Below are 49,922 nucleotides of genomic sequence, written 5' to 3' on the forward strand. Positions count from 1 at the left end.
AGCGTGAGGGAAACGCCCGGTTACATTCCGAACCCGGAAGCTAAGCCTTACAGCGCCGATGGTACTGCAGGGGGGACCCTGTGGGAGAGTAGGACGCCGCCGAACAATCATTCACAGAGAACCCCCATCCGGGAAACCGGATGGGGGTTCTTTGCGTTTCCGGCCCACAGGAGCACCTCACCAGGGTCCCTCACGAAAGTTCAAAAAAGTTCGGCCGGCCATGTCGAGAACCCGTGGCTGGCTCCGTCCCCGGGGTGAACGCGGCCACAATGGGTCGCACCAGCACCGAGGAGAACATCATGGCCAAGTACCTGCTGCTCAAGCACTACCGAGGCGCCCCGGCTCCGGTCAACAACGTGCCCATGGACCGATGGACGCCCGAGGAGATCTCGGCGCACGTGCGGTACATGCAGGACTTCGCGGACCGGCTGGAGAAGACCGGCGAGTTCGTCGACGGCCAGGCGCTCGCTCCCGAGGGGACCTTCGTCCGGTACGACGGCGAGGGGCGCCCGCCGGTGACCGACGGCCCGTTCGCCGAGACCAAGGACCTGATCGCCGGCTGGATGGTGATCGACGTCGACAGCTACGAGCGCGCCGTCGAGCTGGCCGGGGAGCTGTCGGCCGCTCCCGGGGCGGGCGGGCGGCCGATCCACGAGTGGCTGGAGCTGCGTCCGTTCCTGGCCGCGCCGCCCACCGTCACCGAGTGACCTCGCCGGTGGACGGAGTCCTGCTCCGGAGCCTCGCGCCGAGCGTGCTCGGTATCCTCGTCCGCCGCGGAGCCGACTTCGCGGCGGCCGAGGATGCCGTGCAGGACGCGCTGGTCGAGGCGGTCCGCGTCTGGTCGGCAGGTCCGCCGCGGGACCCCAAGGGGTGGCTGGTCACCGTGGCCTGGCGCCGGTTCCTCGACGCGGCCCGGGCGGACGCGGCCCGCCGCCGGCGCGAGGACCGGGTCGACGGGGAACCGGAGCCGGGGCCCGCGTCCGCGGTGGACGACACGCTCCAGCTCTACTTCCTGTGCGCGCACCCGTCGTTGACGCCGTCGTCGGCGGTCGCGCTCACGTTGCGCGCCGTGGGCGGGCTGACCACCCGCCAGATCGCCCAGGCCTACCTGGTGCCCGAGGCGACCATGGCGCAGCGCATCAGCCGGGCCAAGCGGACCGTCTCGGGGGTGCGATTCGACCGGCCCGGCGATGTCGCCACCGTGCTGCGCGTCCTCTACCTGGTCTTCAACGAGGGCTACTCCGGGGACGTCGACCTCGCCGCCGAGGCCATCCGGCTGACCCGGCAGCTCGCGGAGGTGATCGACCACCCCGAGGTGGCGGGGCTGCTCGCCCTGATGCTGCTCCACCATGCCCGGCGCGGGACCCGGACCGCGTCCGACGGGAGCCTGGTGCCGCTCGCCGAGCAGGACCGCGGCCGGTGGGACACCGGGTTGATCGCCGAGGGCGTCGGGATCCTGCAAGCGGCCCTCGGCCGCGACCGGCTGGGCGAGTTCCAGGCCCAGGCCGCCATCGCGGCACTCCACGCCGACGCGCCCACCGCCGGGGAGACCGACTGGGTGCAGATCGTCGAGTGGTACGACGAGCTCGCCCGCCTGACCGAGAGCCCGGTCGTCCGGCTCAACCGCGCGGTGGCCGTCGGTGAGGCCGACGGGCCGCGCGCCGGGCTGGCGGCGCTCGGGGAGCTGGACGGTTCGCTGCCCCGCCACACGGCAGTGGCGGCGTACCTCCACGAGCGCGACGGTGACTTGGAGACGGCGGCCCGGCTGTATGTCGAGGCGGCCCACCAGGCCCCCAACCTCGCCGAGCGCGACCACCTCATGCGCCAGGCCGCCCGGCTGAACGCCCGTCGGCCTCGCTGACGGACCAGGCAGGAGGCGCGGCGTCACCACGGACTGCCCGTTGAAGGGACGAGACCGTACGACGTGACCAAGGAACGGGACCAAGGAACGGGACCAAGAGGCGGGACCGCCCGTACGGGCGAGGCTCAGAGGCGGCCGGCGGCCTTGAGCGCGAGGTAGGTGTCGGCGAGGGCGGGGGCGAGCTGGGCGGGGGAGGCGTCGAGGACGGTGACGCCGTGGCGGGTGAGGAGGTCGGCGGTGGCGCGGCGGTCGGCGCGGGTCTGTTCGGCGGCGGCGGCGCCGTAGACGGCTTCCAGGGTGCCGCGGCCGGCGGCGAGGGCGTCCAGGTGGGGGTCGGCGACGCAGGCCAGGACCACCTCGTGGCGCTTGGTGAGCAGCGGCAGCAGCGGGCGCAGGCCGTCTTCGACCGGGGCCGTGTCGAGGCCGGTGAGCAGGACGATCAGCGAGCGGTGCGGTGCCATCTTGAGGGCGGTGGAGACCAGTGAGCGCATGTCGGTCTCGTGCAGGGCCGGTTGGAGGGAGGCCATCGCGTTGGTGAAGGCCGGCAGGATCTCGCTGGGCGAGCTGCCGGCGACCGCGGCGCGCTTGCGGGCGTCGTGGGCGAGCAGGTCGACCCGGTCGCCGGCGCGGGTGGCGAGGGCGGTGAGCAGCAGGGCGGCGTCGAGGGCGGCGTCGAGGCGGGGCGCGTCGCCGACCCGGCCGGCGGAGGTGCGGCCGGTGTCGAGGACGACGAGGATGTGCCGGTCGCGTTCGGGGCGCCAGGTGCGGACGGCGACGGTGTTGCGGCGGGCGCTGGCCCGCCAGTCGATGGAGCGGACGTCGTCGCCGGGCAGGTACTCGCGCAGGGAGTCGAACTCGGTGCCCTGGCCGCGGGTCAGGACCGAGGTGCGGCCGTCGAGTTCGCGCAGCCGCGCGAGCCGGGAGGGCAGGTGCTTGCGGCTGTTGAACGGGGGCAGGGCTCGGACTGTCCAGGGCAGGTGGTGCGAGCCCTGGCGGCCGGCCAGGCCGAGCGGCCCGAGCGAACGGACCGTCACCCGTCGGGCGTGGTGGTCGCCGCGGCGGGTCGGGGTGAGCACGGTGACGGCCCGGCGCCGCTCGCCGGCGGGGACGTGCAGGGTGTGTCGGGAGGCGGCCTCGGCGGTGCCCGGCCGCCAGGCGGACGGGGCCCAGGCGTCGCGGATCCGGGCCCGGAGGGGCCGCCCGGAGGGGTTGGTGACGGTCAGTTCGACGGAGGCGGGTTCGCCGAGCCGGACGGTGGTGTCGCCGCCCCGGCCGAGTTCCAGACCGCGGACGGGGGCGGCGAGCACCAGGTCGATCGCGGCGGCGAGCAGCACGGCGCCGGTGACGAGGCCGATCCCGGCCCAGGACGGCAGCAACAGGCCCACGACGAGCGTGCCGAGCGCGGCGAGCAGGGCGGTTCGCCCGGTGAGGGCCATGCGGTGCGCTCCTTCGGGAACGGGCGGTTCAGCGGGGGGCGGGCGTCTGGGCGAGGACGGCCTGGATGACGGAGTCGGCGGTGACGCCCTCCATCTCGGCCTCGGCGCGCAGCGCGACGCGGTGCCGCAGGGTGGGCAGGGCCAGGGCCTTGACGTCGTCGGGGGTGACGTAGTCGCGGCCGGCGAGCCAGGCCCAGGCGCGGGAGGCGGCCAGCAGGGCGGTGGCACCGCGCGGCGAGACGCCGATGGACAGCGACGGGGACTGCCGGGTGGCCCGGCAGAGGTCGACGATGTACGCGAGGATCTCGGGGGAGACGGTCAGCTTGGCGATCTGCTCGCGGGCGGCGGCGAGGTGCGCGGGCCCGGCGACCGGGCGGACGCCGGCGGCGGCGAGGTCGCGGGGGTCGAAGCCGGCGGCGTGCCGGGACAGGACCTGGAACTCCTGGTCCCGGTCGGGCAGCGGCAGGACCAGCTTGAGCAGGAAGCGGTCCAGCTGGGCCTCGGGCAGCGGGTAGGTGCCCTCGTACTCGACCGGGTTCTGGGTCGCGGCGACCAGGAACGGGACGGGCAGCGCGCGCGGCACGCCGTCGACGGTGACCTGGTGCTCCTCCATGGCCTCCAGCAGGGCGGCCTGGGTCTTCGGCGGGGTGCGGTTGATCTCGTCGGCGAGCAGCAGGTTGGTGAAGACCGGGCCGGGCTGGAAGGAGAACTCGGCGGTCCGGGCGTCGTAGACGAGGGAGCCGGTGACGTCGCCGGGCATCAGGTCGGGGGTGAACTGGATGCGCTTGGTGTCCAGGTTGAGCGCGGTGGACAGGGTGCGGACCAGCAGGGTCTTGGCGACGCCGGGGACGCCCTCCAGCAGGACGTGGCCGCCGCAGAGCAGGGCGACGACGAGGCCGGTGACGGCGGCGTCCTGGCCGACCACGGCCTTGCCGATCTCGGCGCGCAGGGCGGTGAGTGCGGCGCGCGGGTCGGCGGCGGTGTCGGGGGTGCCCGGGGTGGCAGCCGCCGCGCCGGGGGTGCTGGACGGGGTGGCGGTGGCCTGTTCGGTCACGGGTTCCGTACCTGCCTTTCGAGGGCGTCGAGGTCGTCGGCGAGCCGCAGCAGTGCGGTGTCGTCGGTCGGGGGCGGGCCGAAGAGGAGGGCCCGGACGTCGCCGGCGGGCTGCTCGGGGAGGCGGTCGGCCACGGCCGCGCAGAGGGTGTCGGGGTCGGGCGCGCCGGCGTGGAGCGGGACGCCCAGGGCCGGGGCGAGGCGGTGCGCGGCGGCCCGGCGCAGGGCCTCGGCGGCGCGGCCGCGGGCCTTGGCGCGGCGGTAGAGCCGGGCGCGGCCCTCGGTGGTCTCGGCGGCGCGGACCACCACGGGCAGGTTCTCGCTGATCACGGGGCCGAGTCGGCGGCCGCGCCAGAGGGCGGTCAGGACGGCGGCGACGGCGAGCTGGTAGCCGGCCCAGCGCCAGCCGTCCGGGATGTAGTCGCCGAAGGTCTTGTCCCGGGTGCCCTGGGCGAGCGGGGCGCTGTAGTCGGGCAGGTGCCAGGTGAGGCGGGGCTGGGAGCCGAGCAGGCCGAGGGCGAGGGCGGCGTTGCCGTCCTTGGCGAGCTGCTCGTTGTGGAGGAAGGCGCCGGTGCCGAGCACGATGACGTCGCCGCCGGCGGTCGGGGCGCTGACCAGCGGGTAGCCGTGGCCGCGCGGGTAGCAGCCGGCGCCGCGGCTGCCGCTGGTGTAGAGCATTCCGCCGATCTCGGCGCTGCCGGCCCGCACGGCCTCGGTGAGCGGGCACTGTGCGGTGGTGCTGCGGACGGAGGCGTAGGAGGGCCCGCCGTCCTCGTCGGAGGGGCGGATGCCGGGGGCCAGGGCGCTGAGCGCGGCCGGACCGGGGGCGACGAGGACGAGCCGGCTGTGCCGGGCTGCGGCGACGGCGCGCAGTTCGGCGGGGCCGAGCAGGTCTGGCTCGGGCAGGACGAGAGTGTCGGCGCCGCCCGGGTGGCCGGTGAGGTCGGTGGTGAGGTCGGTCTTGAGGCCCTGGTGTTCGAGCAGCGCGAGGACGGCGTGGCTGCCGTCCTGGTCGTAGGAGCGCGGGTCGAGCGGCGGGTAGCGGCGGTCCTGGCCGAGGGCGGCCACGGCGGTGGCGCCGATCAGCAGGACGGCGAGGACGAGCAGGTACCAGCGGGCCCGGCGCCAGAGGCCGCGGCCGGTGGGGGCGAGGCTGGTCGTGGCCGGCCCGCCGGGGGCAGGGGTGGCGGGCGGCTGCGGCGCGGGCGGCGCGGGGGCGGTGCTGGTCATGCCGCTCCTCCCAGGGCCGGGCGGGCGCGTTCCAGGGTCCGGTCGAGCTCGCGCAGCAGCTGGTACGCGGCCTGGTCGGCGGTGCGCTCGCCGTAGGCGATGTCGTCGAAGGTGAGGGCGGCGGCGGCCAGGGCGGCGGCGTGGTCGGGCAGGGCCCGGCCGGCCTCGGTGGCGGCCTCGTCGGCGGTGCGGCCGGGGCGGACGTCGAGCAGGGTGCGTTCCTCCAGGGCCCGGACCAGGGCTCGCATCTGTGCGCGGACGGCCTCGTTCCAGTGCCCGGCGGCGGCGTGCCGTTCGGCGTCGGCCCGGTACTGGCCGGCGCCGCGCGGTCCTTCGACGCCGTAGACGTCGAGGACGGTGCGGGCCGCGCGCCGTGGCGCGCCGAGGCGCCACCAGAGGGCGGCACCGATCAGCAGGGCGACGATCAGGAAGAGCACCAGGCCGGTGGTGCCGCTGGTGCCGTTGCCGGAGATGCTGTCGAGCGCGTCGGTGATGTGGTCGTTGAGCCAGGTCATGACCCGTTCCAGGACGCTCGGGTCGTGCTTGTGGTACTCGGCGTTGAGCAGCTCGTCGCGGGCGGCGTCGCGGGCCGGGTCACGCGGGACGGTGACCGGGGCGCCGCCCGCGACGAGGAGCCTGTCCCCCCAGGTAGGCATCCGGGTCAGCGCCTCGCGGGGGGTCGGCCGGCCTGGTCGCCCCAGCCGGTGGCGCCGGACTCGGCGAGGCCGGCGGCGCGGGCGAGTTCGATGTCCAGGGCCTCGCGGCGGATCCGCTGGTCGACGTAGATGAGGACGCCGAGGGCGGCCCGGAAGGGGATGGTGAGGGTGGCGGCGATGATGCCGGCGATCGCGGTGGTGATCAGCATCGCGGTGGGCTCGTGGGCCGAGCTGAGGTCGACCTGGCGGTCGAGGTCGCTGAAGCCGAGGACGAGTCCGGCGAAGCGGAACGGGATCGCGATGACCATGGCGACGATGAAGGTCAGCACCTCGCCGAGCAGCGAGATGCCGAAGATGCGCCACCAGGAGCCGAGGGTCAGCCGCCGGGAGCGGGACAGCGCGGTCCGCACACCCTGCTTCTCCAGCATCAGGGCGGGGGCGGCCAGGCTGAACCGGATCCACAGCCAGAACCCGACCGGGATGGTCAGGATGCCGACGAGGAACAGCAGGGCCTCCGTCTCGGGGGCGCCCGCCGAGCCGGAGGCGTAGAAGTACCAGGGGCTGAAGCCGAGCAGGACCACACCGCCGGACATCAGGCCGGTGAGCAGGGTCAGCCCGAGCAACTGCGGCAGCCGGCGGCGGGCGTCGCGCCAGGCGTCCCCGGCGTTCGCGGACTGCCCGAGGACGGCGCGGCTGACGACCATGGTGAGCAGCGCGGTGGCGACCACGCCGAGCAGCACCGTCAGCGGCATCGAGGCCAGCATGGTCGTCACCTGGGTGGCGGGGCCGGTCTTGCCCTTGACCAGCAGCTGGGCGGCGACGTTGCCGGCCTGCTCGACGACGGCGATGCCGAGGGAGAGGGCGAGGGTCGTCCGCCAGTGCTTGCGGATGGTGGCGACGGAGCCGTCGAGGAGTTCGCCGAGTCCGAGCGGGCGCAGCGGGATGACGCCGGGCTTGGGGCTCTGCGGAGCGCCCCAGCCGTAGGGGTGGTGGCCGCCCGGTGCGGGCCGGCTCCAGTCGGGCCGGGCCTGCTGACCGCTCCAGCCAGGGGCCGGGGCGGGGGCGCCCTGCGGTGGTGCCGACGGCCCGGGCACGGCGGCGGGCGCGTCGGCCGGGGGCCGGGCGTCGTCGCGGGGCGGCTCGGGCGAGCCGGGCGAGGCCCAGCCCGGAGTGTCGGTCATCACTGCTCCTCGGAGGGGCGTCACGGGCGCGGTTCCGGGCGGATCTTTCGCCCGCGCGCAGCGCCCATCGTGCCATGGGGTCTGGGAAGGCCCCATGGGTATCCGGCCGCTGATCGGAAACGGGGGCCTTCCGGTGGTCGGGCGGTGGGCCGCGGGCCGTTCGAAGACGTTCCAGCCGGGCACATTCGCCCGGTATGGCCGGAATTAACCGGTGGGGGGAGTTGGCCGTTGTGGAGCATTGGCACTGCTGTGCGGCAGGTCACAATCCGGTAATGAGAGGATGGACGCATGAAGGGACGCGTCCTCGTCGTTGATGACGACTCCGCACTGGCCGAGATGCTCGGTATCGTGCTGCGTGGTGAGGGTTTTGAGCCGTTTTTCGTCGCGGATGGGGACAGGGCGCTAGCTGCGTTCCGGGAGACCAAGCCCGACCTGGTCCTGCTCGACCTGATGCTGCCCGGTCGGGACGGTATCGACGTCTGCCGGCAGATCCGGGCGGAGTCCGGTATTCCGATCGTCATGCTGACCGCGAAGACCGACACGGTCGACGTCGTGGTGGGCCTGGAGTCGGGTGCCGACGACTACGTCACCAAGCCGTTCAAGCCCAAGGAGCTGGTGGCCCGGGTGCGTGCCCGGCTGCGCCGTGCCGAGGAGCCGACGCCCGAGCAGCTGACCATCGGCGACCTGGTGATCGACGTGGCCGGCCACTCGGTGAAGCGGGACGGCCGGGGCATCCCGCTGACCCCGCTGGAGTTCGACCTGCTGGTCGCGCTGGCCCGCAAGCCCTGGCAGGTGTTCACCCGTGAGGTGCTGCTGGAGCAGGTCTGGGGTTACCGGCACGCGGCGGACACCCGCCTGGTCAACGTCCACGTGCAGCGCCTGCGGTCCAAGATCGAGAAGGACCCGGAGCGCCCCGAGATCGTGGTGACCGTCCGTGGCGTCGGCTACAAGGCCGGACCCAGCTGACGTGACGCACCTGGCTGACGAAGCCCCGTCGGGTTCCGCGACCGACGGGGCCGACGCGGTTCGCGGGTCCGTGCTGAGTTCGACCACCCGCCGTCGGCGCCGGGCGGCCGCGTTCGCGCTGCTGACCCGTCAGCTGCGTCGGCCCGCGCGCCGGGTGACGGCGCTGTACCGCCGGTCGATCCAGCTGCGCGTGGTGGCGGTCTCGCTGCTCGCGTCCATCGCGGTCGTCCTGGTGCTCGGCGTGGTCGTGATGGCGCAGGTGCGCACCGGCCTGCTCGGCACCAAGATGGCGGCCGCCCGCGAGCAGGCCAGGATCGGGTTCCAGGCGGAACTGAAGAAGATCGACGAGGCGAAGGACCAGCGGCTGCGGGTCGGCGCCACGCCCGACCCCACCATCGAGGAGACCGGCACCTGGCTGCTGCGGCAGGTCAACGACCTGGCCGCGAGCGGGCAGACCGTCTACTCGGTGATCGCGATGGCCGCCGGCACCGACGCCATCGTCCCGGAGAACGGCTTCGCGCCGCGCTTCTCGGGCGACATCCTGCCCAGCAGCGTCCCCGACACCCTGCGGGACAGGGTCCACTCCGAGCCCGGCCAGATGTTCGACCAGCCGGCCCGGATCCACCGGGCCGACGAGCGGACCGAGCCCGGGCTGGCCCTCGGCATGCAGTTCACCGGCCCGGCCGGCAACAGCTACCAGATGTTCTACGTGTTCTCCTTCGGCCAGGAGACCGACACCCTCGACCTGATCACCGGCACCCTGGCGACCGCCGGCGTGTTCGTGGTGATCCTGATGGGCGGCATCGCCTGGGTCGTGGTGCGCCAGGTGGTCACCCCGGTCCGGATGGCCGCCGGCATCTCCGAGCGGCTCGCCGACGGGCACCTGGAAGAGCGGATGAAGGTCACCGGCACGGATGACATCGCCCGCCTCGGCGAGTCGTTCAACCGGATGGCCAATGCCCTCCAGGCCCAGATCCGCCAGTTGGAGGAGCTGTCCCGGGTGCAGCGGCGCTTCGTCTCGGACGTCTCGCACGAGCTGCGCACCCCGCTGACCACGGTCCGGATGGCCGCGGACCTCATCTACGACAGCCGCGAGGACCTGGACCCGATGGCGGCCCGCTCGGCGGAGCTGTTGCAGGGCCAGCTGGACCGCTTCGAGTCGCTGCTCGCCGACCTGCTGGAGATCAGCCGCTTCGACGCCGGCGCCGCGATCCTGGACGGCGAGCCGGTCGACCTGCGCGACATCGTCGCCCGGGTGGTGGAGGCCGCCGACCCGCTGGCCCAGGCCAAGGGCAGTGCGGTGGTGATCCGCGGCGACGGCGAGCCGGTCGTCGCCGAGGTGGACTCCCGCCGGATCGAGCGCATCCTGCGCAACCTGGTGGTCAACGCCCTGGAACACGGCGAGGGACGCGACGTGGTGGTGCGGCTGGGCTCGGCCGACGGCGCGGTCGCGGTCGGCGTGCGCGACTACGGCATCGGCCTCAAGCCGGGCGAGGCGTCCCGGGTGTTCCACCGCTTCTGGCGGGCCGACCCGTCCCGGGTGCGGACCACCGGCGGCACCGGCCTCGGCCTGTCCATCGCGGTCGAGGACGCGCACCTGCACGGCGGCTGGCTGCAGGCCTGGGGCGAGCCCGGCGGCGGCTCGCACTTCCGGCTCACCCTGCCGCGCACCCGGGGCGGCGAGATCAGCCGGGCGCCGTTCCGGCTGGAGCCGGAGGACTCCCGCAACAACCGGGGCCTGGGCACCTACGGCGTGCCGTACCGGCGGGCGATCAGCCCGCCCGGCGCGACCGCGATGACCGCGGCCGAGGAGCAGGCGGAGACGCCGGAGGGGCCCGTCAACGGCTTCGGCAGCGGGCTCGGCGGGGTGCTGAACATCGGCCCCGACCTGGGCAAGCGCCGGCTGCCCGAAGGGCCGCGCGCGGACCCCTCGGACGTCCGGACGGCGGGGAGCGGGTACGGTGCCACCGGCGCCCAGGTGATGGTGGACCCGACGCCCGGACGGCCGTCGGTGGCACAGCGGACGGCGGAGCCGGACGTGACGGATGGGACGGGCGGGACGGACCTGGAGGGGTCGCAGCGTGCGAAGGACGAGCAGCAGGACTGAGCCGCGGTTCACGGCGGTGGCCGGCGTGGTGCTCGGCGCCCTGGTGGCGAGCGGCTGCGCGGCCATGCCGGACTCCGGCGGCATCTCCCGGGTGGAGCTGTCGCAGGGGGCGGCCGACAAGAACCTGCAGGCCAAGGTCTACCCGGTGGCGCCGGCCAAGGGCGCCAAGCCGCGCGCCCTGCTGACCGGGTTCCTGGACGCGGTGACCGCAGACGAGGGGTACGAGACCGCGCGCCAGTACCTCACCGAGAACGCCTCCGCGCACTGGAACCCGGACGCCGGCATCCAGGTGCTCTCCGCCGCCACCCCGAACCTCCCGGCCGGCCAGGAGATCGCCGACACCGACACCAGCGTCTCCGCGACGGTGACCGGGTCGCTGATCGCCAGGATCGACGAGAAGCACTCGTACCTGGCCGAGGGGCAGCGGGACGTCTCGGCCGACTTCACCCTCGTCCGGGAGAAGGACGGCGAGTGGCGGATCGACAAGCTGCCGACCGGCGTGATCATGAACGAGACCAACTTCAACAACAGCTACCGCCAGGTCGACCGGTACTTCTACACCACGCCGGACCCGTCCTCGACCGTCACCGGGAGCGCCGGCCAGCAGGTCCTGATCCCCGACCCGATCTACCTGCGGCGCCGGACAGACCCGCTGACCGCCGCTGCCAAGGCCCTGGTCGCCGGGCCCTCGACCTGGCTCGCGCCGGTCGCCCGGACGTCCTTCCCGAGCGGCGTCAGCGTCGACCGGGTGAGCGTCGACGACGGCCGGATCGCCCACGTGCAGCTCGGCGGGGCGGACGTCAGCGAACCGGTGTCCTGCCGGCGGATGGCGACCCAGCTCTTCTACACCCTCGCCGACCAGGGCAAGGGACAGGTCGAACGGCTTGAACTCAAGGGCCAGCGGGGCAACTGCTTCGCCAGCCGCAACGACCTGCCGGCCACCGGCCCCGGCGCCCTGGCCGGGCCGCTGCCCGCGCAGCAGTACTACCAGCGCGCCGACAACGGCCTCCTGATGGTCACCGACGAGCAGCGCAACGGCGAGCCGGTGCGCGGCGTCCTCGGCAAGCCGCAGCCGGCCGGCAAGGCGCCGCTCGGCACCATGGCCGTCAACCGGGACGGCTCCCGGGCCGCCGCGATCAGCGGGGACGGCCACCAGCTCTACTCGGTGCCGCTGGCGGACAGCGCGGTGGCGCTGCCCGACCCGGTGCTCACCTCGCCGGTGAAGACCGCCGACAAGGAGGACGGCCTCGCCTCGCCCAGCTGGGACGGCCGAGGCGACCTCTGGGTGGTGGACCGCAACCCGCAGGGCCCGCGGGTGGTGATGGTCCGCGGCAACCGGACGTACCCCGTCGCGGTCGAGGGGCTGGACGGGCAGACCGTGCAGGCCCTGAAGATCTCCTCGGACGGCGCCCGGGCCGCCCTGGTGGTCAAGACCGCGGGCGTGCCCAGCCGCTCGCTGTACTTCGGCCTGGTGGTGCACGGCGGTACCCCGGAGGCGCCGACCGCGCGGATCACCGGCCTGCGCCGGGCGGCCCCCTCGCTCACCGACGTCGCCTCGGTCTCCTGGGCGGAGGCCGACCAGCTGCTGGTGCTCGGCAAGGAGGCCGACCGGATCAAGCAGCTGTACTACATCGGCACCGACGGCACGCAGAGCGCCGACACCACGCTGCAGGCCGAGAACATGCTCACCGTCTCGGCCTCCGAGTCCCGGGGCAACGTCCTGGCCCAGGCGCCGTCGGTGCTCGCGGCGGCCGGAGGCGCGATCTACCGGCTGATCGGCAGTCAGTGGCGCGAGGTCCAGTTGGCCGACAAGGCCGGGTCCTTCTTCTACGCGGGCTAGGAACCCGCCGATCACGCTCTGACGTTCCGATCCCTGACGCCATGTCGGGCCGCCCGGTGCCTCAGCCGGGCCGGTGCGCGGTGGCGGCGACCGCGGCGCCCGCCCGGGCGGGCAGTCCGGCGTCCGCCAGTGCCCGGGCCGCCTCGGCGAGGCTGGCACCGGTGGTCACCAGGTCGTCCACCAGGACCGGCTGACGGCCCAGCAGGTCGCGCCGGGCGCGCGGCAGCACGGTGAGCGCGCCGTGCAGGTTGCGGTGGCGCTCGGCCGCGCTCAGCCCGGCCTGGTCGGCGACCGGGCGGGCGTGCCGCAGCAGCGGCTCGGCCCGGGCGTCCAGGCCGCACCGGCGCAGCGAGCGGGCGGCGGCCCCGGCCAGCCGCAGCGTCGGGTCGTGGCCACGGGCGCGGACGGCGGAGCGGGCCGAGGGCATCGGGACCAGCAGCAGCGGCGCGGCAGCGGCACGCGGCCCCAGGGCGGAGCGGACGGCCCGGCCGAGCGCCTCGCCGAGCGGGCCCGCCAGCCGCAGCGCGCCGCGCTCCTTGTGGGCGAGCAGCAACTGCCGGACGGGGTCGGCGTACGGCGCGGCGGCGTGCGCCCAGGGCAGCGGCGTGGGGCCGGGCCGGGTGGCGGCCAGCGCGTGCCGGCAGGCCGGGCAGAGCTGGGTGCGCTCGGCGCCGCAGCCGGCGCAGCGGGCCGGGACCAGGACATCCAGCAGTCCGGCCAGTGCGTGGCCGAACGGCCCTTGGGCGGACGGCGGACGGGTGGGGGCGGGGGGTGGTGGCACGGCTGCTCCTGGCGACGGCAGGCACGGAGAGTGAGCAAAGGATGCGCCGTACGGGGGGTGTTGTCCAGGTATTTACCCGTGCTTCACTCGCAGGAGGGTAGACAGGGTCCAACAGCTTGACCGCCCGCCCGCAGTATCGGGTCATACCCGACTCCGCGCCTGGGGAGGCGAAAACCCCGTGTGAGGTGTTCGATAAAGCTCCAAGGGGTTTCAACCGTCCCTGGTGGGGAGGAAGTGAGGTGAGGGCCAGTCGTTTCCCGCCGCTGGCGGCGGGGGCGGGGGCCGGCAGTGGATGGGCTGGTCCAGCTGGGTCTCAGTCCGGTCCGGTAGCACCCGGATCGGCGTCAGCACGAGGGATCGGAGTTCTGCGTGGACATCGTCGTCAAGGGCCGCAAGACCGAGGTGCCCAAGAGGTTCCGCGAGCACGTGGCCGAGAAGCTGGAGAAGGTCCAGAAGTTCGACGGCAAGGTGATCAGCCTCGACGTCGAGGTGTCCAAGGAGCACAACCCGCGGCAGGCCGACCGGTCCGAGCGGGTGGAGATCACTCTCCGTACCCGTGGGCCGGTGATCCGGGCCGAAGCCGCCGCCGCCGACCCGTACGCGGCGCTCGACCTGGCCTCGGCGAAGCTCGACGCCCAGCTGCGCAAGTCCGCGGACCGGCGCCGAGTGCACAAGGGCGGCAACGGCCGCACCCCCATCAGCGTCGCCGAGGCGACCGCGGCGCTGGCCGCGCTGCCGGACACGGCGGTGCGGGAGGGCGAGACCAACGGGGCCGTCCGCAAGACCATGATGGGATCCCTGGAAGTGGAGGGCGAAGGCCCGCTGGTGGTCCGGGAGAAGACCCACCCGGCTGCCCCCATGGCGCTGGACCAGGCGCTGTACGAGATGGAACTGGTCGGCCACGACTTCTACCTCTTCGTGGAGAAGGACAGCGGCCTGCCGAGCGTCGTCTACCGCCGTCACGGCTACCACTACGGCGTCATCCACCTGCAGACCGACGGGTCGGCCGGCGCGGGCGGCGGCGCGGGCGGGGCGATCGGCGAAAGCGACGACGAGGACTGACCGTCCGAAGACAATCCTGGAGGGGTGACCCCGGCGGCCGAGTCCGCCGGGGTCACCGGCGTTTCGGGGCAGGGCGGGTGGAGCGGGAGTCGAGGGCGGGCCCGGGAGGTCACCCGATGCGGAACGGCGGCGTCGGAGGGTGACAGCAACGGCCGCGCGGCGTGGAATGATTGGCGCACGACGACCCGCGAAGGGGGAGGAGCGGATGGGGGATCACTTCGGGCTGGGGCCCGCTACGGGGCCGGTCACCGGACTGTCACCGGGACCGGAGGAGGAACCCGCGTACGCGCCGCACCGGGGTGAGCCGATCCGCGTACTGGTGGTGGACGACCACGCGTTGTTCCGCCGGGGGCTGGAGATCGTGCTCGCGGAGGAGCCGGACATCAAGGTCGTCGGCGAGGCCGGCGACGGCGCCGAGGCCGTGTTGAAGGCTGCCGACCTGCTGCCGGACATCATCCTGATGGACGTCCGGATGCCGCGCCGCAGCGGGATCGAGGCCTGCACGGCGATCAAGGACGTGGCACCCAGCACCAAGATCATCATGTTGACGATAAGCGACGAGGAGGCCGACCTCTACGAGGCGATCAAGGCGGGCGCCACCGGCTACCTGCTGAAGGAGATCTCCACCGACGAGGTCGCCACCGCGATCCGCGCGGTCGCCGACGGGCAGTCCCAGATCAGCCCGTCGATGGCGTCCAAGCTGCTCACCGAGTTCAAGTCGATGATCCAGCGCCGCTCCGACGACCGGGACCTGGTGCCCGCACCCCGGCTCACCGACCGGGAGTTGGAGGTGCTCAAGCTGGTGGCGACCGGGATGAACAACCGGGAGATCGCCAAGGAGCTGTTCATCAGCGAGAACACCGTGAAGAACCACGTGCGCAACATCCTGGAGAAGCTCCAACTGCACTCCAGGATGGAGGCGGTGGTGTACGCGATGCGCGAGAAGATCCTCGAAATAGGGTGACCGTGGCTGCGCCCCGGCCCTAGCTCGCGAGGAGTTTCTCGAGGGCCGGGCGCAGCCGTTCGTCCGGCAGGGCCTCGACCCGGACGCCGTCGCAGCCCACCCAGGCGGCCGCCTCGCGCAGGGCCGCCGCCAGCGCCTCGACGTGCCGGGCGCCGTGCCCTCGGTCGCCGGCCAGCGAGACCTGACGGGCCACCAGGGTGCGCCCCTCCCGGGCCGGGTCGACCCGGCCCACCAGCCGGCCGCCGGCCAGCAGCGGCATCGCGAAGTAGCCGTGCACCCGCTTGTGCTTGGGCGTGTAGGCCTCCAGTCGGTGCGTCATGCCGAAGATCCGCTCGGTGCGTGCGCGGTCCCAGATCAGCGAGTCGAACGGCGAGAGCAGCGTGGTGCGGTGGCGCCCGCGCGGGGTGGTGGCCAGCGCGGCCGGGTCGGCCCAGGCCGCCGCCGCGCCGCCGCCCGGGCCCCAGCCGGCCACCTCGACCGGGACGAGCCCGCAGTCCGCGAGGACCGGGTCCAGCTCCTCGGCGCGCAGCCGGTGGTAGTCCAGCAGGTCGGCCCGGGTGGCCACGCCGAGCGCGGCCCCGGCCTGGGCGACCAGGGTGCGCACGCACTCCCGGTCGGTGCGGTCCTGCCCGAACAGCGCCTCGGGGATGGCCTGTTCGGCCAGCGCGTAGACGCGCTTCCAGCTCCGGCGCTCGGTGCAGACCACGTCGCCGAAGGCCAGCGCCCGCTCCACCGCGATCTTGGTGTCCGACCAGTCCCACCACTCGGCGGTCTTCTTGGCGCCGCCCAGCTCCGTGGAGGTCAACGGGCCCTCGGCGCGCAGCTTGTCGAGCACGTGCCGGTACGTCTCGGGCGTTACCTGGTGGCCCCAGAGGTGGCCGCGCTCGCGGTAGCGGCGGCGCCGGAACGCGAACAGCGGCCACTCCTCGACCGGCAGGATGCAGGCCGCGTGCGACCAGTACTCGAAGCTCGTGCCCGCGCCCCAGTACGCCGCCTCGACGGCCGGACGGCCGACCGCGCCGAGCCGGGCGTACGGCACCAGTTCGTGCGAGCGGGCCAGCACCGAGATGGTGTCCAGCTGGACGGCGCCCAGGTGCCGCAGCACCCCGCGCACCCCGGCCCGGCGGTCCGGCGCGCCGAGCAGGCCCTGGGCGCGAAGGGCGATCCGGCGGGCTTCGTCGGCGCTCAGGACGGTGACGGGCGGCGGGCCGGCGGGGGAGCCGGCGGCAGGCAGGGCGGTCATGTCGGCGAGGGTAGTCCGGGGCACCGACAGCCGGTCGGGGGGCGCCGGCGCGGACGTCAGGGGCGGAGGTCCGGGAGGTCCGGGAGGTCCGAGGCGAGCAGCGAGGCGACCCAGGCGTCGTGGAAGGTGCCGCGCTGCTCGGCGTACGAGCGCAGGGTGCCCTCGAAGCGGTAGCCGACCTTCTCGGCCACCGCGCGGGAGCCCTCGTTACCCACGTAGGCCTGCCACTCCAGGCGGCGCAGACCGAGCTCGACCAGGCCGTGGCGGGCGACCGCGCGGGCGGCCTCGACCGTGTAGCCGCGGCCGCGGAACTCCTTCGTCGCCCACCAGCCGACCTCGGCGGAGCCCGGGTCGCCGTGGCGCAGCACGAGGCCCTGGGTGCCGACCAGGGCGTCGGAGCCGCGCTCGAACACGCACCAGATCCGGTTCTCGCCGGTGCGCCAGCCCTGCGCGGCGAGGTCGCGGACGAAGTACTCGGCGTCCTCGCGCCGGTACGGGCTCGGGACGACCGTCCAGCGCTGGATCTCGGCGTCTTGGCAGGCGGCGAAGACGGCGTCGATGTCCGACTCCTGCGGGGCCCGCAGGACGAGGCGGTCCGTGGTGAGGGTGACGGTGCGGGGCTCTTCCATGGGCGGATTATTCCGTGGAGAGAGGAATTCGGGCATCCGAATATCGAGCCGACCCCTCGATCCGCTGACCGGTTTGTCCCGGTGGGCGGTGCTATCGGATCAAGTGCTCGCGCGGGTGACACGGGAATACCGTGCTGACGCACCTCCCGGGGCATTGGACTCCTCGCATACGATGGCCCGTGCGGTGGGGTGAACCCGCCGTGCAGTCGTCCAGTGCCAATACAGGCAAGGAGCCCGCCCAAGTGTCCGTCTTCGACAAGATCCTGCGCGCCGGCGAAGGCAAGATCCTTCGCAAGCTGCAGCGGATTGCTGCCCAGGTCAACTCCATCGAAGAGGACTTCGTCAACCTCACCGACGCCGAGCTGCGCGCGCTGACCGACGAGTACAAGCAGCGGCTCGCGGACGGCGAGACCCTGGACGACATCCTCCCCGAGGCGTTCGCCACGGTGCGCGAGGCCGCCAAGCGGGTGCTCGGTCAGCGGCACTACGACGTTCAGCTCATGGGTGGCGCGGCCCTGCACCACGGGTACGTCGCGGAGATGCGCACCGGTGAGGGCAAGACCCTCGTCGGCACCCTGCCCGCGTACCTGAACGCGCTCACCGGCAAGGGCGTCCACCTGATCACCGTCAACGACTACCTCGCCGAGCGCGACTCGGAGTGGATGGGCCGGGTGCACCGCTTCCTCGGCCTCGAAGTCGGCGTGATCCTCGGCAACATGACGCCCGCCGAGCGCAAGCACCAGTACTCGATGGACATCACGTACGGCACGAACAACGAGTTCGGCTTCGACTACCTGCGCGACAACATGGCCTGGTCGAAGGACGAACTCGTCCAGCGCGGCCACAACTTCGCGGTCGTCGACGAGGTCGACTCGATCCTCATCGACGAGGCCCGCACCCCGCTGATCATCTCCGGCCCGGCCGACCAGGCGACCAAGTGGTACGCCGACTTCGCCAAGCTGGTGCTGCGCCTGAAGATCGACCGCGACTACGAGGTCGACGAGAAGAAGCGCACCGTCGGCATCCTGGAGGAGGGCGTCACCCGGGTCGAGGACTACCTCGGCATCGACAACCTCTACGAGTCGGTGAACACCCCGCTGGTCGGCTTCCTGAACAACGCCATCAAGGCGAAGGAGCTGTACCGGGCGGACAAGGACTACGTCGTCATGAACGGCGAGGTCATGATCGTCGACGAGCACACCGGCCGCATCCTGGCCGGCCGCCGCTACAACGAGGGCATGCACCAGGCGATCGAGGCGAAGGAGGGGGTGGAGGTCCAGAACGAGAACCAGACGCTGGCCACCATCACCCTGCAGAACTTCTTCCGCCTGTACGACAAGCTCGCTGGCATGACCGGTACCGGCACCACCGAGGCCGCCGAGTTCCACCAGATCTACAAGCTCGGCGTGGTGCCGATCCCGACCAACAAGAACCCGCTGCGCATCGACCAGCCCGACCTGATCTACAAGTCGGAGCCGGCCAAGTTCGCCGCCGTGGTCGAGGACATCGCCGAGAAGCACGAGAAGGGCCAGCCGGTGCTGGTCGGCACCGTGTCGGTGGAGAAGTCCGAGTACCTCTCGCAGGAGCTGCGCAAGCGCGGCATCCCGCACGAGGTGCTGAACGCCAAGCACCACGAGCGCGAGGCGCAGATCGTCGCGCAGGCGGGCCGCAAGGGCGCCGTGACCGTCGCCACCAACATGGCCGGCCGCGGTACCGACATCATGCTCGGCGGCAACTCCGACCACCTCGCGGCGGCCGAGCTGGCGCAGCGCGGGCTCACCCCGACCGAGACCCCGGAGGAGTACGAGGCCGCGTTCCCCGCCGCCCTGGAGAAGGCCAAGGCCTCGGTCAAGGCGGAGCAGGACGAGGTCAAGGAGGCCGGCGGCCTCTACGTGCTGGGCACCGAGCGGCACGAGTCCCGCCGGATCGACAACCAGCTGCGCGGCCGCTCCGGCCGTCAGGGCGACCCGGGCGAGTCCCGCTTCTACCTGTCGCTGGGCGACGACCTGATGCGCCTGTTCAAGGCCGGCATGGTCGAGCGCGTGCTGTCGATGGCCAACGTGCCCGAGGACGTGCCGATCGAGTCCAAGATGGTCACCCGGGCGATCGCCTCCGCGCAGACCCAGGTCGAGCAGCAGAACTTCGAGATCCGCAAGAACGTCCTCAAGTACGACGAGGTGCTGAACCGCCAGCGCGAGGTCATCTACGGCGAGCGCCGCCGCGTGCTGGAGGGCGAGGACCTGCAGGAGCAGGTCGGCCACTTCATGGACGACACCGTCGAGGCCTACGTCAAGGCGGCCACCGGCGAGGGCTTCGAGGACGACTGGGACCTGGAGAAGCTCTGGACCGCGCTCAAGCAGCTCTACCCGCTCACCCTTGACCTGGAGGAGCTGGAGGAGGAGGCCGGCGGCTCCGCCGGGATGACCTCCGAGTTCCTGGTCAAGGTCGTCCAGGAGGACATCCAGGCGCAGTACGGCGCCCGCGAGGACCAGCTCGGCGCCGAGATCATGCGTGAGCTGGAGCGCCGGGTCGTGCTGTCGGTGCTGGACCGCCGCTGGCGCGAGCACCTCTACGAGATGGACTACCTCCAGGAGGGCATCGGCCTGCGGGCCATGGCGCAGCGCGACCCGCTGATCGAGTACCAGCGCGAGGGCTTCGACATGTTCACCGCGATGATGGAGGGCATCAAGGAGGAGTCCGTCGGCTACCTGTTCAACCTGGAGGTCCAGGTCGAGCAGCAGGTCGAGGAGGTCCCGGTCGCGGACGCCGAGGTGCTGCTCGACAAGCTGGAGAAGGACGCCGCCCGCCCGGAGATCAAGGCCAAGGGCCTGGAGGCCCCGAAGCCGCAGCGGCTGCACTACACGGCCCCCTCGGACGAGGTCGGCGGCGGTGTCATCGAGGGCGACTTCGAGGACCTCGCGCCGGAGGACGAGGGCGACGGGCTGACCCGCGCCGAGCGCCGCAAGGCCGCGAAGTCGGCCAAGGGCCGCCGCCGCAAGGGCTGAGCAGGCCGCAGGACGCCGCACAGGGCGCCGCTCCCGGACGGGGGTGGCGCCCTGTGCCGTCCCGGGCCGGCACGCGGTCGTGGGGGCCGCTGTGGCCGCCCTGGCCGCTGTGACGACCGTGGTCGCCGTGACGGCCGTGGTCATCGGGCCTCCACGGCGGTGCACTGCCACTGCCCGGCCTGGCCGCGCTGCTCCAGCCGGAAGGCCACCATGTGGTGCCGCCGGCCGAGGTCGACCCGGACGCAGGCCTCGACCGCGTCGGGCGAGGGCGACCGGTCGTGCACCGGGCCCAGCCGGGGCCGGTCGGCGGCGCCGCCGCGGCGCAGCGCGCCGGCCCGGACCAGGGAGGCGAGCTGCCCGTAGCCGTCCAGGCTGGTGTGCCGCATCAGCTGGCCGGAGGGCCGGGCGCCGGTGAGCACCTCGACCAGCTGGTGGGCGAAGCGGGAGGCCAGCGCCCGGGGGTCGTGGCCGCCCGGGCCGGTGCAGGCGGCGCGGGGGTGGCGCGGGCGGCGCCCGGCCGGGTCGTGGGCGGCGGTCGTGCGCGGCCGGCGGTGCGGGCGGGCGGTGAGCGGTGCGGTCACGGTGGGCTCCTCGACACGGTGGTGCGGGTGCGGACGGGTCCTTGCTAGCGGTGGGCCGCGTCGGGCGGCAAGGGCTTTTGCCGCTGCCCCCGGAGTGACCGGCAAGTTCACCTATCCGAGTGAATCGATCAGTGCGGTGCCGGGCCCGGCGCGCGGTCGCACGGTGCCCGATTGACGTGCGTGGGCGGGCCGTACGGTCCGAAAGAGGACGGTTCGATGCGCCGGACCGGGTGGCCCGAATCGCCGCCCCCGTTGCGGTGCCCGGCCGTCGGCGCGCACCATCGGAGCCTGATCGGGAACCGCGCGGAGCGGGACGGGGCCGGGCGGCCACGACCGCACCCACGACGACGGGCGGCCGCGATGACGACACGGGTAGCGGCGGTTCCGGCTCCGGCAGTCGCGGGCACCGCCCCGCCGACCGGGGACGCACCCCGGCGCGGCCTGGTGCTGGGCGGCGGCGGGATGCTCGGTGCGGCCTGGACGGTCGGCGCGCTCTGCGCCGTCGAGGAGGCCACCGGCTGGCGGCCGGGCCGCGCGGACGTGCTGCTCGGCACCTCGGCGGGCTCGATCCTCGGCGCGATGCTGGCCGGCGGGGTCCGCACCGAGCAACTGCGTGACCACCAGCGCGGCCTGCCGATCACCGACGGCCCGCTGGCCGGGGTGGACTTCGACTACGACACGGCCGCCGGCGGCGCGCTGCCGCCCCGCCCCGGGGCGGGCATCGGCTCGCCCGGCCTGCTGCGGGACGCCGTCCGGCACCCGCGCGAGTACCCGCTGCTGACCATGGTGTCGGCGATGGCGCCGCCCGGCCGCGGTTCGCTGGCCCCGGTCGGCGAGCTGGTGCGCGGCCTGCTCGGCCCGGGCGGCTGGCCGCCGCCGGGCGCCGACGGCGAGGCCGGCGCCGGGGCCGCGGCGCTGCGGGTGGCGGCCGTGGACTACCGCAGCGGCCGCCGGGTGGTCTTCGGGGACCCGGACGCCCCGGCGGTCGCGGTCGCCGACGCGGTGATGGCCTCCTGCTCGATCCCCGGCTGGTTCGCGCCGGTGCGGCTGAACGGCTCGGCGTACGTGGACGGCGGCTGCTGGTCCGCCACCAACGCCGACCTGCTGCTCGGCCGCGGCCTGGACGAGGTGTACGTGCTCGCCCCGATGGCCCTGCGGCTGCGCCCCCGTGCCGACCGCGCCGACCGCGCCGACGCCGACGCCGACGCCGGCGGGGTCGCCGGCACCAGCGGGCTCGCGGGCTCCCTCGCCGCGCTGCGCGAGTGGCGCGCCCGGGACCGCCCGCGCGGCGTGCTGGCCCAGCTGGTCAGTCGCTACCGCCGCGCCGTCACCCGGCAGCTGCTGCGCGAGGCCGTGCTGCTGCGGGCCGAGGGCGTACGGGTGCGGCTGCTCGCGCCGACGCCGGCCGACCTGGCCGTGATGGGCCCGAACATGATGGACCCGGCCCGCCGCGACGCGGTGCTGGAGAGCGCCCTGCGCACGTGCGGTGAGGCCCTGCGGGCCGCCCGCTGAGTCGGGCCGAGGTGATCACGCCCGGCCCGGCGGCGCTTATTCTTGGGGCGCTGGAAGCTGTGCCGCTGGACGAACCGGAGAGTGCCACCGATGCGCGTGTACGTGCCCACCACCCTGAACGGCCTGGCGGCGGCGCACCCGGGTGGTGCCCTGGACCAGTCCGCGGCCTACGCCGTGACGCCCGCGCTGCGCGAGTGGTACGTCAGTGACGACCTGGAGGAACTGGAGTACGCGGCGCTGAACCGGGCCGCGCAGTCCTCCCTGCGGCTGCTGGCCGCCGACCCGGACGCCCCGCGCCGCCGGGTCGTGGTGGCCCTGGACGTGGCCGACTCGGCCGTCCGGCCGTTCCCCGGCGACGAGTACCAGGACCAGGCCTCGCTCGGCCGGGTGGTGCTGGCCGGCCCGCTGCCGCTGGCGAAGGCGGCGGCGGTGCACGCGGACGTCGCCGACGGCGAGGTGGTCGAGGACGTCGCGGCGGCGGTGGCGGCGGTGGCCGCGGCCGACGCGGGCGACCAGGACGCCCAGTTCACCGTGGACGGGGCCGAGGACCACGACCTGCTCTGGTTCGCCACCCAGGAGATCTCCGCGCTGCTGGCCTGAACGGCCGGTCGCGCCGGAGCGGAGCAGCAGGGTGCGTGAGCCCCGTCCTACCGGCGTGTCGGTGGTCGGGGCTACCGTTTCGCGCGTGGCTACACACATCGTTTGGGACTGGAACGGCACGCTCTTCCACGACATGGAGGCGGTGCTCGGCGCGAGCAACGCCGCGTTCGCGACCATCGGCGTCGGGCCGATGACCATGCGGGAGTACCGCGAGCAGTACGAGATCCCGATCCCCCGGTTCTACGAGCGGCTGCTCGGCCGGATGCCGTCCCAGGAGGAGTGGCTCCGGCTGGACGAGGCCTTCCACGACCGCTACCGGGAGCTGAGCCCGGCCTGCGGGCTGACGGACGGCGTGCACGAGCTGATGGACGGCTGGCGGGAGGCCGGGCACAGCCAGTCGCTGCTGTCGATGTACGAGCACGAGAAGCTGCTGCCGCTGGTCGACGCCTTCGGCCTGACCGGCCGGTTCCTGCGGGTGGACGGCCGCAGCGGCCCGTCCGGCGGCCAGAAGGCGGAGCAGCTGGCCCGGCACCTGGCCGCGCTCGGCGAGCGGGTGGACCCGGCCCGTACGGTGCTGATCGGCGACGCCGCGGACGACGCCCGGGCGGCGCTGGGCGCGGGTGCGCACGCGGTGCTCTACACCGGCGGCTCGCACACCCGGGAGAAGCTGGAGCCGCTCGGGGTGCCGGTGGTGGACAGCCTGGCGGAGGCGGTCGAGCTGGCCGGGCGGCTGGGGCGGGGCTGACCGTCCGCGGCGGGCGTGGCGGGCGCCACGTCCGCCGTCCGCGTGTCTGAGCGGGCGGATCGCGCGGCCGCTGGTCAGGCTGGACCAGGGCCTGTCCGGTGGATCGGGCCTTCCCACCGGAGCAGTCAGCAGGACGGAGCCGCCATGCCGATCGACGCAGTCACCGAGGTGCCCCTCCCGGTCAACGAGCCGGTGCTGGGGTACGCGCCCGGCAGCCCGGAGCGGGACCGGCTGGTCCGGCGGCTGGACGAGCTGGCGGCCGAGCAGATCCCGTTGCCGATGACCATCGGCGGCGAGCAGCGGTTCGGCGGCGGTGAGCGGATCGACGTCGTCCAGCCGCACCACCACGCCGCCAAGCTGGGGGTGCTCGGCAACGCCACCCGGGAGGACGCCCGCGCGGCGGTGGACTCGGCGCTCGCGGCGGGCCGGCAGTGGCGGTCGCTGTCCTTCGACGACCGGGCGGCGGTCTTCCTGCGGGCCGCCGACCTGCTGGCCGGGCCCTGGCGGGAGACCCTCAACGCGGCCACCATGCTCGGTCAGTCCAAGACCGCGCAGCAGGCCGAGATCGACTCCGCCTGCGAGCTGATCGACTTCTGGCGGTTCAACGTCCAGTTCGCCCGGCGGATCCTGGCCGAGCAGCCGATCTCCGCACCGGGCGTCTGGAACCGGGTGGACCACCGCCCGCTGGAGGGTTTCGTCTACGCGATCACCCCGTTCAACTTCACCGCGATCGCCGGCAACCTGCCGACCGCGCCCGCGCTGATGGGCAACACCGTGGTCTGGAAGCCCGCGCCGACCCAGACCCTGGCCGCGTACTACCTGATGCGGCTGCTGGAGGCGGCCGGTCTGCCGCCCGGGGTGGTCAACCTGGTCACCGGCGACGGCGTCCAGCTGTCCGCGGTCGCCCTCGCCGACCCGGCGCTCGCCGGGCTGCACTTCACCGGCTCCACCGCCACCTTCCAGTCGCTCTGGCAGACCATCGGCGCCAACATCGGCGGCTACCGGACGTACCCGCGGATCGTCGGCGAGACCGGCGGCAAGGACTTCCTGCTGGCCCACCGCTCGGCCGATCCGGCGATCCTGAAGGCGGCGCTGGTCCGCGGCGCGTTCGAGTACCAGGGCCAGAAGTGCTCGGCGCTCTCCCGGGCCTACCTGCCGCGCAGCCTCTGGCAGAAGATCAAGGACGAGCTGGTGGCCGAGGTGGACGCGCTGACGGTGGGCGACGTCACCGACCTCTCCAACTTCATGGGCGCCCTCATCGACCGGCGCGCGTTCGAGAAGAACCGGGACGCCATCGAGCGGGCCAAGGCCGATCCGACGATCGAGCTGGCGGCGGGCGGCCAGTACGACGACGCGATCGGCTGGTTCGTCCGGCCGACCGTCCTGGTCTCCTCCGACTACCGCAACGAGATCTTCCGGACGGAGTACTTCGGTCCGATCCTGGCCGTCCACGTCTACGAGGACGCCCGCTGGGAGGACGTGCTGCGCCGGGTCGACTCCGGCGCCCCGTACGGCCTGACCGGCTCGGTGATCGCGCAGGATCGTTACGCCATCGCCCAGGCGGTCGAGGCGCTGCGGTTCACCGCCGGGAACTTCTACATCAACGACAAGCCGACCGGCGCGGTCGTCGGCCAGCAGCCCTTCGGCGGCGGCCGGGCCTCCGGGACCAACGACAAGGCGGGCGCCGCCCAGAACCTCCTGCGCTGGACCTCGGCCCGCGCGATCAAGGAGACCTTCGTTCCCCCCACGGACCTGCGGTACCCGCACATGGGCTGAGAGTGAACGGGAGGCTCCGGTTTGGACATGGTGTCCAGGACGGACCGATCATCCTGCGGGTTTGCGCCTCCCTGTCCCTGTCCACCTTCGATTGATCCGGTTAGGCTGGCTGGCGTCGTCGGGTGGCTCCGCAGGACGAATCGTCCTACCCACTGCGAAGGTATTTCATGCGTGCCATGAAGCCTTTTCAGTTGGAAGGTGCGGCAGGATTGCGAGTGACCCGTCGGTGTACACCCACACACCACCGAGTCACGCAACGGCGCGCGACAGGAGCCAAGAAGTCATGCAGACCAAGCTGGACGCAGCCAAGGCCGACCTGCTCAAGAAGGCAGCCACAGCCGCTGAGAACAGCCAGGTGGGGGGAGCGGCGCCGGGGGAAGGCCTGAGCAACGGCGCTCTGACCGCGTACCTGCACCACTACTACCTCCACACCGCGCCCGAGGACCTGGTCGACCGCGACCCGGTCGACGTCTACGGCGCGGCGGCCTCCCACTACCGGCTGGGCCTCAAGCGCCCGCAGGGCACCGCCGAGGTGCGGGTGTACACCCCCTCGGTCGAGGAGAACGGCTGGTCCTGCGGCCACACCGTGGTCGAGGTCGTCACCGACGACATGCCCTTCCTGGTCGACTCCGTCACCAACGAGCTGTCCCGCCAGGACCGCGCCATCCACGTCGTGATCCACCCCCAGCTGGTCGTCCGCCGTGACATCACCGGCAAGCTGCTGGAGATCCTGGACGTCGACGCCTGCTCCCGCAGCCAGGCCGCCGGCACCGAGTGGCCCGCCGACGCGACCGTCGAGTCGTGGATGCACATCGAGATCGACCGCGAGACCGACCGCGACGACCTGCGCGCGATCGAGACCGACCTGCGCCGGGTGCTCGGCGACGTCCGTGAGGTCGTCGAGGACTGGAGCAAGATGCGCGAGAGCGCGCTGCGCCTGGCCGACGAGCTCGCCGAGGAGCCCCCGACCGGCCTGCCCGAGCAGGAGGTCGGCGAGGCCTGGGAGCTGATGCGCTGGCTCGCCGACGACCACTTCACCTTCCTCGGCTACCGCGAGTACGACCTGGTCGAGCACGAGGGCGAGGAGGTCCTGAAGGCCGTCGCCGGGACCGGCCTCGGCATCCTGCGCTCCGACCCGCGCGGCCACGACGACCACCACCACCCGGCCAGCGAGGCCTTCGGCCGCCTCTCGGCGCCGGTCCGCGCCAAGGCCCACGAGAAGAAGCTGCTCGTCCTCACCAAGGCCAACAGCCGCTCCACCGTGCACCGCCCGTCCTACCTGGACTACGTCGGCGTCAAGAAGTTCAACGCCGCCGGCGAGCCGATCGGCGAGCGCCGCTTCCTCGGCCTGTTCTCCTCCGCCGCCTACACCGAGTCGGTCACCCGCATCCCGGTCGTGCGCCGCAAGGTGCAGGAGGTGCTCGAAGGCTCCGGCTTCTCCAGCGAGAGCCACGACGGCCGCGACCTGCTGCAGATCATGGAGACCTTCCCGCGGGACGAGATGTTCCAGACCGCGGCCTCCGAGCTGATCTCCATCGCCACCAGCGTGCTGTACCTCCAGGAGCGCCGTAAGCTGCGGCTCTTCCTGCGCCAGGACGAGTACGGGCGCTACTTCTCCGCGTTCATCTACCTGCCGCGCGACCGCTACACCACCCGGATCCGGCTGCTGCTCACCGAGATCCTCAAGGAGGAGCTGAACGGCGCCACCATCGACTACACGGTGTACGCCACCGAGTCGGTGCTGACCCGTCTGCACTTCGTGGTCCGCGTCGCCCCCGGCACCGAACTGCCGCGGCTCACCGACTCCGACATCGAGCGGATCGAGAACCGCCTCGCCGAGGCCGCCCGGTTCTGGATGGACGGCTTCCACGACCAGCTGCACACCGAACTGGGCGAGGAGAAGGCCGCCGAGCTCGGCCACAAGTACGCCAACGCCTTCCCCGACGGCTACCGCGCCGACTTCCCGCCGCGCACCGCCGTCGCCGACATCAAGCAGATCGAGTCGCTGCACGGCGAGGGCGACTTCCGCCTCAACCTGTACCAGCCGGTCGGCGCGGGCGACGACGAGCGCCGCTTCAAGGTCTACCGGGTCGGCGGCCCGATCTCGCTCACCGAGGTCCTGCCGGTGCTCCAGCGCCTGGGCGTCGAGGTGCTGGACGAGCACCCGTACGCGCTGCGCCGCTCCGACGACACCACCGCGTGGGTGTACGACTTCGGCCTGAGGCTGCGCGAGGCCACCGAGCTCACCGACGAGGCCCGCGAGCGCTTCCAGGAGACCTTCGCCGCCACCTGGACCGGCAAGGCCGAGAACGACGGCTTCAACGAGCTGGTCCTCACCGCCGGGCTGACCTGGCGCCAGGCGACGGTGCTGCGCGCGTACGCCAAGTACCTGCGCCAGGCGGGCTCCACGTTCTCCCAGGACTACATGGAGGACGCGCTCCGCAACAACACCCACACCACCCGGCTGCTGGTCAACCTGTTCGAGGCCCGGCTGAGCCCCAGCCACCAGCAGGGCGCCGCCGAGCTGACCGAGGGCATCCTGGAGGAGCTGTCCGGCGCGCTCGACGAGGTCGTCTCGCTGGACGAGGACCGCATCCTGCGCTCCTTCCTGCACCTCATCACGGCCACCCTGCGGACCAACTTCTTCCAGCACGACGGCTCCGGTGACTGGCACTCCTACGTGTCGATGAAGTTCGACCCGAAGGCCATCCCGGACCTGCCGGCCCCGCGCCCCGCGTTCGAGATCTGGGTGTACTCGCCGCAGGTCGAGGGCGTGCACCTGCGCTTCGGCAAGGTCGCCCGCGGCGGTCTGCGCTGGTCCGACCGGCGCGAGGACTTCCGCACCGAGATCCTCGGTCTGGTCAAGGCGCAGATGGTCAAGAACACCGTCATCGTGCCGGTCGGCGCCAAGGGCGGCTTCGTCGCCAAGCAGCTGCCGGACCCGTCGGTCGACCGGGACGCCTGGCTGGCCGAGGGCATCTCCTCGTACAAGACGTTCATCTCCGCGCTGCTCGACATCACCGACAACCTGGTCGCCGGCGAGGTCGTCCACCCGGCCGACGTCGTCCGCCACGACGAGGACGACACCTACCTCGTCGTCGCCGCCGACAAGGGCACCGCGACCTTCTCCGACATCGCCAACGGCGTCGCCGAGTCCTACGGCTTCTGGCTGGGCGACGCGTTCGCCTCCGGCGGTTCGGCCGGCTACGACCACAAGGGCATGGGCATCACGGCCCGCGGCGCCTGGGAGTCGGTCAAGCGCAACTTCCGCGAGCTCGGCGTCGACACCCAGACCGAGGACTTCAAGGTCATCGGCATCGGCGACATGTCCGGCGACGTCTTCGGCAACGGCATGCTGCTCAGCGAGCACATCCGCCTGGTCGCCGCCTTCGACCACCGCCACATCTTCCTCGACCCGAACCCGGACGCCGCCGCCTCCTACGCCGAGCGGCGCCGGCTCTTCGAACTGCCCCGCAGCTCCTGGGACGACTACGACAAGTCGCTGATCTCGGCCGGCGGCGGCGTCTTCCCGCGCACCGCCAAGTCGATCCAGCTCAGCACGCAGGTCCGGGCCGCCCTCGGCGTCCAGGACACCCGGCTCACCCCGGCCGAGCTGATGAAGGCGATCCTCCAGGCGCCGGTCGACCTGTTCTGGAACGGCGGCATCGGCACCTACGTCAAGGCCTCCACCGAGACCAACGCCGAGGTCGGCGACAAGGCCAACGACGCCATCCGCGTCAACGGCGACCAGGTCCGGGCCCGCGTCATCGGCGAGGGCGGCAACCTCGGCTGCACCCAGCTCGGCCGCATCGAGTACGCCGCGGTCGGCGGCCCCGAGAGCACCGGCGGCTGGATCAACACCGACGCCATCGACAACTCGGCCGGTGTGGACACCTCGGACCACGAGGTCAACATCAAGATCCTGCTCAACCAGGTCGTCTCCGACGGCGACATGACGGTCAAGCAGCGCAACGTCCTGCTGGCCGAGATGACCGACGAGGTCGGCCACCTGGTGCTGCGCAACAACTACGCGCAGAACGTGGTGCTGGCCAACGCCGTCGCCCAGGCGCACAGCATGGTCAACGTCCACTCCCGGATGATCAACCGGCTGGAGTCGGCCGGCCAGCTCGACCGGGGCCTGGAGTTCCTGCCCACCGAGCGCCAGATCCGCGAGCGCCAGCAGAACGGCCGCGGCCTCTCGCAGCCCGAGATGTCCGTCCTGCTCGCGTACACCAAGATCACGCTGGCCGAGGAGCTGCTCGCCACCGCGCTGCCCGACGACCCGTACTTCCGCACCGCGCTGCACGACTACTTCCCGAGCGCGCTGCGGGCCCGGTTCGCCGACGCGATCGACAACCACGCGCTGCGCCGCGAGATCATCACCACCCTGATCGTCAACGACACGATCAACCGCGGCGGCTGCACCTTCGCCTTCCGGCTGAAGGAGGAGACCGGCGCGACCTACGAGGAGATCGCCCGGACCCACACCGCCGCCAGGGCCGTGTTCGACCTGGAGGACATCTGGGCCGAGATCGAGGGCCTGGACAACGAGGTCACGGCCCGGGTCCAGACCAAGATGCGGCTGCACTCGCGGCGCCTGGTCGAGCGTGCCACCCGGTGGATGCTCAACAACCGCCGCCAGCCGCTCGACATCGCCGGCACCATCGAGTTCTTCCACGACCGGGTCGACCAGGTCTGGGGCTCGCTGCCCAAGCCGCTGCGCGGCGACGACCTGGTCTGGTTCGAGGCCGTCTACAACGAGCTCGCCTCGGCCGGGGTGCCGGAGGAACTGGCCACCCGGATCGCCGGCCTCTCCTCGACCTTCCCGACCCTGGACATCAGCGAGGTCGCGGACCGCTCCGACAAGGACGTCGCCGAGGTCGCCGAGCTCTACTACGACCTCGCCGACCGCCTCCAGATCACCCACCTGCTCGACCGCATCATCGAGCTGCCCCGCACCGACCGCTGGTCGTCGATGGCCCGGGCCGCGATCCGCGAGGACCTCTTCGCGGCGCACGCGGCGCTGACCGCCGACATCCTCGCCTGCGGCCCCGAGGGCGCCACCCCGGAGGAGCGCTACAGCGCCTGGGCGGACCTCAACGCCACCCTGCTGAACCGCGCCAAGAGCACCCTCGACGACATAAGGGGTTCGGACAACTACGAGCTGTCCAGCCTCTCGGTCGCGATGCGGGTCATCCGCACCCTCCTGCGCACGGGCTCCATGCGCTGACGGCCGGCGGTACAGCCAGGCGGCGGGCCCGCGTCCACGGACGCGGGCCCGCCGCTTTTCGCGACCGGCCGACGGGCGGCGGATTCCGGATGGTGACGGAGTCGTCACGCTGCGCACGAGCCGGGGCGTGGTCGGGATATGTCCTTGCGATTAACGTCGCGCTACGAAGTCCGCCAAGTCCCACCGGAGTTCCCGGCCGGTCGCGGAACTTCGCCCCAACTGCCCTTTTTGGTAGCTGTTCTGACCTACCAGGAGTTGCAGTAGGCTGACTCCGCGATAGGCGTCGCCGCAGGTCCCGTGCCGGAAAGCACCGCGATGTGATGTGACATCAGGTGTCTTTCGGAGGGGTTCAGGCCGCCAGTCCCATTCGCGCCTTGGGGCCCGGACCGGCTCCACGCGGTGCCACCTGAAGAGAGTTTCATGACGTCATTTGTGCAGGAACCCTTTTTCTGGGTCTTCATCGTGGTGATGCTCGTAGCCGTCGGAGCGGCCCTCCAGGCCCGCAGGACGAACCTCGCCCTGCGGCGGCGAAACGTTTCCCTGGAGGAGGCCGGCGCCCTGGCGCAGCGGCAGCGCGACGAGTTCGCCGTGCTGCACGACCACCTGCGGAGCCAGCACGCGTCCGAGCTGACGGACGTCCGCCGCGACGCCGAGGAGGACACCAAGGCCGTCCTCAAGGCGGCGATGCGGACGCTGCAGGGCTTGGCCGACGAGCAGCAGGTCGTCATCGACAAGGTGCAGCGGAAGTACGGCGACAGCCCGCAGATCCTGGCCGACCTGATGACGATCGACCACACGAACAGCCAGTTCGGCCGGCGTGCCCAGGGCATCGCGGTGCTCTGCGGCGGCTGGCTGGGCCGCCGTGAGAGCGTCGCCTCGGTCTACGACGTGGTCCGCAGCGCCCAGGGCCGGATCCGGCACTTCGACCGGGTGCGGATCCACTCCCAGGTCAGCGTCGCGCTCGTCAGCAAGGTCGTCGAGCCGGTCGCCGTCGTGCTGTCCGAGCTGCTCGCCAACGCGACCAACTACTCCGCCCCGGACACCCCGGTGGAGGTCAGCGTCCAGGCCGTCCCCACCGGCGTCTGCCTGATCGTCGACGACGCCGGCCTCGGCATGGGCCAGGAGGAGAAGGACCGCGCGGCGGTGCTCCTGAACCCGGGCGCGCCGATCGGCCTCACCAGCCTGGGCAACCCCCCGAAGTTCGGCTTCGCCGTCTCCGGCATGCTGGCCGCCCGCTACGGCTTCCGGGTCTCCGTCGACTCGGTCTCCCCGTACGGGGGCGTGCGGGCCGTGGTGCTGCTGCCGGCCGAGCTGCTCAGCAGCGAGGTCGCGGCCCCGGCCACCGCCGTGCACGGCGAGCACCAGGCCGCGCACGGTGACCACCAGGGCGCGCGCGGCGACTACCAGGCCCCGCCGGCGGAGCAGCCCGCGCCGGCCTGGGCGCAGGCCCCCGGTCAGCGGCTCGTGTCGCTGCCCGAACCGGCGGCGCCCCTGGCCCCGGTGCCGCCGGCGGCGGTGACGGAACCGGAGATGACCGCGGACGGACAGCTGCCCCGCCGCCGCCGCCACCGCCCGGTGTCGGTCCTCCCCTCCCCGCAGGACCCCGGCCGGGCCGAGACGCCGGTGCGGAGCCCCGGCCAGAACACGCCGTCCCGCCTCGGCGCGTTCCAGCGCGGCACGCTGTCCGGGCGTAACACCACGAACACGGAAGGAACCGAGATCCAGTGAGCCGCGATCTTTCCTGGGTGCTCAACGACGTACTCCAGGTACCCGGCGCCCGGCACGCCATCCTCGTCTCCGCCGACGGCCTCCTGCTCGAACGGTCCAGCGAGATAGGCCGTGACGAGGCGGAGACCAACGCCGCCGCGATGAGCTCGATGCAGTCGCTGAGCCGCGCGGTCGCCCCGTTCGTCGGCGGAGACGGCGCAGGCGCCGGGGTCTGGCGCCAGACCCTGCTGGAGTACGACCACGGCTGGATCTTCCTGATCGCGGCCGGCAGCGGCGCGTACCTGGCCGCCTCCACCGCCCCCGACGTCGACATGGAGGCGATGTCCTTCCGGATGCAGCAGCAGGTGGGCGCGCTCGGACGGGCGATGTCGGCGGCGCCGCGCCAGAGCACGCTCAGCGGCTCATGACGGCCGGCGGCGAGGAACAGCGGGTCACCGGCGGCTTCATCCGCTCCTACGTGATCACCGGTGGGCGCGAGTTACCGAGTGCGGAAGCCCTGTCTCTGATCACCTTGGTCACCGTCGCGCCCGAGCAGGACCTCCCTGCCCTGCCGAGCCCGGAGACCCGGGCGATCTGGGAGCTGTGCTCCGGCGGCTACCTCTCGGTGGCCGAGGTCGCGGCCCGGCTGGAGCTGCCGGTGGGGGTCGTGAGGCTGCTGCTGACGGACCTGATCCATGAGGGACGGTTGCTGTGCCGGTCGGCCCCGCCCCCGGCCCAGGCCCCGGATCCGAGACTTCTAGAGAAGGTACTGCATGGACTTCAACGCCGGTTCGCCTGAGGACATCTACGTCCCGGGCGCGGTGACGACCGCGGTCAAGATCCTGGTCGTGGGGCACTTCGCGGTCGGCAAGACCACGCTCATCGGGGCCTTGTCGGAGATCGCCCCGCTGAGCACCGAGGAGAGCATGACGCAGGCGTCCATCCGCGTCGACGACCTCCGCGGCGTACCGGACAAGAAGACCACGACCGTCGCCCTGGACTTCGGCCGGCTGACACTCGGCGACGACCTGGTGCTGTACCTGTTCGGCACGCCGGGGCAGCAACGGTTCATGCAGCTCTGGGAGGACATGGCGCGGGGCGCGCTGGGGGCGCTGCTGCTGGCCGACCCGACCCGCCTCGCGGACACCTTCCCCGTCATCGACCTGATCGAGCAGTACGGCCTGGAGTACGCCGTGGCGGTCAACAGCTTCGACCGGCAGGACGAGTACACCGAGGACCAGCTGCGCGAGGCGCTCGACCTGCTGCCGCACACACCGGTGGTGTTCTGCGACGCGCGGGACCAGCGTTCCTCGGCCAACGCCCTGCTGACGCTCGTCCGGCACCTGCTCGACCGCGCCTCCTGACCTCGACCGCGGCTCCTGACCTCCCCCGCGACTCCTGACCTCCCCCACGCCTCCCTCCCCTCACGCCTCCCGGGTCCGCACCCGCCCGGGGCCACCTCCAAGGAACGACCCATGGAATCTCCGCAGCGACCCGCCCCGCAGTCGCCTCCGCAGGGCTGCCCGATGCACGTCGGCGTGAGCACACCGCTCTACGGGGAGATGTTCTCGTCCGACCCCGGCGCGGTCTACGACAAGCTGCGCGCCAACGGTCCCGCCGCGCCGGTGGAGTTGGCCCCGGGGGTCGAGGCCACCCTGGTCACCTCGCACGAGGCCGCTCTGCGGGTGCTGCAGAACCCGGGGATGTTCGCCCGGGACTCGCGGCGCTGGGCGGCGCTCAACGAAGGACGGGTGCCGCTGGACAGCCCCGTCCTGCCGATGATGTTCTACCGGCCCAACTGCCTCTTCACGGACGGTGCCGAGCACCTGCGGCTGCGCAAGGCCGTCACCGAGAGCCTGGGCCGGCTCAACGACAACCGGCTCAACCGGCACGTCGAACGGATAGCCGGCTACCTGATCGACCAGTTCAGTCCGCTGGGCCGGGCCGACCTGCTCAACGACTACGCCAAGCTGCTGCCGCTGCTGCTGTTCAACCAGCTGTTCGGCTGCCCGGCCGACATCGGCGACCGGCTGACCCGCAGCATGTCCGCGCTCTTCGACGGCCTCGACGTGATCCAGGCCAACGAGGAGCTGACCGCCTGCCTGATGGACCTGGTCGCGCTGAAGCGCCGCCAGCCCGGCGACGACATCACCTCGTGGCTCATCCAGCACCCGGCCGGCCTGCGGGACGAGGAGCTCAAGGACCAGCTGGTCATGCTGATGGGCGCCGGCGTCGAGCCCGAGCGCAACCTGATCGGCAACGCGCTGCTCCTGCTGCTGTCCGGCGAGGGCCGCTCCGGACTGCGCATCGAGGACGCCCTCGACGACGTGCTGTGGAACAACCCGCCGATCGCCAACTACGCCACGCACTACCCGATGCAGGACCTCGACGTGGGCGGGGTCCCGATGGACGCGGGCAGCCCGGTGGTGATCAGCTTCGCCGCCGCCAACAGCGACCCCGCGCTGACGGACGCCCGGCTGACCCTCAGCAAGGGGGCCCACCTGGCCTGGGGCGCCGGCCCGCACGCGTGCCCGGCCAAGTCCCCGGCCCAGCTGATCGCCCTGAGCGCGATCGAGTGCCTGCTCAACGCCCTCCCGGACGTCACGCTCGCGGTGCCCGCGGAGAGCGTGGAGTGGCGGCCGGGCCCGTTCCAGCGCGGCCTGGTCTCGCTGCCGGTGCGGTTCAGCCCGGCGCCCGCCCGCACCACGCGGCCGGCCGCGGGTGCGGACACCGCGCCGGGCGGATCACCGGTCGGCCCCGAGGCGACGCAGGCGTACCCGCAGGCCACCGCCCCCGCGCCGGGCCGGGCCGGGCAGAAGAAGGGGTGGTGGAGCTCCTTCCTGGACGTCTTCCGGGTCTGACACACCCCGGGCTCCGATCCGACGCGCCGTCGGAAGCCGTTCCGCCACCGCGGCGTGAACGGAGTCCGACGGCGGTGCGGGTACGTGACGGGGGCAACACGGATCGACGCTTGAGCGCGCTGTTGCTGGGTAGATCGCCGCCGTACTGCCCGCCCGCGCGTAAGGAGCCCCGTGTGACCGCCACGTTGGAAGCCCGCCCCGCAGACCCGGAGCGCCCGGACGGAAGGGTGGTCGACCGCCGCGCCGCCGTGCCGCTCCTGCGCAGGCTGCGGTCGGCCGAGGGACTCGCCGACCCGAGCCCGGTCTACGACGGGCTGCGGGCGCTGGGAGACCTCGTCCCGGCGCCCTGGGGCGGCTACCTGGTCACCGGGTACGACGCGTGCGACCAGGTCCTGCGCGGCAGGACCTGGCTCGTCCCCGATTTCGCCTGGCAGGAACGGCAGACCGGGACGGAGCGCTGGGAGGCCGTCGCCACCCAGGAGATGAGCCGGACGCTCTCCCGGCTCAACGCCCCCGAGCACACCCGGCAGCGGCGCAGCCTCGGAAACCTCTTCAACCACGCCACCCTGCGGGACATGCAGCCGGAGATCGAGGCCGACGTCACCGGGCTGCTCGACCGCCTGGCCGAGCGAATACGGGCGGACGGCGAGGCGGACCTCTCGTCCCTGGTCAGCGAGCAGCTGCCGATCGGCACCGTCGGGCGCTGGCTGGACATCGCCCCGGCGGACTACCCGCACATCCTGACGATGACCCACAACCAGGTGCACGCCCAGGAACTCCTGCCCACCAAGAGCCAGCTGGCGGTTTCGGAGCAGGCCACCATGGACCTGCGCGAGTACTTCACCCGCCTCGTCCGGGAGCGCCGCGACAACGACGGCGACGACGTGATCGCCGGCTGGATCCGCACCTGGGACGCGCTGGAGTCCGACCGCGAGGCCACCGACCGGATGGTCTACCAGCTCACCATGTTCGTCACCATCGCCTCGCTGGAGACCACGGCGACGCTGCTCTCCTCGCTGGTGTGGTCGCTGCTGCGGTCGCCCGGCCGGTGGGAGTGGCTGCGGGAGCGGCCGGAGCACATCGACGCCGCGATCGACGAGGCGCTGCGCTACGACCCGCCGATCCGCGTCAACAGCCGCGTCGCGGGCGAGGACACCGAGCTGGCCGGGGTGTTCCTGCCCAAGGACACCATGGTCCACGTGATGTACGGCGCGGCGAACCGCGATCCGCGCCGCAACCCGGACCCGCACGCTTTCGACGTGCTCCGCCGGGGCACCCACCTCACCTTCGGCGGCGGCGCCCACTACTGCCTCGGCGCGGGCCTGGCCAGGCTGGAGGCACGTGCCCTGCTCGGCCAGCTGCTGCGGCGCTTCCCGACCCTGCGGGCGGTGAGCCCGCCCGAGTACGCACCCCGGATGGTCTTCCACCGGGTGACGTCCCTGAGAGTGGCCGCATGAACGTGTCCCCGCAGGTTCCCCAGGTTCCCCAGGTTCCGCAGTACCCGCCGTACGCGGCGCAGCCGTCGTACCTCCCGTACCCGTACCCGTACCCCGAGCCCGTCGCGTCGCCCGCCCCGGAGCCGGTCCCCGCGCCCGCGGTGGCCCGTACGGTCCGTACCGAGCGCCAGGGCCCCGTGCTCCACATCGAGCTGGACAGCCCGGCGACCGGGAACGCCGTCACCTCGGCCATGCTGGACGAACTCCTCGCCGTGCTGGCCGTACCCGACCCGGCCGTGCGCGTGATCGTGCTGTCCGGGGCCGGCCGGGACTTCTGCCTCGGCGGCGACCGGGACGAACTCTTCGCGGGTCTGGACCAGGACCCGACCGGCGGCGGCATACGGAACTACGGGGAGAAGGCCCGCAGGGTCTGCGATGCCCTCACCAACAGCTCCGCCGTGACCGTCGCGCGGGTCCAGGGCCGGGCCACCGGTGCCGGCTTCGCCCTGGCGCTCGCCTGCGACCTGCGGGTCGGCGCCGACAACGCCGTCTTCCGGCTGCCCGAGCTGGCCCTGGGCCTGCCCGTCGCCTGGGGAGGCCTGCTGCCCCGGCTGCTCCACGAGGTCGGCGCGGCCAGGGTCCGCGAGATCATCCTCACCAGCCGCCCGGTCGGCGCGGTGGAGGCGCGGGAGCTCGCCATCCTGCAACGCGTCGTCCCCGAGCAGGACCTGGACGGGGCGGTGGCCGAGTGGGTCAGGCCCGTCACCCGCCGCCCCGAGGCCGCACTGAGGGTCACCAAGACGCTGCTCGCCTCCCACGCGGCGGCCACCCGGCTGGCCGACGCCTCCGTGCTCGACGCCGAGTTGATGGCCTCGGTCCTCGCCGCCGCCCACTACACCCGCGGCCTCGCCGTGCAGCCCCCGGCCCACTGACCGGCAGCTGCCGTCCGCCGCCTACGGAAGACGGCGGACGGCGGGGTGGCCAGTCGTCGGCCGTTCACGGCGACGGCCCTTCCGCTGGTGTGGAAACCGATTGTGGATCATGCCCGCATATTCGCTACCGTGTGTGATCGACACAGGGGAGGGGATCACCGTGGGGATGACGCGCAGCGCGCGCACGGCGGGGGCCGTACTGACGGTGGCTCTGGTCGTGGCCGGAGCGGCGGCCTGCGAGGGCGGCAAGGACGCGGGGCGGAAGACCGGCGCGACCTCGGCGGCCAGCACGCCGCCGCAGCCGTTCGGCACCGGCGGCTACCGCGGACTGCGGCTGTCGATGACCAAGGACGAGGCGCTCGCCTCCGGAGCCCTGGAGCCGTCGCCGGTCTCGCTGCTCAACGGCTGCACCGACTACGCGTACAAGGGCGGCCCGGCGCCGGACCCGGTTCGGATGGCGGCCGAGACGGAGGCCCGCGCGAAGTCCGACAAGGCGATTGCCAGGATCGACGAGATGCGGGCGAACCGGAAGCCGTTCGAGACCCTGGCGCCCGGGGCCTCGCCGGAGGAGATGGTGAAGCACAGCGAGCGCCTCCAGGAGCGGCTGAAGCAGGAGGCCGCCGAACGGCAGGAGTCCGACGCGCTGTTCAAGGAGGCGGACGTCATCGTGACCGCCCGTAAGAACCGGGACCAGGCCTTCCTGGCCACCGGCCGGGTCAACTTCGGCACCGAGGGCCTGCGCCAGTTGGTCGCCCCGGCGGACGCCCGCACCGCCGAGGGAGTCGGCGCCGGTTCGGCGGAGGACGAGCTCGAGCGAGCCTACGAGGGCAAGGCCCTCAAGCCGACCGAGGACGGCAAGTACGAACTCCCGGCCGAGGGCGGCAACGGCGGCCCGGACTGGTTCTACGAGTTCACCATGGCCGAGGGCAAGGTCGCCGGCCTCGCCCTGGTCAAGCACAACACGTACTGCTCCTGAGAAACCGCCTGTAGACCGTGGTCGCACTCTCGATGCGGCGACCATCGAATGATCAAGTGAAGGTTGTGGCATGAGGAAGAACCGAGCCTTGGTCCGCGCAGTGGGCGTGGGCATCTCGGTGGCACTGCTGGTCGCCGGTGCGGCGGCCTGTACGTCCGATGACAAGAACGACGAGAAGGACACCGCGAAGGCTCCGGCCACGACCGGGGCGCCCGCGGCGACGCCCGCGCCCGCGTCCACGTCGAAGGGCCCGGAGGCCTTCGCGGCGGCCGGGTACCGGGGGTTGAAGCCGGGGATGGCCAAGGACGCCGGGCTGGCCACCGGCGCTCTGGAGGGCGTGCCGGTCTCGCTGCTCGACGGCTGCACGGACTTCGTCTACAAGGGCGGCCCGGCGCCGGACCAGGCCCGGATGACCGCCGAGGCGGCCACCGAGGCCCGCTACAAGGACCTGAACGCCAAGGCCGACGCGGCCTCGGGCAAGGCGCCCGCCCCGGGGGGCACCCTGCCGCCGAACGCCTCCGCCAAGGACGCGGCCGCCGCCGCCGCGGGCTCCGCCGCCGGGGCCAAGGGCTTGGCCGACGCCGCCAAGGCGATCGCGGACGCGACGATGGCCCTGGTCGACCTGCGGTTCGCCCAGGAGGCCAAGGACAAGGCGTACCTGGCCACCGGCCGGGTCTCCTTCGCGGCGACGGGCCTGCGCGAACTGGTTGCCCCGGCCGAGGCGAAGACGGCCGAGGGCCTCGGGGCCGGCTCCACCGTGGAGGCGCTCCAGCAGGCGTACGGCGCCAAGGGCCTCCAGCTCGCCAAGGGCGGCAAGTACGTGATGCCGGTCGAGGGGCAGCAGGGCTGGCAGTACGAGTTCACCGTGGACGGCGACAAGGTCGCCGGGATGGCCGTGGTGAACCGCGAGATCAAGTGCGCCTGACCGCCTGACGGTTGGATGAAGGGCCGCCCGTGGTGATCAGCCGTCGAACGCCACCACGGGAAGCCCGGGCCGTCCGCGCAGGGCCGCACGGGCCCGGGTGACGCCGCCGGGGGGGCGACGGTGCTCCGCGTCGACGGCGACGGCCCTGCCGCCGAGGCCCGCACGGGCGCGGCAGAACCCCGGGCGGGGCACCGGGTCGTGGCAGCGCCCGCATTCGGCGTACGAGGCCGGTCGGGCGGGCCCGCGTCCTCGGATGTGGGCCCGCCGGCTCCCGGGTGTCTCGGGGAGGTCCGTACGCGCACCGCCCCTGCCGCGATGGTGATCGCGGCAGGGGCGGTGGAGGTCGTTCTGCCCGGTCAGTGGGCGGCCGCGCGTTGGAGGGCGCTGGCGAGGAGGGCGAGGTCGGTGGGGCCGTTGCCGAGTTCGCGGACCGGGCGGCGGGCGGGTGGGGCGCCGAGTTGGAGCGGGTCGATCGCGACGACGGTGGGGCGCAGGGTGGCGGTGCGCGGGATGCGGCCGCTGATCCGGGCGGTCTGGAAGGCGGTGACGCCGCCGTCCGGCAGGCGCAGGTAGCCGCGGCCGGGGGTGTCCTCGGGCAGGGCGGCCGCGTCGCCGAGGTGGATCAGCAGGTCGGAGTCGGCCGGGTCCTCGGTGCGCAGCGCGATGCGGAGCAGGGCGGCCTCGTCGACCTCGGTGCCGGCGCTCTCCTCCGGGTGGCCGGTGGTGACCGCGAGGTGGACGCCGAGCGGGCCGCCGTGGCGGGCGACGGCGGCGAGGGCGCGGGCGAGCGGGCGGCCGGCCGGGGAGGTGGGGGAGAGCAGGGCGTCGTAGTCGTCCACGACGACGACCAGGCGGGCGGGGCAGGGGACGGCGGCGGGGGAGGTGACCGGCCGGGCGCCGTCGCCGCTGCGCGGGTGGATGATCTTCGGGGTGGCGGCGGAGGCCGCGCCGACGACGGCGGGCACCGGGACGGCCGGGTGTCCGACGAGGCTCTGTCCGGCCAGGCCCTGCCCGTCCAGGCTCTGTGCGTCCAGGCTCTGTCCGTCCAGGATGCGGGCGGCGTGCCAGGAGGCGAAGTCCAGTCCGTCGAACAGCCGCTCGCGCAGGGCGAGTTCGTCCTCCAGGGCCTCCGCGGCGAGCAGCGCGGCCCGCGGGTCGTCGGCGGCGTTCACCAGACCGGTGACGTGCGGCAGTTCGGTGCAGCCGTCCAGGCCGTCCTCGGTGGACCGGCCCTCGATGAGGGTGACGGTGAGGCGCTCGGGGCGTTCGGAGACGGCGAGCGAGGCGACCAGGGTGCGCAGCAGCTCGGTCTTGCCGGAGCCGCGGGCGCCGCCGATGAGCAGGTGCGGGCCGCCCGGGTCGGGGGAGGGGAGGGCGAGTTCGGGGTCGGCCAGGTCGAGCGTGCAGAGCTCGTCCCGGGTGGTGCCGAGCAGCGCGGTGGCGGCTCCGATGCCGCCGGCGTGCGCCGCCCAGCGGGCGGACAGCTTGGCCGGGGTGACGGTGTCGAGCTGGAGCAGGTCGAGCAGCCGCAGCGCGTCGGGCAGCGGGCCGCGGGCGGCCGGGGCGGCCTCGCGCAGCGGGGCGAGCACGCGGGCGAGCCGTTCGGCCCAGGCGTCGGAGACGGCGTCCAGGGAGACCTCGTGCAAGGTCTCCCGGCCGCGGGCGACGGGGCGGTCGAGGGAGAGCTGGGTGCCGACCTCGCCGGTGATCAGGGCGGTGGCGCCGAGGCCGCGGGGGAGCAGTTCGGGCTGCTCGGCGAGGCAGACCGGGAAGATGCCGACGGCCGGGCCCTGGCGCAGCAGCAGGTCGACGGCCTGCCGGGCGGTCTCGGTGGTCGGGCGGCCGTCCACCACGACGACGGTGGCGGGGTGGCCGCCGAGGCCGGCCGGGCCGCTGAGCCGGGCGGTGAGTTCGGTCAGCCGGGCGGTGGCCTGTTCGTCGTCGAGGCCGAGCAGCAGGCGGCAGTCCTGGCCGTCGGCGGGGCGCAGGTGGGGCAGCCAGAGGGCCCAGGCCCAGGTGTCCGCGCGTTCTTCGGGGGTGCGGGCCTGGTCGGCGTCGACGACGACCAGGCTCAGGCCGGTCGGCGGGTGCAGGGCGGCGAGCTGGGCGACGACGGCGCGGGTGAGCGCGTCCAGGCGTTCGCGCGGGCCGCTGAGGCCGAGGCTGCCGGCGGTCTGCAGGTCGAGGGTGACGGGGACGGCGGGCAGCATGGTGCCGGGCGCGGTGCCGGGGCCGCCGGGGCGGTCGGCGGTGCCCAGGCGCAGGGTGAGCGCGTCGGGGTGGCCGGGGCCGCGCTCCCAGAGCCGGGGGCCGGGGCCGACGGCGTTGAGCAGCAGGGTGGCGAGATCCGGCCATCGTTCGCGCTGGGCGGCGGCCTGGCGCAGCCGTACGGCGGTGTGGTGGCGTTCGGCGCTCTCCTGGCCGGGCGGTTCGGCGGTGCGGCCGAGCCGCAGCGAGAGCAGGCCGCGGCCGCGGCCGGGGGCGGGTTCGGGGGCCGCTGGCGGTTCGGCCACCGGCGGGGTGGGGCGGACCGGGCCGGGGGCGGCGAGCTGGAGGTGGCCGTGGCCGTCGGGCAGGGCGGCGCGGCCGGTGCCGTCGGCCGGGTCGGGGGCGGCCACGTGCAGGGTGGATTCGCCGATGCGCAGCAGGGCGCCGGCTTCCAGCGGGACGGCTTCCTCGGGGGCTCCGGGCGGGACGAGCCGACCGTCCAGGGTGGTGCCGTTGGTGGAGCCGAGGTCGCGGACGGTGATCCTGCCGTCGTCGGCGAGGTGCAGGGCCAGGTGCAGCCGGGAGACGTCGGGGTCGTCGAGCGGGACGTCGGCTTCGCCGGAGCGGCCGATCCGGATCTCCCGGCCGTGCAGCCGGTGCACTCCGCCGGCGTCCGGGCCGCCGACCACGCGCAGTTCGGCGGCGGCGGGGGTGTCGTCGGGGTCGTCGGCGGTCGGGTCGGCCTCGTTGAGGCTGAGGACGGCCCCGTCGAGGAGCGGGGGGTGGCCGAGCAGCGTGTGCTCGTCGACCCGGTGCGCCCCGGCGTACAGGTGCACGTGGGTGGCGGCCCGGGGCCCGCGCACGCCGACGGCGCCCGCGAGGGCGCCCGCGAGGGAGCCGAGCGCGGTGCCGACGGGTGCGGTGACCAGCACGTCCACGTAGGGGATGGCGGAGCCGGCGGCGGTCGGGCCGCTGCGCGGTCGGAGGACGGTCAGCCGGATCTGCATCTCGCCCGCGGGTCCCTTCTGCTGGTGTGGAGCCTGGTACCGCTGCCCGGTGTCGTCGCGGGCGCGCGGGGCGGCCGCGGCGACCCTTTGGGCCACACGAGTGGCGAGTGTCCATCCTGCCATCCGTCACGGACAGTCCGCGCACCGTACCGGATTTGACGATCTTGCGATCATCGCCATGGTGGAGGCGACGGAGGGTCAGGTCAACCGGTGCGGCGGGGGCCCTGTCGGCGGGCCCGCCGAACCGGTCCGGGAACTCCCCTAGGGGATGTCCCCCAACCCCTCCGGGATGGCCTGCCGGTCGCCCCAAAAACCTGAACGGACACCGTTAGAGTGGCCGCAGACACGGGCCCGGCAGGCTCACCGCACCGGCGGAGGAGCGCCCCGCGCGGGCGGCACGACGAGGAGTGCGACAGGTGCGGCCAGTCGGCAGCAAGTATCTGCTTGAGGAGACCCTCGGACGGGGTGCCACCGGGACGGTCTGGCGCGGCCGGGTGCGCCCCGACGTCCAGGTGCCCGGCAGCGAGCCCGGGCAGCTGGTGGCGATCAAGGTGCTGCGCGAGGAACTGGCGGCCGACCCGGACGTCGTGATGCGCTTCCTGCGCGAGCGCTCGCTGCTGCTGCGACTGACCCATCCGAACATCGTCCGGGTCCGCGACCTGGTGGTCGAGGGCGAGCTGCTGGCCCTGGTGATGGACCTGATCGACGGCCCCGACCTGGCCCGCTACCTGCGTTCCAACGGCCCGTTCAGCCCGATCGCCGGCGCCCTGCTGATGGCCCAGGTCGCGGACGCGCTGGCGGCCAGCCACGAGGACGGGATCGTCCACCGCGACCTCAAGCCGGCCAACGTGCTGCTCGCCTCCACGGTGCTGGACGGCACCGAGCAGATGCACCCGATGCTGACCGACTTCGGCATCGCCCGCCTCGCCGACTCCCCGGGCATCACCCGCACCCACGAGTTCGTCGGCACCCCCGCCTACATCGCGCCGGAGTCCGCCGAGGGCCGCCCGCAGACTTCCGCGGTGGACGTCTACGGCGCCGGGATCATGCTGTACGAGCTGGTCACCGGCCGCCAGCCGTTCCAGGGCGACAGCGCGATCGCGCTCCTCCACGCCCACCTGGCGCAGGAGCCGCAGCGGCCCAGCACCATGCCCGAGCCGCTGTGGACGGTGATCGAGCGCTGCCTGCGCAAGGACCCGGCGCAGCGGCCGTCCGCGACCTCGCTGGCCGGCGCGCTGCGGGTGGTGGCGGCCGGCGTCGGGGTGCACGCCTCCCCGGCGGCGGTGGACGAGGCGCTCGCGGTCGGCTCGCTGCTGCTGCCGGACCCGCGCCCGACCTCCGTCCCGAGCGCAGGCGCGGGCGTCCCCGGCCTGTCGCCGGCGGCTCCGGCCGCCCCGCCGGCCCCGCAATACGACCCGGCCGCGCAGTACGACCCGGCTGCGGCGACCCGGGTGATGGGCACCCAGCCGCCGCCCGCCCCGCCGTTCGGGGCCCCGGACCGCACCCAGGTGATGCCGCCCACCGTCGTGCCGCCGCTCCCGCCGGGCGCTCCGGGCACTCCGGGCGCTCCGGGGGAGGAGACGCCGCACCCGTGGCAGACGCAGCTACGGGCGGCCCGGGACCGCAACCAGCAGACCCAGGTCGGCTACTTCGGCCCGGAGGACTTCGAGGACCCGCAGGTCGCCCCGCGGCCCTTCCAGGCCGGGCCGGGCGGCCGCCCGGGCTACCAGCAACCGCAGCCGCCGGCCGGCTACCACCCCGACCAGCGGCGCCAGGGCCCGCCGCCGCCCGGGTACGCCCAGCGGCCGCCGGTGGCCCCGCCGCCGTACCAGGGCGGTCAGGGCGGCCAGGGCTACCAGGCCGGGCAGACCGGTCACGGCGGCCAGCCGCAGCCCGGGCCCGGTGGACGTCCGCAGCCGCCCGGCGGCTACCGGCCGGCTCCGGCCGCGTACGGGCAGTCGCAGGGCGGCTACCCGCCGCCGCCCCCGCCCACCCCGGTCCCGCGCCGGGCCGAGCCGCCGCAGCACCGCGAGCCGCCGCAGCACCGCGAGCCCCCGCAGCGTCGGGAGGAGCCGCGCGAGCAGGACCGCCGCGAGCCCGCCCCGCCGCGCGAGCGGCGCCCGCGCAGCCGCAACCGGATGTACATCCCCGGGCTCGGCTGCCTCAAGGGGTGCCTGATGGTGCTGGTGGTGCTGGTGGTGGCCGGGGTGGCGCTGTGGAACTTCACGTCGCTGCCGCACTACTGGGACAACGTCCAGGGCTGGTTCAACACCGTGCGCGACTGGGCGGACGCCCTGTTCGGCAGCTCGAAGAACTGACGCCGGGCCAGGCCCCGCCGCGCGGGGCCGCCCGGTCCAGGACCGGGCCCGCGCGGCGGGATTGACGCTTTGTCGACAATTCATAAGATTTCTCGCCCGAGACTGCCCGCCCAGGGCCCTCGGGCGGCCCGCGCGGGGCGCCGGGGCGCGTAGGTTGGTCGCTGTTGTCCCGCCCCATCGAGCGCACCGGACCCCCGGGCGCGCTCCCGCGCCGCCCACGGAGCAGCATTGGCACGCAAGATCGGCAGCCGGTACACCGTCCACCAGGTGATCGGCCGGGGTTCGGCCGGGACGGTCTGGCTCGGTGAGGGGCCCGACGGCCCGGTGGCGGTCAAGCTGCTGCGCGAGGACCTGGCCGCCGACCAGGTGCTGGTCGGCCGCTTCGTCCAGGAGCGCGCCGCGCTGACCAGCCTCGACCACCCCCGGGTGGTCGGCGTGCGCGACATGGTCGTGGACGGCAGCGACCTCGCCCTGGTGATGGAGCTGGTCCAGGGCACCGACCTGCGCTCCCGGCTGGAGCGCGACGGCGCGCTCCCGCCGCAGACCGCCGCCTCGGTCATCGCGGACGTCGCCGACGGCCTGGCCGCCGCGCACGCCGCCGGCATCGTCCACCGCGACGTCAAGCCGGAGAACGTCCTGCTCGACCTCGCCGCCGCCCCGGGCCCCGGCGGCGCCCCGCGCGCCAAGCTCACCGACTTCGGCGTGGCCCGCCTGGTCGACGCCCCGCGCCGCACCCGGGCCACCCGGATCATCGGCACCCCCGACTACCTCGCCCCGGAGATCATCGAGGGCCTGGAGCCGCGCGCCGCCGTCGACATCTACGCCCTCGCCACCGTGCTGTACGAGCTGCTGGCCGGGTTCACCCCGTTCGGCGGCGGCCACACCGGCGCGGTGCTGCGCCGGCACGTCACCGAGCAGGTGCCGCCGATCCCGGGCCTGCCGGACGGGCTGTGGCGGATCATCTCCGAGTGCCTGGCCAAGGCCCCGGCCTCCCGGCTGCGGGCCGCCGAGCTGGCCGCCCGGCTGCGCGAGCAGCTGCCCTCGCTGGCCGGCCTGCCGGTGCTGGCCGTCCCCTCCCAGGGCCGTGCCCCGGCGGAGGAGGCGCTGACCCCCGGTGAGGCCGTGTACGCCGAGGTGGACGCCGGCCCGGGCATCCACAAGCGCCGCCGGGGCCCGGCCGTCCCGCTGGTGCCCGGCGTCGCCCCCGACTCCACCCGGGACACCCACACCAGCCTGCGCCGCCCCTCCGCGGACGAGCTGGCCGCGTACGCCGCGGAGTCCCGCGCCCAGCGCACCGCCCCGGGCACCGGGCACCGCCGGGACCGGCAGGCGCTGCTGCGCCGCCGCCGGCTGCTGGCCGTCCTGCTGGCCACCGTCCTGCTGCTGGCGGGCGCCGCCGCGGCCTGGACGGCCTTCGCGGCCACCGCCCCGGACGCCGGCCACCCGGCCCGCCCGACGGTGTCCGGCACGGCCCCGCGGGCGCCGTAGAGGGCCGTCGGGCGGGTACCGCGAGAGCCAGAGGACCCCGGTGTCGTCATGACCACCCCCGGAACCATTACCCTGGGGGCGTGGCAGCCGTCGATCCTTCCGAAGAGCTCAAGAACCTCGAATCGACCATGGGGTCGATCGAGGCCGTCCTCGACCTGGACAAGATCCGGGCCGACATCGCTGTCCTGGAGGAGGCGGCAGGCGCCCCCAACCTGTGGGACGACATCGCGAACGCGCAGAAGGTGACCAGCCGGCTCTCCTTCCTCCAGGGTGAACTGCGCAAGGTCGAGGGCCTGCGCAGCCGTATCGACGACCTGGGCGTGCTGTTCGAGCTGGCCGAGGCCGAGGACGACGCGGACACCCGGGTCGAGGCCGAGTCCGAGCTCGTCTCCCTCCAGAAGGCGGTCGAGGAGCTGGAGGTCCGCACCCTCCTGTCCGGCGAGTACGACGCCCGCGAGGCGCTGATCAACATCCGTGCCGAGGCCGGTGGCGTCGACGCCGCCGACTTCGCCGAGCAGCTGATGCGCATGTACCTGCGCTGGGCCGAGCGGCACGGGTACCCCACCGAGGTGTACGACACCTCGTACGCCGAAGAGGCCGGCATCAAGTCCGCGACCTTCACGGTCAAGGCGCCGTACGCCTACGGCACCCTGTCGGTCGAGCAGGGCACCCACCGCCTGGTCCGCATCTCGCCCTTCGACAACCAGGGCCGCCGGCAGACCTCCTTCGCCGGTGTCGAGGTGCTCCCGGTCGTCGAGCAGTCCGACCACGTCGACATCGACGAGGGCGACCTGCGGATCGACGTCTACCGCGCCTCCGGTCCCGGCGGCCAGGGCGTCAACACCACCGACTCGGCGGTGCGCATCACGCACCTCCCGACCGGTGTCGTGGTCTCCTGCCAGAACGAGCGCTCGCAGATCCAGAACAAGGCGTCCGCGATGAACGTCCTCCAGGCGAAGCTGCTGGAGCGGCGCCGCCAGGAGGAGCGGGCGGCGATGGACGCGCTCAAGGACAGCGGCAGCTCCTGGGGCAACCAGATGCGCTCCTACGTGCTGCACCCGTACCAGATGGTCAAGGACGTCCGGACCGAGTACGAGGTCGGCAACCCGCAGGGCGTGCTGGACGGCGACATCGACGGCTTCATCGAGGCCGGCATCCGCTGGCGCAAGCAGCGCGAGACCGCCGCGCAGTAGGCGCCGACGGACGAAACAGGGCCCCCGACCGCAGTGGTCGGGGGCCCTTTCGTGTGCCTCGGTGGGTTCAGGCCAGTGCCTGCCGGGCGATCAGCGCCACCGCGAGCAGACCGGCCAGCAGGGCCAGCAGCATCGCGGGGGAGAGCGCCGCGAACGGACCCTGCTGCTCCTGCAGCCGGGCCCGGTTGGCGCGGCAGACCGCGCAGCGCCCGTCACTCACGCGGCCGTTGCAGTTGGCGCACACCAGATGGTCGCAGGTCATGCGATCTCCTCCTCGCTGCTACAGCCAACGCACCGGACGGGGCTTTGGTTCCTCTTCTTGCCCTGTGCGGGGGAGCGCCCGAACACGGGGACGCCACCTCCACTCTGCCAGGTTCTGACCGTTCCGGCTCCCGGGCTGTGAGATGCCTCCCAATTTTCGGGGCATAACCAGACATTCTCCCCCAGATTCCGACGGCTGTCCTGGGCGGGCCCTGCACGCCGACCGCCGATTCGCGTATGGTCCCAGACCGGGAGCGGCCCTTTCCGCTCCCGCCACCCGCCCCAGGGCCGGGCGCCCGGGGTGGATCGACCGAGGACTGGCGCCGCCTAGGATGGCCTCCGTGATGCAGCCGTGATCAGATTCGACAACGTCTCCAAGACCTATCCCAAGCAGAACCGTCCCGCCCTGGACAACGTCTCGCTGGAGATCGAGAAGGGTGAGTTCGTCTTCCTGGTCGGCTCGTCCGGCTCGGGCAAGTCCACCTTCCTGCGCCTGTGCCTGCGCGAGGAGCGCCCCTCCACGGGCGAGGTGCACGTGCTGGGCAAGGACCTCGGCAAGCTGTCCAACTGGAAGGTGCCGCACATGCGCCGCCAGCTGGGCACCGTCTTCCAGGACTTCCGCCTGCTGCCCAACAAGACGGTCGCGCAGAACGTCGCCTTCGCCCTCGAAGTGATCGGCAAGCCCAAGAGCGCCATCAACAAGGTGGTGCCCGAGGTGCTGGAGCTGGTCGGTCTCGGCGGCAAGGAGGACCGCATGCCGGGCGAGCTCTCCGGCGGTGAGCAGCAGCGCGTGGCGATCGCCCGCGCGTTCGTGAACCGTCCGATGCTGCTGATCGCGGACGAGCCCACCGGCAACCTCGACCCGCAGAACTCGGTCGGCATCATGAAGCTGCTCGACCGCATCAACCGCACCGGCACCACGGTGCTGATGGCCACCCACGACCAGGCCATCGTCGACCAGATGCGCAAGCGCGTCATCGAGCTCGACAAGGGGCTGCTCGTCCGCGACCAGGCCCGCGGCGTCTACGGATACCAGCACTGACCGACCGGCGCAGCCGGCGCTGAACCCGTAGGGCCGTCCGCCCGCGTCGCCAGACCAGCAGTACCGACCCTGGAGTTGTTACCCGCATGCGTGCCCAGTTCGTCCTGTCGGAGATCGGTGTGGGTCTCCGCCGCAACCTGACGATGACCATCGCGGTCGTGGTCAGTGTCGCGCTCTCCCTCGCCCTGGCCGGTTCCTCGCTCCTGGTCCGTGACCAGGTGAACTCCATGAAGGGGTACTGGTACGACAAGGTCGAGGTGAGCATCTACTTCTGCACCAAGTCGGACGCGCGCAACTCGCCGCAGTGCGACAAGGGTGCGGCCACCGACCAGCAGGTGCAGGACATCAAGGCCCAGCTGGACAAGATGGACTCGGTGGTCCAGTCGTCGACCTTCGAGAGCTCCGCCGAGGCGTACAAGCACTGGAAGGAGATGAACCCGGACAACCCGCTCATCTCCGTCCTGGGCCCGGACGCGATGCCGCAGTCCTGGCGGGTCAAGCTGAACGACCCGACCAAGTACGACGTCATCCAGAGCGCCTTCGCCGGCAAACCCGGCGTCAAGTCGGTGGAGGACCAGCGGAAGATCCTGGAGAACCTGTTCGGCCTGCTCAACGGCCTCCAGACGGCGGCCTTCGTGATCATGGTGCTGATGCTGTTCGTCGCCCTGCTGCTGATCGTCAACACCGTCCGGGTGTCGGCGTACAGCAGGCGGCGCGAAACCGGCATCATGCGCCTGGTCGGTGCCTCGAACTTCTACGTCCAGATGCCGTTCATCGCCGAGGCCGCGTTCTCCGCGCTGCTCGGCGCGGCCATGGCCTCCGGGCTGCTGGTCGGCGGGCACTTCTTCGTCCAGAACTGGCTGGCCGACCGGGTGCAGTTCATCCACTTCATCGGCCTCGGCTCGGTGCTCGCGGTGATACCGCTGCTGATCGTGGTCGGTATGGGCATGGCCGGCGTGGCGGCGTTCTTCACCCTGCGCAAGTACCTCAAGGTCTGACCATCCCCGGCCCCGGCGGCCCCGGCGGGCCCGCCGCGGGCCCCCCCCGAGGGCCCCCCCGGGGGGGCCCACCCCGCCCCCCGCGGGGCGAACAACCCCGGCCCACGGGGGA

Annotated in this window: 38 protein-coding genes and 1 rRNA gene; 28 read left to right on the forward strand and 11 right to left on the reverse strand. The window is 73.2% G+C overall.

The features are described from left to right. The 3 genes from rrf to AB0O82_RS31565 form a co-directional block, all read left to right on the forward strand. Nucleotides 1–105: ribosomal RNA gene (gene rrf / locus AB0O82_RS31555) — 5S ribosomal RNA — on the forward strand; the annotation flags it as partial. Between the two features lie 194 nt (nucleotides 106–299). Further along, nucleotides 300–707 (forward strand): YciI family protein, encoded by a 408-nt coding sequence (locus AB0O82_RS31560; RefSeq protein WP_063351357.1) that lies wholly within the window; start codon nucleotides 300–302, stop codon nucleotides 705–707. 8 nt (nucleotides 708–715) lie between these two features. After that, nucleotides 716–1,861, forward strand: coding sequence for a DUF6596 domain-containing protein (locus AB0O82_RS31565; RefSeq protein WP_363587368.1), 1,146 nt, complete (start codon nucleotides 716–718; stop codon nucleotides 1,859–1,861). A gap of 125 nt (nucleotides 1,862–1,986) precedes the next feature. Here AB0O82_RS31565 and AB0O82_RS31570 read toward each other — a convergent pair whose 3' ends face one another. From AB0O82_RS31570 to AB0O82_RS31590, 5 genes are all read right to left on the reverse strand, one after another. Then, the gene (locus AB0O82_RS31570; protein ID WP_363587324.1) at nucleotides 1,987–3,297 is read right to left on the reverse strand and encodes a DUF58 domain-containing protein; all 1,311 of its coding nucleotides are present in this window, start codon (nucleotides 3,295–3,297) and stop codon (nucleotides 1,987–1,989) included. Nucleotides 3,298–3,325: 28 nt separating this feature from the next. Next, nucleotides 3,326–4,246, reverse strand: coding sequence for a MoxR family ATPase (locus AB0O82_RS31575; RefSeq protein WP_363587370.1), 921 nt, complete (start codon nucleotides 4,244–4,246; stop codon nucleotides 3,326–3,328). A gap of 101 nt (nucleotides 4,247–4,347) precedes the next feature. Further along, nucleotides 4,348–5,580 carry a DUF4350 domain-containing protein gene (locus AB0O82_RS31580; RefSeq protein ID WP_363587326.1) on the reverse strand — a complete coding sequence of 411 codons (1,233 nt, stop codon included), beginning with the start codon at nucleotides 5,578–5,580 and terminating at the stop codon, nucleotides 4,348–4,350. Continuing rightward, a complete protein-coding gene (locus AB0O82_RS31585; protein WP_363587328.1) occupies nucleotides 5,577–6,236 on the reverse strand; it encodes a DUF4129 domain-containing protein in 660 nt (219 codons plus the stop codon). Before AB0O82_RS31585 ends, AB0O82_RS31580 begins: the two co-directional genes overlap by 4 nt. 5 nt (nucleotides 6,237–6,241) lie before the next feature. Next, a complete protein-coding gene (locus tag AB0O82_RS31590) occupies nucleotides 6,242–7,417 on the reverse strand; it encodes a hypothetical protein (RefSeq protein ID WP_363587330.1) in 1,176 nt (391 codons plus the stop codon). Nucleotides 7,418–7,705: 288 nt separating this feature from the next. On the opposite strand from AB0O82_RS31590, the gene mtrA reads away from it, so the two are divergent. The 3 genes from mtrA (at nucleotide 7,706) to AB0O82_RS31605 (ending at nucleotide 12,330) form a co-directional block, all read left to right on the forward strand. Further along, nucleotides 7,706–8,383 (forward strand): MtrAB system response regulator MtrA, encoded by a 678-nt coding sequence (mtrA, locus tag AB0O82_RS31595; protein WP_030247322.1) that lies wholly within the window; start codon nucleotides 7,706–7,708, stop codon nucleotides 8,381–8,383. A gap of 118 nt (nucleotides 8,384–8,501) precedes the next feature. Beyond that, the gene (gene mtrB / locus AB0O82_RS31600; RefSeq protein ID WP_363587372.1) at nucleotides 8,502–10,490 is read left to right on the forward strand and encodes an MtrAB system histidine kinase MtrB; all 1,989 of its coding nucleotides are present in this window, start codon (nucleotides 8,502–8,504) and stop codon (nucleotides 10,488–10,490) included. Further along, entirely contained in the window at nucleotides 10,465–12,330 is a 1,866-nt protein-coding gene (locus AB0O82_RS31605) for an LpqB family beta-propeller domain-containing protein (protein ID WP_363587332.1), read from the forward strand. The genes mtrB and AB0O82_RS31605 overlap by 26 nt, the downstream gene beginning before the upstream one ends. A 61-nt stretch (nucleotides 12,331–12,391) precedes the next feature. On the opposite strand, the gene AB0O82_RS31610 is transcribed toward AB0O82_RS31605, so the two are convergent. Continuing rightward, complete coding sequence (locus AB0O82_RS31610) at nucleotides 12,392–13,111, reverse strand: phosphoribosyltransferase family protein (RefSeq protein ID WP_363587334.1); 720 nt, start codon at nucleotides 13,109–13,111, stop codon at nucleotides 12,392–12,394. 369 nt (nucleotides 13,112–13,480) lie between these two features. Between AB0O82_RS31610 and raiA the strand changes: the two genes are divergently transcribed. After that, on the forward strand, nucleotides 13,481–14,173 hold the full coding sequence (gene raiA, locus AB0O82_RS31615) for a ribosome-associated translation inhibitor RaiA (RefSeq protein WP_363587336.1): 693 nt from the start codon (nucleotides 13,481–13,483) through the stop codon (nucleotides 14,171–14,173). Between the two features lie 253 nt (nucleotides 14,174–14,426). Next, a complete protein-coding gene (locus tag AB0O82_RS31620) occupies nucleotides 14,427–15,137 on the forward strand; it encodes a response regulator transcription factor (protein ID WP_063351359.1) in 711 nt (236 codons plus the stop codon). Nucleotides 15,138–15,156: 19 nt separating this feature from the next. Here AB0O82_RS31620 and AB0O82_RS31625 read toward each other — a convergent pair whose 3' ends face one another. Further along, complete coding sequence (locus AB0O82_RS31625) at nucleotides 15,157–16,380, reverse strand: crosslink repair DNA glycosylase YcaQ family protein (protein ID WP_363587338.1); 1,224 nt, start codon at nucleotides 16,378–16,380, stop codon at nucleotides 15,157–15,159. 56 nt (nucleotides 16,381–16,436) lie between these two features. Continuing rightward, on the reverse strand, nucleotides 16,437–17,009 hold the full coding sequence (locus AB0O82_RS31630) for a GNAT family N-acetyltransferase (RefSeq protein WP_363587340.1): 573 nt from the start codon (nucleotides 17,007–17,009) through the stop codon (nucleotides 16,437–16,439). Nucleotides 17,010–17,251: 242 nt separating this feature from the next. Here AB0O82_RS31630 and secA point away from each other — a divergent pair, with 242 nt between their 5' ends. Next, nucleotides 17,252–20,014 (forward strand): preprotein translocase subunit SecA, encoded by a 2,763-nt coding sequence (gene secA / locus AB0O82_RS31635; RefSeq protein WP_363587342.1) that lies wholly within the window; start codon nucleotides 17,252–17,254, stop codon nucleotides 20,012–20,014. A 140-nt stretch (nucleotides 20,015–20,154) separates the two neighbouring features. On the opposite strand, the gene AB0O82_RS31640 is transcribed toward secA, so the two are convergent. Further along, nucleotides 20,155–20,595 carry an Rv3235 family protein gene (locus AB0O82_RS31640; protein ID WP_063349159.1) on the reverse strand — a complete coding sequence of 147 codons (441 nt, stop codon included), beginning with the start codon at nucleotides 20,593–20,595 and terminating at the stop codon, nucleotides 20,155–20,157. 360 nt (nucleotides 20,596–20,955) lie between these two features. On the opposite strand from AB0O82_RS31640, the gene AB0O82_RS31645 reads away from it, so the two are divergent. The 14 genes from AB0O82_RS31645 (at nucleotide 20,956) to AB0O82_RS31710 (ending at nucleotide 39,295) form a co-directional block, all read left to right on the forward strand. Next, nucleotides 20,956–22,107, forward strand: coding sequence for a patatin-like phospholipase family protein (locus AB0O82_RS31645; protein ID WP_363587344.1), 1,152 nt, complete (start codon nucleotides 20,956–20,958; stop codon nucleotides 22,105–22,107). 90 nt (nucleotides 22,108–22,197) lie between these two features. Then, nucleotides 22,198–22,707 (forward strand): hypothetical protein, encoded by a 510-nt coding sequence (locus AB0O82_RS31650; RefSeq protein WP_350881082.1) that lies wholly within the window; start codon nucleotides 22,198–22,200, stop codon nucleotides 22,705–22,707. 85 nt (nucleotides 22,708–22,792) lie between these two features. Beyond that, nucleotides 22,793–23,452, forward strand: coding sequence for a haloacid dehalogenase-like hydrolase (locus tag AB0O82_RS31655; protein WP_363587346.1), 660 nt, complete (start codon nucleotides 22,793–22,795; stop codon nucleotides 23,450–23,452). Between the two features lie 150 nt (nucleotides 23,453–23,602). Further along, the gene (pruA, locus tag AB0O82_RS31660; RefSeq protein ID WP_363587374.1) at nucleotides 23,603–25,228 is read left to right on the forward strand and encodes an L-glutamate gamma-semialdehyde dehydrogenase; all 1,626 of its coding nucleotides are present in this window, start codon (nucleotides 23,603–23,605) and stop codon (nucleotides 25,226–25,228) included. Between the two features lie 283 nt (nucleotides 25,229–25,511). Then, a complete protein-coding gene (locus tag AB0O82_RS31665) occupies nucleotides 25,512–30,458 on the forward strand; it encodes an NAD-glutamate dehydrogenase (RefSeq protein ID WP_363587348.1) in 4,947 nt (1,648 codons plus the stop codon). 420 nt (nucleotides 30,459–30,878) lie between these two features. Continuing rightward, nucleotides 30,879–32,186, forward strand: coding sequence for an ATP-binding protein (locus tag AB0O82_RS31670; protein ID WP_363587350.1), 1,308 nt, complete (start codon nucleotides 30,879–30,881; stop codon nucleotides 32,184–32,186). Beyond that, nucleotides 32,183–32,593: a roadblock/LC7 domain-containing protein gene (locus AB0O82_RS31675; protein WP_350881088.1), complete on the forward strand. Its 411-nt coding sequence runs from the start codon at nucleotides 32,183–32,185 to the stop codon at nucleotides 32,591–32,593. Before AB0O82_RS31670 ends, AB0O82_RS31675 begins: the two co-directional genes overlap by 4 nt. Then, nucleotides 32,590–32,964, forward strand: a complete 375-nt coding sequence (locus tag AB0O82_RS31680) for a DUF742 domain-containing protein (RefSeq protein WP_350881090.1) — start codon at nucleotides 32,590–32,592, stop codon at nucleotides 32,962–32,964. Before AB0O82_RS31675 ends, AB0O82_RS31680 begins: the two co-directional genes overlap by 4 nt. Continuing rightward, the gene (locus AB0O82_RS31685) at nucleotides 32,939–33,529 is read left to right on the forward strand and encodes an ATP/GTP-binding protein (RefSeq protein ID WP_350881092.1); all 591 of its coding nucleotides are present in this window, start codon (nucleotides 32,939–32,941) and stop codon (nucleotides 33,527–33,529) included. The genes AB0O82_RS31680 and AB0O82_RS31685 overlap by 26 nt, the downstream gene beginning before the upstream one ends. 111 nt (nucleotides 33,530–33,640) lie before the next feature. Beyond that, nucleotides 33,641–35,026 (forward strand): cytochrome P450, encoded by a 1,386-nt coding sequence (locus tag AB0O82_RS31690; RefSeq protein WP_363587352.1) that lies wholly within the window; start codon nucleotides 33,641–33,643, stop codon nucleotides 35,024–35,026. Nucleotides 35,027–35,292: 266 nt separating this feature from the next. Continuing rightward, on the forward strand, nucleotides 35,293–36,483 hold the full coding sequence (locus tag AB0O82_RS31695; protein WP_363587376.1) for a cytochrome P450: 1,191 nt from the start codon (nucleotides 35,293–35,295) through the stop codon (nucleotides 36,481–36,483). Next, nucleotides 36,480–37,394, forward strand: coding sequence for an enoyl-CoA hydratase/isomerase family protein (locus AB0O82_RS31700; RefSeq protein ID WP_363587354.1), 915 nt, complete (start codon nucleotides 36,480–36,482; stop codon nucleotides 37,392–37,394). Before AB0O82_RS31695 ends, AB0O82_RS31700 begins: the two co-directional genes overlap by 4 nt. Before the next feature lie 166 nt (nucleotides 37,395–37,560). Then, nucleotides 37,561–38,370 (forward strand): hypothetical protein, encoded by an 810-nt coding sequence (locus tag AB0O82_RS31705; RefSeq protein ID WP_363587356.1) that lies wholly within the window; start codon nucleotides 37,561–37,563, stop codon nucleotides 38,368–38,370. A gap of 70 nt (nucleotides 38,371–38,440) precedes the next feature. Beyond that, a complete protein-coding gene (locus AB0O82_RS31710; protein ID WP_363587358.1) occupies nucleotides 38,441–39,295 on the forward strand; it encodes a hypothetical protein in 855 nt (284 codons plus the stop codon). Between the two features lie 356 nt (nucleotides 39,296–39,651). On the opposite strand, the gene AB0O82_RS31715 is transcribed toward AB0O82_RS31710, so the two are convergent. After that, entirely contained in the window at nucleotides 39,652–42,606 is a 2,955-nt protein-coding gene (locus tag AB0O82_RS31715) for an FtsK/SpoIIIE domain-containing protein (protein ID WP_363587360.1), read from the reverse strand. A gap of 320 nt (nucleotides 42,607–42,926) precedes the next feature. Here AB0O82_RS31715 and AB0O82_RS31720 point away from each other — a divergent pair, with 320 nt between their 5' ends. From AB0O82_RS31720 to prfB, 3 genes are all read left to right on the forward strand, one after another. Beyond that, on the forward strand, nucleotides 42,927–44,828 hold the full coding sequence (locus AB0O82_RS31720; RefSeq protein ID WP_363587362.1) for a protein kinase: 1,902 nt from the start codon (nucleotides 42,927–42,929) through the stop codon (nucleotides 44,826–44,828). Between the two features lie 228 nt (nucleotides 44,829–45,056). Continuing rightward, nucleotides 45,057–46,316: a serine/threonine-protein kinase gene (locus tag AB0O82_RS31725; protein WP_363587364.1), complete on the forward strand. Its 1,260-nt coding sequence runs from the start codon at nucleotides 45,057–45,059 to the stop codon at nucleotides 46,314–46,316. An 80-nt stretch (nucleotides 46,317–46,396) separates the two neighbouring features. After that, nucleotides 46,397–47,509, forward strand: coding sequence for a peptide chain release factor 2 (gene prfB, locus AB0O82_RS31730; RefSeq protein WP_363587366.1), 1,113 nt, complete (start codon nucleotides 46,397–46,399; stop codon nucleotides 47,507–47,509). A 67-nt stretch (nucleotides 47,510–47,576) separates the two neighbouring features. Here the strand turns inward: prfB and AB0O82_RS31735 are convergent, their stop codons facing one another. After that, nucleotides 47,577–47,771 (reverse strand): hypothetical protein, encoded by a 195-nt coding sequence (locus tag AB0O82_RS31735; protein WP_363370334.1) that lies wholly within the window; start codon nucleotides 47,769–47,771, stop codon nucleotides 47,577–47,579. 351 nt (nucleotides 47,772–48,122) lie between these two features. On the opposite strand from AB0O82_RS31735, the gene ftsE reads away from it, so the two are divergent. Both ftsE and ftsX read left to right on the forward strand, forming a co-directional pair. Next, nucleotides 48,123–48,812 carry a cell division ATP-binding protein FtsE gene (ftsE, locus tag AB0O82_RS31740; protein ID WP_063349173.1) on the forward strand — a complete coding sequence of 230 codons (690 nt, stop codon included), beginning with the start codon at nucleotides 48,123–48,125 and terminating at the stop codon, nucleotides 48,810–48,812. A gap of 86 nt (nucleotides 48,813–48,898) precedes the next feature. After that, nucleotides 48,899–49,810: a permease-like cell division protein FtsX gene (gene ftsX / locus AB0O82_RS31745; RefSeq protein ID WP_350881111.1), complete on the forward strand. Its 912-nt coding sequence runs from the start codon at nucleotides 48,899–48,901 to the stop codon at nucleotides 49,808–49,810. Nucleotides 49,811–49,922 lie beyond the last annotated feature (112 nt).

It is taken from the genome of Kitasatospora sp. NPDC088264 (genome assembly GCF_040685715.1).
Classification (GTDB): Bacteria; Actinomycetota; Actinomycetes; order Streptomycetales; family Streptomycetaceae; genus Kitasatospora.

Excerpts from the sequence above, each read along its gene's own strand:
- AB0O82_RS31680 (WP_350881090.1), top strand. The coding sequence starts at position 32,590 with ATGACGGCCGGCGGCGAGGAACAGCGGGTCACCGGCGGCTTCATCCGC.
- AB0O82_RS31670 (WP_363587350.1), top strand. The coding sequence starts at position 30,879 with ATGACGTCATTTGTGCAGGAACCCTTTTTCTGGGTCTTCATCGTGGTG.
- AB0O82_RS31710 (WP_363587358.1), top strand. The coding sequence starts at position 38,441 with ATGAGGAAGAACCGAGCCTTGGTCCGCGCAGTGGGCGTGGGCATCTCG.
- ftsX (WP_350881111.1), top strand. The coding sequence starts at position 48,899 with ATGCGTGCCCAGTTCGTCCTGTCGGAGATCGGTGTGGGTCTCCGCCGC.
- AB0O82_RS31580 (WP_363587326.1), bottom strand. The coding sequence starts at position 5,580 with ATGACCAGCACCGCCCCCGCGCCGCCCGCGCCGCAGCCGCCCGCCACC.
- AB0O82_RS31665 (WP_363587348.1), top strand. The coding sequence starts at position 25,512 with ATGCAGACCAAGCTGGACGCAGCCAAGGCCGACCTGCTCAAGAAGGCA.
- AB0O82_RS31590 (WP_363587330.1), bottom strand. The coding sequence starts at position 7,417 with ATGACCGACACTCCGGGCTGGGCCTCGCCCGGCTCGCCCGAGCCGCCC.
- AB0O82_RS31625 (WP_363587338.1), bottom strand. The coding sequence starts at position 16,380 with ATGACCGCCCTGCCTGCCGCCGGCTCCCCCGCCGGCCCGCCGCCCGTC.
- AB0O82_RS31585 (WP_363587328.1), bottom strand. The coding sequence starts at position 6,236 with ATGCCTACCTGGGGGGACAGGCTCCTCGTCGCGGGCGGCGCCCCGGTC.
- AB0O82_RS31630 (WP_363587340.1), bottom strand. The coding sequence starts at position 17,009 with ATGGAAGAGCCCCGCACCGTCACCCTCACCACGGACCGCCTCGTCCTG.
- AB0O82_RS31650 (WP_350881082.1), top strand. The coding sequence starts at position 22,198 with ATGCGCGTGTACGTGCCCACCACCCTGAACGGCCTGGCGGCGGCGCAC.
- AB0O82_RS31645 (WP_363587344.1), top strand. The coding sequence starts at position 20,956 with ATGACGACACGGGTAGCGGCGGTTCCGGCTCCGGCAGTCGCGGGCACC.
- AB0O82_RS31700 (WP_363587354.1), top strand. The coding sequence starts at position 36,480 with ATGAACGTGTCCCCGCAGGTTCCCCAGGTTCCCCAGGTTCCGCAGTAC.
- mtrA (WP_030247322.1), top strand. The coding sequence starts at position 7,706 with ATGAAGGGACGCGTCCTCGTCGTTGATGACGACTCCGCACTGGCCGAG.
- AB0O82_RS31685 (WP_350881092.1), top strand. The coding sequence starts at position 32,939 with ATGGACTTCAACGCCGGTTCGCCTGAGGACATCTACGTCCCGGGCGCG.
- AB0O82_RS31690 (WP_363587352.1), top strand. The coding sequence starts at position 33,641 with ATGGAATCTCCGCAGCGACCCGCCCCGCAGTCGCCTCCGCAGGGCTGC.
- AB0O82_RS31735 (WP_363370334.1), bottom strand. The coding sequence starts at position 47,771 with ATGACCTGCGACCATCTGGTGTGCGCCAACTGCAACGGCCGCGTGAGT.
- AB0O82_RS31560 (WP_063351357.1), top strand. The coding sequence starts at position 300 with ATGGCCAAGTACCTGCTGCTCAAGCACTACCGAGGCGCCCCGGCTCCG.
- AB0O82_RS31570 (WP_363587324.1), bottom strand. The coding sequence starts at position 3,297 with ATGGCCCTCACCGGGCGAACCGCCCTGCTCGCCGCGCTCGGCACGCTC.
- AB0O82_RS31705 (WP_363587356.1), top strand. The coding sequence starts at position 37,561 with ATGACGCGCAGCGCGCGCACGGCGGGGGCCGTACTGACGGTGGCTCTG.